This window comes from Lachnoclostridium sp. An138, from assembly GCF_002160765.1.
GTDB classification, from domain to species: Bacteria; Bacillota; Clostridia; order Lachnospirales; family Lachnospiraceae; genus Laedolimicola; species Laedolimicola faecalis.
In genome coordinates this window covers 56345-113457 of sequence record NZ_NFLF01000006.1, presented here as the reverse complement: position 1 = coordinate 113457, position 57113 = coordinate 56345, and the positions used below count along the sequence as shown (strand labels likewise).

56 protein-coding genes and 1 tRNA gene (2 of these 57 running past the window's edge) are annotated in these 57113 nt (G+C 51.7%); 53 read left to right on the top strand and 4 right to left on the bottom strand.

Annotated elements, in window-relative coordinates:
- On the top strand, positions 1–1663 hold the 3' portion of the coding sequence (gene yfcC / locus B5E82_RS07180) for a putative basic amino acid antiporter YfcC (protein WP_087306877.1). It extends 83 nt beyond the left edge of the window; only the last 1663 of its 1746 coding nucleotides appear in the window; its start codon lies off the left edge, out of view; it ends in the stop codon at positions 1661–1663.
- Between the two features lie 118 nt (positions 1664–1781).
- Complete coding sequence (gene iadA / locus B5E82_RS07175; RefSeq protein ID WP_087306958.1) at positions 1782–2966, top strand: beta-aspartyl-peptidase; 1185 nt, start codon at positions 1782–1784, stop codon at positions 2964–2966.
- Between the two features lie 1050 nt (positions 2967–4016).
- Here iadA and B5E82_RS07165 read toward each other — a convergent pair.
- A complete protein-coding gene (locus tag B5E82_RS07165; RefSeq protein WP_087306875.1) occupies positions 4017–4283 on the bottom strand; it encodes a hypothetical protein in 267 nt (88 codons plus the stop codon).
- A 259-nt stretch (positions 4284–4542) separates the two neighbouring features.
- On the opposite strand from B5E82_RS07165, the gene B5E82_RS07160 reads away from it, so the two are divergent.
- The 6 genes from B5E82_RS07160 to B5E82_RS07135 are packed head-to-tail and all read left to right on the top strand — an operon-like array spanning position 4543 to position 8614.
- Positions 4543–5241 carry a LiaF transmembrane domain-containing protein gene (locus B5E82_RS07160; protein ID WP_087306874.1) on the top strand — a complete coding sequence of 233 codons (699 nt, stop codon included), beginning with the start codon at positions 4543–4545 and terminating at the stop codon, positions 5239–5241.
- A complete protein-coding gene (locus B5E82_RS07155) occupies positions 5238–5843 on the top strand; it encodes a Maf family protein (protein ID WP_087306873.1) in 606 nt (201 codons plus the stop codon). The genes B5E82_RS07160 and B5E82_RS07155 overlap by 4 nt, the downstream gene beginning before the upstream one ends.
- Entirely contained in the window at positions 5840–6514 is a 675-nt protein-coding gene (locus B5E82_RS07150) for an HAD family hydrolase (RefSeq protein WP_087306872.1), read from the top strand. The genes B5E82_RS07155 and B5E82_RS07150 overlap by 4 nt, the downstream gene beginning before the upstream one ends.
- The gene (locus B5E82_RS07145; protein ID WP_087306871.1) at positions 6511–7299 is read left to right on the top strand and encodes an HAD family hydrolase; all 789 of its coding nucleotides are present in this window, start codon (positions 6511–6513) and stop codon (positions 7297–7299) included. The genes B5E82_RS07150 and B5E82_RS07145 overlap by 4 nt, the downstream gene beginning before the upstream one ends.
- Positions 7300–7320: 21 nt before the next feature.
- Positions 7321–7584, top strand: coding sequence for a glyoxalase (locus B5E82_RS07140; protein ID WP_087306870.1), 264 nt, complete (start codon positions 7321–7323; stop codon positions 7582–7584).
- Positions 7585–7615: 31 nt separating this feature from the next.
- Entirely contained in the window at positions 7616–8614 is a 999-nt protein-coding gene (locus tag B5E82_RS07135) for a peptidylprolyl isomerase (protein ID WP_162610732.1), read from the top strand.
- Positions 8615–8881: 267 nt separating this feature from the next.
- Here B5E82_RS07135 and cobD read toward each other — a convergent pair whose 3' ends face one another.
- Positions 8882–9976: a threonine-phosphate decarboxylase CobD gene (gene cobD, locus B5E82_RS07130; protein ID WP_087306868.1), complete on the bottom strand. Its 1095-nt coding sequence runs from the start codon at positions 9974–9976 to the stop codon at positions 8882–8884.
- Between the two features lie 101 nt (positions 9977–10077).
- On the opposite strand from cobD, the gene B5E82_RS07125 reads away from it, so the two are divergent.
- The 32 genes from B5E82_RS07125 to ade all read left to right on the top strand — a co-directional run bounded on the left by B5E82_RS07125 (position 10078) and on the right by ade (position 42469).
- A complete protein-coding gene (locus B5E82_RS07125) occupies positions 10078–12654 on the top strand; it encodes a DUF5717 family protein (RefSeq protein WP_087306867.1) in 2577 nt (858 codons plus the stop codon).
- A gap of 75 nt (positions 12655–12729) precedes the next feature.
- Complete coding sequence (locus B5E82_RS07120) at positions 12730–13830, top strand: DUF5716 family protein (protein WP_087306866.1); 1101 nt, start codon at positions 12730–12732, stop codon at positions 13828–13830.
- Between the two features lie 74 nt (positions 13831–13904).
- Positions 13905–14693 (top strand): hypothetical protein, encoded by a 789-nt coding sequence (locus tag B5E82_RS07115; protein WP_087306865.1) that lies wholly within the window; start codon positions 13905–13907, stop codon positions 14691–14693.
- Between the two features lie 247 nt (positions 14694–14940).
- Positions 14941–15861, top strand: coding sequence for a transporter substrate-binding domain-containing protein (locus B5E82_RS07110; protein WP_087306864.1), 921 nt, complete (start codon positions 14941–14943; stop codon positions 15859–15861).
- A gap of 4 nt (positions 15862–15865) precedes the next feature.
- A complete protein-coding gene (locus tag B5E82_RS07105) occupies positions 15866–16549 on the top strand; it encodes an amino acid ABC transporter permease (RefSeq protein ID WP_087306863.1) in 684 nt (227 codons plus the stop codon).
- Positions 16550–16563: 14 nt separating this feature from the next.
- Entirely contained in the window at positions 16564–17349 is a 786-nt protein-coding gene (locus tag B5E82_RS07100) for an amino acid ABC transporter ATP-binding protein (RefSeq protein WP_087306862.1), read from the top strand.
- 189 nt (positions 17350–17538) lie between these two features.
- Positions 17539–18498 carry a tRNA (adenosine(37)-N6)-dimethylallyltransferase MiaA gene (miaA, locus tag B5E82_RS07095; RefSeq protein WP_087306861.1) on the top strand — a complete coding sequence of 320 codons (960 nt, stop codon included), beginning with the start codon at positions 17539–17541 and terminating at the stop codon, positions 18496–18498.
- 180 nt (positions 18499–18678) lie between these two features.
- Complete coding sequence (locus B5E82_RS07090) at positions 18679–19947, top strand: methionine gamma-lyase family protein (protein WP_087306957.1); 1269 nt, start codon at positions 18679–18681, stop codon at positions 19945–19947.
- Complete coding sequence (locus tag B5E82_RS07085; protein WP_087306860.1) at positions 19944–21296, top strand: aminoacetone oxidase family FAD-binding enzyme; 1353 nt, start codon at positions 19944–19946, stop codon at positions 21294–21296. Before B5E82_RS07090 ends, B5E82_RS07085 begins: the two co-directional genes overlap by 4 nt.
- Positions 21293–22954, top strand: a complete 1662-nt coding sequence (locus B5E82_RS07080) for an NAD(P)/FAD-dependent oxidoreductase (RefSeq protein ID WP_087306859.1) — start codon at positions 21293–21295, stop codon at positions 22952–22954. The genes B5E82_RS07085 and B5E82_RS07080 overlap by 4 nt, the downstream gene beginning before the upstream one ends.
- A gap of 169 nt (positions 22955–23123) precedes the next feature.
- Positions 23124–23375 carry a DUF4321 domain-containing protein gene (locus tag B5E82_RS07075; RefSeq protein WP_087306858.1) on the top strand — a complete coding sequence of 84 codons (252 nt, stop codon included), beginning with the start codon at positions 23124–23126 and terminating at the stop codon, positions 23373–23375.
- Positions 23376–23430: 55 nt separating this feature from the next.
- A complete protein-coding gene (gene radC / locus B5E82_RS07070; protein WP_087306857.1) occupies positions 23431–24129 on the top strand; it encodes a RadC family protein in 699 nt (232 codons plus the stop codon).
- A gap of 63 nt (positions 24130–24192) precedes the next feature.
- Entirely contained in the window at positions 24193–25200 is a 1008-nt protein-coding gene (locus tag B5E82_RS07065; RefSeq protein WP_087306856.1) for a rod shape-determining protein, read from the top strand.
- A gap of 12 nt (positions 25201–25212) precedes the next feature.
- Complete coding sequence (gene mreC, locus B5E82_RS07060) at positions 25213–26073, top strand: rod shape-determining protein MreC (protein WP_087306855.1); 861 nt, start codon at positions 25213–25215, stop codon at positions 26071–26073.
- 55 nt (positions 26074–26128) lie between these two features.
- Entirely contained in the window at positions 26129–26695 is a 567-nt protein-coding gene (mreD, locus tag B5E82_RS07055; RefSeq protein ID WP_087306854.1) for a rod shape-determining protein MreD, read from the top strand.
- Positions 26692–29595, top strand: a complete 2904-nt coding sequence (locus B5E82_RS07050; protein ID WP_242966265.1) for a penicillin-binding transpeptidase domain-containing protein — start codon at positions 26692–26694, stop codon at positions 29593–29595. The genes mreD and B5E82_RS07050 overlap by 4 nt, the downstream gene beginning before the upstream one ends.
- Before the next feature lie 12 nt (positions 29596–29607).
- Positions 29608–30297, top strand: coding sequence for a septum site-determining protein MinC (minC, locus tag B5E82_RS07045; RefSeq protein ID WP_087306853.1), 690 nt, complete (start codon positions 29608–29610; stop codon positions 30295–30297).
- 23 nt (positions 30298–30320) lie between these two features.
- A complete protein-coding gene (minD, locus tag B5E82_RS07040) occupies positions 30321–31106 on the top strand; it encodes a septum site-determining protein MinD (RefSeq protein WP_087306852.1) in 786 nt (261 codons plus the stop codon).
- A gap of 18 nt (positions 31107–31124) precedes the next feature.
- A complete protein-coding gene (gene minE, locus B5E82_RS07035) occupies positions 31125–31406 on the top strand; it encodes a cell division topological specificity factor MinE (RefSeq protein ID WP_087306851.1) in 282 nt (93 codons plus the stop codon).
- Positions 31407–31433: 27 nt separating this feature from the next.
- Positions 31434–32543, top strand: a complete 1110-nt coding sequence (locus tag B5E82_RS07030; RefSeq protein ID WP_087306850.1) for an FtsW/RodA/SpoVE family cell cycle protein — start codon at positions 31434–31436, stop codon at positions 32541–32543.
- A gap of 15 nt (positions 32544–32558) precedes the next feature.
- Positions 32559–32954 carry a methylglyoxal synthase gene (mgsA, locus tag B5E82_RS07025; RefSeq protein ID WP_087306849.1) on the top strand — a complete coding sequence of 132 codons (396 nt, stop codon included), beginning with the start codon at positions 32559–32561 and terminating at the stop codon, positions 32952–32954.
- 142 nt (positions 32955–33096) lie between these two features.
- Positions 33097–33516 carry a twitching motility protein PilT gene (locus tag B5E82_RS07020; protein WP_087306848.1) on the top strand — a complete coding sequence of 140 codons (420 nt, stop codon included), beginning with the start codon at positions 33097–33099 and terminating at the stop codon, positions 33514–33516.
- 133 nt (positions 33517–33649) lie between these two features.
- Positions 33650–35107 (top strand): HlyD family efflux transporter periplasmic adaptor subunit, encoded by a 1458-nt coding sequence (locus B5E82_RS07015; RefSeq protein ID WP_087306847.1) that lies wholly within the window; start codon positions 33650–33652, stop codon positions 35105–35107.
- 15 nt (positions 35108–35122) lie between these two features.
- Positions 35123–35815 carry a YggS family pyridoxal phosphate-dependent enzyme gene (locus B5E82_RS07010; protein ID WP_087306846.1) on the top strand — a complete coding sequence of 231 codons (693 nt, stop codon included), beginning with the start codon at positions 35123–35125 and terminating at the stop codon, positions 35813–35815.
- 27 nt (positions 35816–35842) lie between these two features.
- A complete protein-coding gene (locus B5E82_RS07005; RefSeq protein WP_087306845.1) occupies positions 35843–36367 on the top strand; it encodes a cell division protein SepF in 525 nt (174 codons plus the stop codon).
- Positions 36368–36371: 4 nt separating this feature from the next.
- Positions 36372–37127 (top strand): YlmH/Sll1252 family protein, encoded by a 756-nt coding sequence (locus B5E82_RS07000; protein ID WP_087306844.1) that lies wholly within the window; start codon positions 36372–36374, stop codon positions 37125–37127.
- Positions 37128–37218: 91 nt separating this feature from the next.
- Entirely contained in the window at positions 37219–38319 is a 1101-nt protein-coding gene (gene aroB, locus B5E82_RS06995; protein ID WP_087306955.1) for a 3-dehydroquinate synthase, read from the top strand.
- A 4-nt stretch (positions 38320–38323) separates the two neighbouring features.
- A complete protein-coding gene (gene lspA, locus B5E82_RS06990) occupies positions 38324–38848 on the top strand; it encodes a signal peptidase II (RefSeq protein ID WP_087306843.1) in 525 nt (174 codons plus the stop codon).
- Positions 38826–39791: an RluA family pseudouridine synthase gene (locus tag B5E82_RS06985; RefSeq protein ID WP_330398296.1), complete on the top strand. Its 966-nt coding sequence runs from the start codon at positions 38826–38828 to the stop codon at positions 39789–39791. The genes lspA and B5E82_RS06985 overlap by 23 nt, the downstream gene beginning before the upstream one ends.
- A gap of 96 nt (positions 39792–39887) precedes the next feature.
- Positions 39888–39970, top strand: a tRNA-Leu gene (locus B5E82_RS06980).
- Positions 39971–40084: 114 nt separating this feature from the next.
- Complete coding sequence (locus tag B5E82_RS06975; RefSeq protein WP_087306842.1) at positions 40085–40759, top strand: YczE/YyaS/YitT family protein; 675 nt, start codon at positions 40085–40087, stop codon at positions 40757–40759.
- 15 nt (positions 40760–40774) lie between these two features.
- Complete coding sequence (gene ade / locus B5E82_RS06970) at positions 40775–42469, top strand: adenine deaminase (protein WP_242966264.1); 1695 nt, start codon at positions 40775–40777, stop codon at positions 42467–42469.
- Here the strand turns inward: ade and B5E82_RS06965 are convergent.
- A complete protein-coding gene (locus B5E82_RS06965; RefSeq protein ID WP_087306840.1) occupies positions 42466–45309 on the bottom strand; it encodes a YfhO family protein in 2844 nt (947 codons plus the stop codon). The genes ade and B5E82_RS06965 overlap by 4 nt on opposite strands.
- A gap of 202 nt (positions 45310–45511) precedes the next feature.
- Between B5E82_RS06965 and B5E82_RS06960 the strand changes: the two genes are divergently transcribed.
- The 10 genes from B5E82_RS06960 (at position 45512) to B5E82_RS06915 (ending at position 54076) form a co-directional block, all read left to right on the top strand.
- On the top strand, positions 45512–45754 hold the full coding sequence (locus tag B5E82_RS06960; RefSeq protein WP_087306839.1) for a hypothetical protein: 243 nt from the start codon (positions 45512–45514) through the stop codon (positions 45752–45754).
- 167 nt (positions 45755–45921) lie between these two features.
- Positions 45922–46395: an RNA polymerase sigma factor gene (locus B5E82_RS06955; RefSeq protein ID WP_087306838.1), complete on the top strand. Its 474-nt coding sequence runs from the start codon at positions 45922–45924 to the stop codon at positions 46393–46395.
- Positions 46392–46985: a hypothetical protein gene (locus B5E82_RS06950; RefSeq protein ID WP_087306837.1), complete on the top strand. Its 594-nt coding sequence runs from the start codon at positions 46392–46394 to the stop codon at positions 46983–46985. The genes B5E82_RS06955 and B5E82_RS06950 overlap by 4 nt, the downstream gene beginning before the upstream one ends.
- Before the next feature lie 194 nt (positions 46986–47179).
- Positions 47180–47509: an anti-sigma factor family protein gene (locus B5E82_RS06945; protein WP_087306836.1), complete on the top strand. Its 330-nt coding sequence runs from the start codon at positions 47180–47182 to the stop codon at positions 47507–47509.
- Complete coding sequence (polA, locus tag B5E82_RS06940; RefSeq protein WP_087306835.1) at positions 47506–50178, top strand: DNA polymerase I; 2673 nt, start codon at positions 47506–47508, stop codon at positions 50176–50178. The genes B5E82_RS06945 and polA overlap by 4 nt, the downstream gene beginning before the upstream one ends.
- A complete protein-coding gene (gene coaE / locus B5E82_RS06935; RefSeq protein WP_242966263.1) occupies positions 50165–50812 on the top strand; it encodes a dephospho-CoA kinase in 648 nt (215 codons plus the stop codon). The genes polA and coaE overlap by 14 nt, the downstream gene beginning before the upstream one ends.
- A 2-nt stretch (positions 50813–50814) precedes the next feature.
- Positions 50815–51612 (top strand): MBL fold metallo-hydrolase, encoded by a 798-nt coding sequence (locus tag B5E82_RS06930; RefSeq protein WP_087306834.1) that lies wholly within the window; start codon positions 50815–50817, stop codon positions 51610–51612.
- A gap of 39 nt (positions 51613–51651) precedes the next feature.
- Positions 51652–51921, top strand: a complete 270-nt coding sequence (locus B5E82_RS06925) for an ACT domain-containing protein (RefSeq protein ID WP_087306833.1) — start codon at positions 51652–51654, stop codon at positions 51919–51921.
- Between the two features lie 23 nt (positions 51922–51944).
- Positions 51945–53309: a PFL family protein gene (locus B5E82_RS06920; protein WP_087306832.1), complete on the top strand. Its 1365-nt coding sequence runs from the start codon at positions 51945–51947 to the stop codon at positions 53307–53309.
- A gap of 107 nt (positions 53310–53416) precedes the next feature.
- A complete protein-coding gene (locus B5E82_RS06915) occupies positions 53417–54076 on the top strand; it encodes an HAD family hydrolase (RefSeq protein WP_087306831.1) in 660 nt (219 codons plus the stop codon).
- Positions 54077–54162: 86 nt separating this feature from the next.
- Here the strand turns inward: B5E82_RS06915 and B5E82_RS06910 are convergent, their stop codons facing one another.
- Complete coding sequence (locus B5E82_RS06910) at positions 54163–55548, bottom strand: tRNA(Met) cytidine acetate ligase (protein ID WP_087306830.1); 1386 nt, start codon at positions 55546–55548, stop codon at positions 54163–54165.
- A 201-nt stretch (positions 55549–55749) separates the two neighbouring features.
- Here B5E82_RS06910 and B5E82_RS06905 point away from each other — a divergent pair, with 201 nt between their 5' ends.
- From B5E82_RS06905 to B5E82_RS06890, 3 genes are all read left to right on the top strand, one after another.
- Entirely contained in the window at positions 55750–56256 is a 507-nt protein-coding gene (locus B5E82_RS06905) for a hypothetical protein (protein ID WP_087306829.1), read from the top strand.
- A gap of 329 nt (positions 56257–56585) precedes the next feature.
- Positions 56586–57008, top strand: a complete 423-nt coding sequence (locus B5E82_RS06895) for a hypothetical protein (protein WP_140393097.1) — start codon at positions 56586–56588, stop codon at positions 57006–57008.
- Positions 57008–57113: the 5' portion of an alpha/beta fold hydrolase gene (locus B5E82_RS06890; protein WP_087306826.1), read on the top strand. It continues 581 nt past the right edge of the window; 106 of the gene's 687 nt are visible here — the first part of the coding sequence; the start codon lies at positions 57008–57010; its stop codon lies beyond the right edge, outside the window. Before B5E82_RS06895 ends, B5E82_RS06890 begins: the two co-directional genes overlap by 1 nt.

Genomic DNA, 57113 nt, shown 5'->3' with positions numbered 1-57113 from the left:
CTTTTTCGTGGTAATCGTCTGCTGGCTTCTGACTTATCTGATTCCGGCAGGAAAATTCAGCACGCACACAATCGAATATACGGACGCTGACGGCGGCACAGCCACAAGAACTGTCCTGATGGCAGATACGTTCCGTTATTACTACAATCTGGATACAGATTTTGTGGCAGACGCTCTCGCGGAGATCAGCCAGGATCAGGCTGTGATGGAAGAGTGGGAAGTGGATTCCGAGGCACTTGCGGCGCTGATGGAGACAGACTCCTCTGCCTGGACACAGGAAGATCTGGACGCGGCCGGCATCAGCGACGACGAGATGTATTCCCGGTATGGGGAAGAGTTTTATGATACCAGCAAAAAGCTGCATAAGACGGCAGGCGTCTGGGGAACCGAGGATTTCGGCGGCTTCGGATTCATGAACTATGTGTTCGAAGGTCTGGTGACAGGTGACCGTTCCGGTTCTGCTGTAGGCTTGTGCGCGCTGATTCTGGTAATCGGCGGTTCCTTCGGTATCATTATGAAGACCGGAGCGATTGACGCGGGAATTTACGCGTTTATCCGGAAGACCAAAGGTCTTGAGAGACTGGCGATTCCGCTGTTCTTCATTCTGTTTTCACTGGGAGGCGCGACCTTCGGTATGGCAGAGGAATGTATCCCGTTTGCGATGATCATGGTGCCTTTCGTGATTGCGCTTGGCTATGACTCCATCGTGGCGGTTACTGTAACCTATGTGGCTTCTCAGGTGGGAAATGCGGTATCCTGGATGAGTCCGTTCTCTGTGGCGGTGGCTCAGGGTATTGCGGGCATTCCGGTACTGTCCGGCGCTGGTTTCCGTCTGACCATGTGGGTGGTTGTAACGCTGGCGTCCGCGGCCTTCCTTATGGTATATGCGGAGCGTATCCGTAAAAATCCGCAGCATTCTGTGGTTTACGTGGGAGACGCTTACTTCCGTGACCGTATGGGCTCCGTAACGGAGGAGGAAAAGGAATTTAATCTGGGCCATAAGCTCATTCTTCTGGAGATGCTGGCAGTGCTGATCTGGATTGTCTGGGGTGTTACCCAGAAGGGCTTCTACATTCCGGAGATCGCATCCCAGTTCTTCGTGATGGGCTTTGCGGCCGGCGTGATCGCCATCATCTTCAAACTGAACGGCATGACGATCAATGGCATGGCTTCCGCGTTCCAGGGCGGTGTAGCCGATCTGGCAGGCACAGCCGTGGTTGTAGGTATGGCAAAGGGAATCCTCCTGGTGCTCGGAGGTTCTGACGCAGACGTTTACTCTACTCTGAATACGATCCTTTACGCAATTGGAAACGCTCTGGAGGGAATCCCGTCCTTCATCGGAGCATGGTTTATGTACATTTTCCAGAGCCTTTTCAATCTGGTGGTAACCTCCAATTCCGGACAGGCGGCTCTTACCATGCCGATTATGGCGCCGCTTGCGGACCTGGTAGGCGTCTCCCGTCAGATCGCGGTTCTGGCTTATCAGCTGGGCGCAGGCTTTGTGGATGCTTTTACACCGGTATCAGCCAGCCTTATCGGTGTTCTGGGTGTGGCTAGAATTGACTGGGGTACCTGGGCGAAATTCCAGATTAAGATGCAGGCATTCTTCTTTGTGATGGGAACGATTTTCATAGCCATCGCGGTGGCAATCAATTTCCAGTAATACAGACACAGATATCAGAGATCCGTGTGCGGGGACGAAGGTCTCCGTACACGGACTTTCAATTTGCGGACTGCGTTTTGGCAGAAAAAAGACAGAGAAGGTGGGAAATAAAATGGCAATGGTTACACTTATCAGAAATGCAAAGGTATATCAGCCGGAATATGCCGGGGTCAGGGATATTCTGGTGCTTGGAGGAAAAATAGCGGCAGTAGGTGAAAAGCTGCAGGCAGATTTTGGCGGAAGCCTGGAAGTGGAGGAGCTTGACGGGGAAGGAATGGCGGCTGTGCCGGGATTTATTGACAGTCATGAGCATATTCTGGGCGGCGGCGGTGAAGGCGGTTTTGAGACCAGGACTCCGGAAGCGGAACTGAAGGATCTGATTATGAACGGTATTACTACCGTGGCGGGCTGTATCGGAACGGACAGCGTAGGAAGGGATATGACGGCGCTTCTGGCAAAGGCGCATGCGCTGGAAAACGAAGGGATCAGCACCTATGCCTATACAGGCTCCTACCGGGTTCCGGTGAAGACGCTGACAGACAGCCTGATGAAAGATATCATGATGCTGGACAAGGTAATTGGAGTCGGTGAGGTGGCGATTTCCGATCACCGTTCTTCCCAGCCCACATTTGAAGAGTTTGCCCGGATAGCGGCAGATGCCCGTGTGGCAGGCATGCTTTCCGGAAAGGCGGGAATTGTCAATGTCCACCTGGGCGACAGTCCCCGTCATATAGATCTGATTGAACGGGTGATCCATGAAACAGAGATTCCGGCTTCTCAGTTCCTCCCCACCCATGTGAACCGGAACGCGGGCCTTTTTGATGTCTGCCTGCAGTTTGCGAAAGAAGGCGGGACCATTGATTTTACCGGAAATGAAGATATTGATTACTGGGAGACTATCTGTGATGAAGTACGGGTATGCAGAGGCATAGCAAGACTTCTGGACATGGGAATATCCAGCGACCGCTTCACAATTTCCTCCGACGGACAGGGCAGCATGCCTGTCTTCAACGAAAAGGGTGAATATCAGGGAATCGGCATAGGAAAGGCTTCCTGTCTGCTCAAAGAAGTGCGGGAATGCGTTCTGAAAGAAGGAATTCCTCTGGAAATTGCAGTGAAGGGAATTACTTCAAATGTGTCTTCCATCCTGAAGCTGGGCGCGAAAGGCCGCATCCGGGAAGGCTTCGACGCGGATATCTGTCTTCTGACAGAGGATACGCTGGAGCTGAAGACGGTTATGGCGAAGGGACAGCTGATGGTGAAAGATGGGAAACAGCTGGTATTTGGAACCTTTGAGAAATGAATAAAAGATAGAAGAAAGAGGGCTGTCGGTTTTCTGTATCCCGTGTCCGGCCCAGGCCGCCCTCTCTTGCTGCTTTGCAGCAATTCACCTTGCGGACGTTTCACGGACATCAGTATGCTTCCGGACGGACCGAGGTCCGCCTGAATCACACAGATGTCCGCGAAAAGCCGGACACTGGGATATCAGAAAACCGACAGCCCGTTTACTTCAATCGTTTATTCTGTGGATATGGGAATTATTAGTATATAGCTCAAGGCCGTTTTCTCTTGCCGCTATGCAGCAATTCACCTTGCGGACGTTTCACGGATACTGGGATATCAAGCATCAAAGTTGCACATTACACATGGATTATAAATAGTGTGCTACACAAAAAGGCATACAGACGGAAGCTGGCATCTTCGCCATATACTTCTTTGATTCTGGCATAAAGCTTCTCCCGCAGTACTCTTTTTATCTTAGGTTTCTTCTGGCAATTTCATGGTATTCTTCCCTCTGTTTGATTGCATGCAAATATATGTGTAATATGATATGTATTTGAACGTTAAATTCAAAATTATAATGTACGTATAAATTTCAGGGAAGATAGGGAGAAATTGTGATGCCGGATAGGCTGAAAATAGATAAAAGGGAATATCAAAACAGAACTTTCCGTCTTCCGGTATTCCTTATTGAGAAGCTGGGAAGTATTGCACAGGAAAAGAATATTTTTGTTAATCAGCTCGTCATTATCTTATGCGAGTATGGTATTGAAAATCTGGATGATTCTGAGAACTCTTAATATACCAGGTAAAATATATGTGAAAGACTTTATAATCTCTGCTGAGACGGAGATTTTTGTTGCCCTTTTTCAATAAGATCCTGTATGATTTCTGCGATGATTACATATGGAAACGCCAATTTGAAATCTAAACGGAGCGACATCGCGTAAGCTTTCTGATATCCTGGTGTCCGGCTTCTCGCGGACGCATGTGTGATTCAGGCGGACCTTGGTCCGTCCGGAAGCATACATGCGTCCGTGAGACGTCCGAACAACGGATACAGAAAGCGTCTTTATTCTTCAGCCGCTTCCTTTACCGTCTCGCCTGCTTCTTCCGCCTTTTCCTTTACTGTCTCAGCGGTATTGTTCAGAGAGACGTATCCTCTTTCTGTATGGGGTTCGCTGTCCAGATCTTCCTCCTCAAATTCATCGTCAAAATCGTCGTCCAGATCACTGAAATCTTCTTCCGGGGCAAAGAACTTTTTGTAAAGCGCTACGCCTCCTGCTACAACGGCGCTTATGGCAGCCACGGTTCCGACAAATTTAAACAGCTTTTTCATATTAGGGTTCCTCCTTCATGGAATTCTTGATTTTTTTACTCCGGTCTGCTGTGTTCAGAACGGGGATCTCGTTTGGTAATTTTTCTCTATTGTAATACGGAACAGGAAAAAAGAAAAGCAAAAAAATATTAAAAATTTATTGTCAATCTAAAAAATATATATTACTCTATTAGATAGGCCGGCCGCTGAGATGCCGGCAGATTAAGGATTAGATAAAAGACTGTAGAAGAAAGACAGAAACAGAAAGGACTTGCGCAGAATGAAAAATCGTATTTCCAATATCGTCTGGGGCCTTCTGCTGATTCTGGTTGGCGTGGGTTACGCGGGCAATACCCTTGGCTTTTGGGAATTCACTCTGTTTTTCCGGGGCTGGTGGACGCTGTTTATTATTATTCCCTGTCTGATCAGTTTCATACGGCGCGGGGCGAATGGTGGAAATGTGGCCGGGCTTCTTATCGGAGCCGCGTTTTTGTTAAGCGCCTGGGATGTGATTGATTTGAGTCTGCTTCGCCGCCTTTTGATTCCGCTGATTCTGATCCTGATAGGTGTCAGCATTCTGCTGTCCAATACCAGGACAAAGCGAAATATCAAAGATCAGAACGGCAATAAGATTCCCTATGAGAAGGAGGGACCGGAGGGCAGCGACGTATCCGGAGTATTTACCGGACGGAGAGCAGATTACAGCGGACAGGTTTTTGAAGGCGCCACGGTCAATGCTGTCTTCGGGAATGTGGAAATGGATCTGCGGATGGCAGTGATAGAGCGCGATATCCGGATAGACGCTACAGCTGTATGCGGCGGAATTGATATTCTGGTGCCGTCCAATGTGATGGTCCGCGTCATGTCGGTACCTGTGCTTGGCGGAGTCAGCAACAAGGCGCCGGCGCCCACAGAGATTCCCTGCCATACGCTTTATATTAATGCAACCTGTGTCTTTGGAGGAGTAACTGTAAAATGAAAAGAAAACTGATTCTGGCGTCGGCTTCACCGAGAAGAAAAGAGATTCTGGAGCAGATGGGTCTTATGTTTACGGTCAGCCCCTGTTCCGGTGAAGAAAAGCTTGAGACGGAAGACCCGGAAGAAGCCGTCAGAACCCTGGCCCTTCAGAAGGCTTCGGAGGCTGCAGGCCGTCAGACGGAAGCGGCTCTGGTCATTGGCTCTGATACGGTGGTGGCTTATGACGGCAGGATTCTCGGAAAACCGGCGGATGAAGAAGAGGCGGCGGCCATGCTCCGTATGCTCTCCGGGAATACACACATGGTATATACAGGAGTGGCGGTGATTGATGCGGAGACAAAGAAAACTCTGGTACATTTCGCGGAAGGGACGGAAGTCACCATGTATCCCATGACAGAACAGTGGATACGTTCCTATGTGGCGTCGGGCGAACCCATGGACAAGGCGGGAGCCTATGCGATTCAGGGAGGCTGTATGCCTTTTATCCGGGAGATACGCGGAGAATATACGAATGTGGTGGGCTTTCCGGCGGCCCGCTTTTATCAGGAGCTTTTGCGGCAGGGAATCGATCTGCTGGAGCCGGAAGAGGAGGATGAGACATGAGCTACCGTGCCTGTATTTTTGATTTGGATGGAACACTCTGCGACAGCGTGGAGTCTATCGCCTGGAGCGGAAACCATATGCTTGCGGACTTGGGGATGCGTCAGGCATCCCTGGAGGATTACAAGGTATTTGTAGGAGATGGGGTAGATGTGCTGATGCGCCGTCTGCTGAGATTCGGAGGAGATGAAGAGGGAGTCCGGTTCGAGGAAGCCAAGCGGCGGTATATGGAATACTTTAAAGAGGGCTGTCTCTATGCGGTAAAGCCCTATCCGGGGATTCCGGAGGCGCTGGAGAGTCTGAAAAAGCAGGGGGCAAAGCTGGCCGTTCTGTCGAACAAGCCCCATGGCAATACGATAGATGTTATCAGGAAGGTTTTTGGAGAGGGATATTTTGACCTGGTGCAGGGACAGTCGGAGCTGTTTCCGAGAAAACCGGCTCCTGACGGGGCCCTTTACCTGGCTGAAAGGCTTGGAGCGGCGCCGGGAGAATGTCTCTATGTGGGAGATACGGGTACAGATATGAAGACAGGAAAAGCGGCAGGCATGTATACCATCGGCGTACTCTGGGGATTCCGGGGAGAGGAGGAGCTTTTGAGAGACGGAGCGGACTGCATCGTTTCAGAAGCCGGTGAGCTTGCGGATATTTACGGAAAGGAAGAGTCTGGAAAATGATTAAGCTTATAGCCAGTGATATTGATGGAACGCTGCTTCCGGAGGGCACCGCGCAGATCAATCCGGAGATTTTTCAGGTAATCCGGAAGCTGAAGGAAAAGGAAATTTTGTTTGCGGCGGCCAGCGGACGGCATTATACCAGCATGTCAAAGCTTTTTGAGCCTGTGAAAAACGATATTATTTTTATTACGGAAAACGGAGCTTATGTATGCTGCCGGGGGTATGATATGCTGGAGCAGGTGGTGGAATGGGAGCTTGTCTGCCAGTGGGTCCGCGAGGTGCGCCAGATCCCGGGAGCCAGCTTTACGCTGGATACCAAGGAAGGATTTTATACGGAAAGCTCCGACCCGGAATTTCTCAGCCTGGTACGAGACGGCTACCGCAGCAGGATTACAGTGGAAGAGGATGTGCTTGCCGTCAGGCGGCGTATCAATAAAATGGCTGTCTATCGGAAAGAAAATATCCGGGAGGTGGCGGAGCTTTTGATTCCACGCTGGGAGAGCCGTCTTCACTGCGCAGTGTCGGGCGATATCTGGGTGGATTTTATGAATCTGGATACGAATAAGGGAAATGCGATCCGCAGTATCCAGAAGATCCTGAAAATCAGCCCGGATGAGACCATGGTGTTCGGCGACAATCACAACGATCTGGAGATGATCCGAAGCGCCACGGAAAGTTATGCGGTAGGCAATGCGGCCGATGCCGTTAAGAAAGCCGCGAAATACGTGGCGGATACCAATGTAAATGACGGAGTGCTGAAAGTGCTTCGGACACTTCTTGACTGAGAAAAAAGGAGAGATTTATTTATGTATGAGTATTCACAGAGCTGCCTGGAAGAATTTCTGAAGAGGCAGGGAAAGCTGTTTGACGAACCGGTTGCGGAGACGCTGGAGGAAGCGGAAGAATTTCTGGAAGACTGCATGGCTGTAGTGGTGGATTCTCTGAAAGAGGTATGTGACTATCTGGAAGAGAGCGGCATGGATATCAGCGGCCTGTCTCTGGATGAGATCAGGGAACTGGAAGAAGTCTTTGAGCTGGAAGACGGTACGTATCTGATAGTGGAAGCGTAAGACGCGGATAGAATTGGATGGAGGAATGAGAATGACAAAATCGCTTGGGAAAAAGCTGGCTGTACTGCTTTCAGCGGCAGTGCTTGCAGGCAGCTTTACAGGCTGCGGCCTCCTGCAGAATACAGAAATTGTATTTACGACGGGATTGTCGGGAAACCAGCTTTTTAAGATAGGGAAAAGTGTCTGCACGCTGCCGGAAGCCATGATTTACGTGATGGATTACCAGAGGCAGTATGAGGGCGTGTACGGTGTAGAGATGTGGGAGCACGATTTCGGCGGAGTGACCTTTGAGGAATATGTGAAGGACACCATTGTAGATCAGCTGGCTTCCATGAAAGCGATCACGCTTCTGGCCGGAGATTATGATGTGGCTTTAAGCAGTGACGAGGAAAATCAGGTTTCGCAGGCGGCTCAGGAGTATTTTGATGCTCTGAGTACAGACCAGATTGAATATATGGACCTGGAGCTTAAGGATGTAGAGGGGCTGTACCGGGATCACGCGCTGTCCGGCAAGGTATATGAAGAGATCACAAAGGATGTAAATACGGAAGTCAGCGATGATGAAGCAAGAATCATTACCGTACAGCAGATTCGCCTGGACTCTTCCGAGACGGCTCAGACTGTGAAAGAACAGCTGGACAGCGGACGGGATTTTGCGGCAGTGGCCTCGGCTTACAGTCTGGACAGCCAGATCACCTATACCTTTGGCAGAGGGGAACATGACAGCGCCTATGAAGAAGCGGCTTTTGTCCTGGAAAATGATCAGGTCAGTGATATCATCGAGACAGAGGACGGTTATTATATCCTGAAATGCGTCAATAACTTTGACCAGGAGGCCACAGAAGCTAACAAGATAACCATGGTGGAAAAACGCAGGGACGAGCTGTTTGAGAGCGTGTACGATCAGCTTGTAGCGGAGACACCTTCCCAGTTTAACAGCAGACTCTGGGGAAAGGTGCATTTCGCAGACTGGACCGGAGAGATGCCGCCGGATTTCCTTGGAATCTATGAACAATATCTTGGAACGTGAGAAGACGGAACTTAAGGCGGATTCCAGATAAGCGGACAGGCTTTATATGTGAAAACAGACAAAGATAATATATGCTCTAAGCGGCTTTTAAATCATGAATAAATAGAAATTTTGGTCATGATTAGTGAGGCAGCCGCTTAGAGCATTTCCATTTCAGAATGTATGGCCGTCATTCCTGGTTTCACGCTTATAATATTTGAGTTCTTTATGAAATCTTCGAACGGATCCTGTATGCTGCCTTTGAAATCCAAAGAAAGGACAAAAGGATTAAAGCAGTTCCTTCAGACACTTCAGCAGCGCGGTATTCTGCTCCGGAAGCATGAAGCAGAACCGGAAATAGCGGTTGTCCAGGAACGGGAAGGTGGAACAGTTGCGGATCATCAGTCCCTGGCGGATTGCGTGCTCAAAGAGGTCGTCGGCTGTGATGTCCTCTTTTTCAATCCGGGCAAGAAGGAAATTGGCTGTGGGCCGGTAGACTTTCAGGCTGTCCCAGGAGGAAAGCTCCTGATAGATCCGGTCCCGTTCGGAGGCGATCAGCTCCCTGGTCTTATGAATGTATTCTGTATCGGTAAACATCAGTTCTCCGGCTGTGGCCGCAAGGCTGTTGATAGTCCAGGGGTCCTTGTGGGTATTGATATCCTTCAGAAGATCCATATTCCCGGTAATGGCATAGCCAAGGCGGAGACCCGGAGCGGCAAAAAATTTGGAGACGCCCCGCAGGATTACCAGGTTGTTATAGTAGCGGGTCAGCGGGACCGAGTCTACCGCGTCCATATCCGGCGCAAATTCCACATAGGTTTCGTCCACGATCACGAAAATATCGTGGCGCTTGCATTCATCCAGAATCCTTCGCATATCCTTCTGGGTGATGGCAGTGGAGGTGGGGTTGTTGGGATTGCAGATGACAAGCAGGTCCAGGGCCTCGTTCAAGTGCTGCTTGAAGTCTTCCACATCCAGAATAAAATCATGCTCCTCCTTCAGAGGATAGTAAAGAGAAGTTCCTCCGCCCAGAGAAATCTCACGCTCATATTCTGAGTAGGTGGGGCCCAGAATCAAAGCCTTTCTTGGATGCTCCATCTGGATAAACAGAGAAATCAGTTCCGTGGAACCGTTTCCCACAAGAATATTCTGCATGGGCGCTCCCGCATATTCTCCGATACAGCTGCGGAGCGATTTGTACTCCCGGTCGGGATAAGTAGTGATGACATCGATATGATCGACGAGGGCGGTCCGCATCCGGGGAGAGATGCCTAAAGGATTGACATTTGCGCTGAAACTGGTAATATCTTCTTTTTTAATTCCGTATATTTCTTCAATTTTTTCCAGGTCGCTGCCGTGAAAATGGTCTTTGTGCTTTAACATTCCGAACCTCTTTTCTTGTACTTTAATTTAATTAATGCTATACTAAATTATATACAGATTTCCAAAAAAGACAAGAGGATGACAGAACGGGAGGAGATACCATGAGGGCAAAGCTGGAGCGGATTGCGGCTGGAAAAATAGAGTATGACAAACCTGTGGTGACGCTTTCTGATTCGATTGTCACCCTGTCCTGCGGACCGGGAGAAAAAGCAGAAGGCAGTTTTACCCTGACGGCTGACAGGCCGGTCAAGGGGGTAGTCTACGCGTCCACCAGCCGCATGACGCTGGAGCACGCAAGCTTTCACAGCCGTACGGCCCGGATTTTCTGCACCTTTGATGCAAGAGGCTTCTGGGGCGGAGAAGAGATAGAAGGGGAATTCTGCGTTGTGACGGAGGCAGGAGAATTTCTGGTCCCCTATACGGTTCGTGTGGAAGCTCACAGGGAAACCGAAGAAGAAAATTATGCCTATTTTATCTCCGCAGATCCCATAGAGCCCCTCCCTGAGGAAAAGCAGGAGAAGGAGGATGCGAAGCCGGGTAAAAAACAGGTACAGACAGTGGTAGAAGTGACCGGCGGCATGGAAGAGAAGATGAGTCCGGAGGAAGCGGGAAAACTTGCGGAGCAGATCCTGAAAGGAGAGCGGCCCGCGGAGCAGGGGTATTCCCGGCTGGAAGAGATGTATCACAAGTACGGCAGCAAGGAGATGCTCTCGGATATCTGCTCCCACTTCATCAAAAACGGAAGTACGGACAGGGAAAGCTTTTTCTGGTATCAGCGGGGCGTGCAGGCTGAGCTTAAGATTACGAAGCTTTACGAGTATTTTATGAGGGCTGTTCCGGAGGATTACGCAGAGCCCTTCCCGAAAAACCTGCTCCTGTATTTTCAGATGGAAAATACGCTGAACAGCACCCAGAAGGCATGTCTCTACGCGAATATTGTCCGGTTCCAGCCACAGGACTCGGATATTTACCGCGCTTATAAGGATCAGATCGAAGCCTTTATGCTGGAAGAACTGGTAAAGCGCAGGCAGAGTGAGGATCTGGCCGTGATTTACGATCGGTTTCTGGTAGAAGAGCTGCTGACCATAGATTTTGCGGAGGCTCTGGCGGATATTATGTTTCTGCGGAGAATCCGGTGTAAGGATAAGAGAATCAAGCAGGTTCAGGTGCTTTATGAGCAGCTGCAGAAGAGGATTACCGTCCCCCTTTCGGGCGGCCAGGCGCTGATTCCGATCTACACGCCCGGAGCCGTGATTCTGCTGGTGGACGAGCAGGGAAACTGCTACACCTCCAGCGTACCTTACACGCTGAAAAGACTGATGAACGAGCAGCGCTATGTGCGCCGCTGCCGGGAGCTGCTGCGTTATCATCAGGGGCTTTATCTCTATCTGTGCGACGGGACCTCCCGTTATCACGTGCTGACGGAAGAAAATGTGGAAAATTATAAACGGGTTCTGAAGATCAACGGTTTTACGGCCCGGTATAAGGAAAATGTGCGCCAGGAGATCCTGCAGTTTTATTATGCCAGCCATGAGCTGGACGAGCTGGACCGGGAATTTTTTGTGACGGAGACCTCTTCCATGACTCCCAAGGATCGGGCGAAATATACGGAGATTCTGATCCTGAGGGGACTCTATGAGGAAGCCTGGAGCATGATCTGGCGCCATGGGTTTACCATGGTGAAATGCAAGCTTCTGATTAAGCTGGCTGCCTGGAAGATTCGGGAAAAGGATTATGAAGAAGATGAGTTTCTCATAAAGCTGTGTCTTTTTGTGTTCCAGAATCATATATACAATGAAAGCGTTCTGGAATATCTGGCCGGTTACTATTATGGTTCCGCGGAAGTGATGGAGGCCATATGGAGGGAGGCCCGGGCCTTTGAGCTGAATGTATTTGATCTGGAAGAGCGTCTTTTGGGTCAGATGCTGTTTACCGGGCAGCTGAGAGACTGTGCTTTTGAGGTGTTCCGGGATTATCACAGCCTGGGCGGGGACGGTCTTGTGAGCCGGGCTTACCTTACCTGGCTGGCTTATGAAGATTTTGTACGCGACTGCCCGGCCCCGGAAGGAACCTATGAGTATATGGAAAAGGCCATAGCCTGGGAGGAAAATCTGGCGGACGTGTGCGGCCTGGCATATCTGAAGGACTTGTCGGAGCGCAGGCATCTGAATGAGCATCAGAGGATTCGCGCGGAGCATATGCTGGAGGGCTGCATACGGAGAAAGATGCGGTTTGGATTTATGAAGACGCTGCTGAAGCGCCTGGGAAGGCCATATCTCCTGGAGGATAAATTTTTTGTGGAATACAGGACCAATCCTTCCCATAAGGTCGTGCTTCATTATGTGGTCGAGACACCCCGGGAGAACAGCTGCAGCTATGTGGCAGAGCGGCTGTATCCTGTGGAGCCGGGCATTTTCGTGCGGGAATTTACGCTGTTTTACGGAGAGCGGCTGACCTGGTTTATCACGGAAGTTCAGGAAGACGGTACCGAGCTGGCTACTCCGGACCGGAGTTATCTGGAAGAAAATGAGGAGAAGCTGGTTACGGGAACCAAGTACGCGGATATTTACGAAATGGCAAGAATATTATCTGAACGGGATCTTCCGGAGCTGGAAGAGAAGATGCGGGAGTACGCCAGAAAGAATTTTCTGGTGGAGACACTTTTTTCCCTGAAATAAGGTCCTGAACACGGCGGAAGAGTACGGCAGAAGAACAAGATGGAAGAATAAGACGAAAGAGAAGGAGGAATTGCAGTGGGAGCCTTTGTGGTCGGTTTCGATTTGGGAAAAGAATATTCGCAGATCTGCTGCTGGAATGAAAAGACGAAGGAACCCGTCTCCATCTCAGTGGTGGCAGGAGCGGAAAAATACAGAATTCCCACAGAGAGCCTGGAGCTGTTTCTGAAAAAGGCCATGCGGCTTTTAAAGCCTTATGGGAAAATCCATGAAGCGGAAGCAGTGGTGTTTTCCGTGGCAGAGGCTTCCGAGCAGCATGTGGAGCAGATTCGGAAGATGACCATGCAGATTATGGGAGTGCCGGAAAGCAGGATTCATGTGCAGACCCGCCAGGAAAGCTACTGCGCTTACGTCTTGAATCAGTCCCGTGAGATCTGGAGGCATCAGACAGTGCTGTTTTCCTGTGAGGGAGAATTGCTGGAAGCAGTCGCGCTGCATGTGAATGCCCGCACCCTGCCCTTTCTTGCGAGAACGGAAAGCCAGGAGGAGTGGAAGCAGCCTGTTTCCGGCCTGCAGCCGGAAGAGAAGGACGAGATTCTTCTTGGAATGGCAAAGGCTATTTTTTCCGAGCGTCCGGTTTCCTCTGTGTTTCTGGTGGGAGAAGCCTTTGAGGAAAAGTGGTATGAGCAGTCTCTCCGGGTGCTCTGCGCCAGCGGAAGAAGAGTGTTCGCCGGCAATAATCTTTTTGCCAAAGGAGCCTGCTTCCGGGCAGCTCAGGAGGCGGGACTGACCGGAGAGAGAACCTATGTGTTTCTGGGGGAAGATAAGATTTCTTATAATGTGGGTCTGCTCACGCCCGGATCGGGCAGAAATGCTGTCTACACTCTGCTGGAAGCGGGCGAAAGCTGGTATGAGGCAAAAGCAGAGTGCCAGGCGCTGCTCTGCAGTGAGCCGGTAGTGGAGTTTATCTTAAAGCCCATGCAGGCAGGAGATACGCTGAAGGAGAGCCTGCTGCTGGCGGGCCTGCCGGACAGGCCGCCCAGGGCCACCAGACTCCGCATATCGGCTGAATTCCTAAGCGTGGACAGACTTCAGGTGCAGGTGAGCGATCTGGGGTTCGGAGAACTGTTTCCTTCTTCGGATTTGACCTGGACGGAAGAGGTGGATCTGGGAGGCTGAAACAGAACGCGGAGTCTGTGTGGGAGCCTTGCGGAAGACGGGCTGACAGTGGAGAAAGAAGAGGAGGATGAACCATGGGAGCAGTGATGATATGCAAAAACGAACCGGCGGAGACCCCTTATTACATCGAGAGCATGGGAGCCCGGATTTATTCCATGGAAGAACTGGCCTATTTTCTGTATGAAAATATTTATCTGGTTGATAAAAAGATGCTGGGGCAACGGCTCTGGGACTGGCTCCGTACGGAGATGCACAATCCGGAGCTGGCGGATCGGCTGCAGAAGGGCATGGAGGCCGGGGGCAGCCTTCAAAATATGGTTCTGACGATTCTTCGGAGCGTGGATTTTTATTCCCAGGAGGAGCTTACCCAGCTTACGGCTAAAATGAAGGTGCTGAATACCTACCAGGAGCAGGAACGCCTGAAGCTCCGGGCGGATGAGTATTTTGTAGGAGGAAATTATCAGGCGGCTATCTATGAATATCAGAAGATTCTCGATATCCGGCAGAGTGAGCGGCTGGGAGTAGAGTTTTATGCTCATGTCTGGAACAATCTTGGGGTCTGCTGCTGCCGTCTGTTTCTGTTTGGAAAGGCGGCTCAGGCCTTCCGGACCTCCTGGCAGTATCAGAAGGACCCGGCCGTGCTGAAGGAATATGTCTGCGCCATGCGCCTGGGCCTTTCGGACGAGGATTTTGAGGAAGCCATGGAGCTTCAGAAGATCCGCGGGGATCAGCTGGAGGAACTGACGGAAGAGTATGAACGGCTGGAAAAGGAAGCGGGGGAGCATTTCTTACTGCCCCAGGATCTGTCTGCCCGCCTGTATGAGCTGGAACGGGAATACGAAAAGAACACAAGGTATTCTTAAGCGGGGGAAGGCGCAGGATGCTAATTCAGATTTGCAGGCTGCTGAAAAGAGAGTGAACAGCGGCAGCTGCAGGGGCGGGTCCCCAAAGGCCCGCCCCTTTCTGCTTGACAGACAGCCGGCGGTATGGTAAAATGCCTTCGTGACTTTACTAAGGTACAGTGGCCAATTGGTAGAGAAAGAAAGCACAAACCCGTGCCGGACCGGGATACGGGAATAATCAGCCGCTATGCGGCAGTGGGAGGAAAGTATGAAAAAAAGAGTTTTAAGCTTATTACTGTGCGGCTGCCTTGCAGCATCCATGATTGCGGGCTGCGGATCTTCTTCCAGCGAAGAAGTTGTGACCAACACGGACGCGGAGGACGCGGCGGAAGACGCTGCGGAGAATGCGGAGGATACGGCAGAGACAGAAGAGACTGCGGATACCTCTGAGGCGGCCAGCGATATGGAATATGTGCTGGAGAAGGGAACTCTGGTAGTGGGAATCACGAACTTTGAGCCCATGGACTATATGGATGAGAATGGCGAGTGGATTGGCTTTGACGCGGATCTGGCCAATGCCTTTGCGGAAAGCCTGGGAATCACGGCAGAATTTGTTGAGATTGACTGGGACAGCAAGATTCTGGAGCTGGACAGCAATGCCATCGACTGCGTATGGAATGGCATGACGCTGACAGACGAAGTGACAAGCTCTATGGAGTGCACCGATCCATACTTGATGAATGCTCAGGTGGTCGTAGTTCCCTCTGATGTGGCTGAGGACTATCAGGATGTGGAAAGCCTGTCTGATTTGAGCTTTGCGGTAGAGGCAGGCAGCGCGGGCGAGGCAGAGGTAAGCGCTCTCGGCTTGAATTATACTCCGGTTTCCGCCCAGTCTGACGCTCTTCTTGAGGTAGCGTCCGGCACCTCTGACGCGGCGGTTATCGATCTTCTGATGGCGGCAGCTATGGTAGGCGAGGGAACCGGCTACGATAATCTTACTTATACGGTAAGCCTGAACAGCGAGGAATACGGTGTGGGCTTCCGTCAGGGCTCTGATCTGGCAGCGGTTCTGAACGACTTCTTCACACAGTGCTATGAGAATGGAACCATGCAGACGACGGCAGAAAAATACGGTGTGCAGGCAGCGCTTCTGAACGCGGAGACTGCAGCTGAGGAAACGGCAGAGTAATCAAATGGAACTGATAATGGAACAGCTGCCGATTGTCATCCGTTCTCTGAACGCTGGCTTTCTGCAGACACTGAAACTGTTTTTTGTAACGCTTGTGGGCGCGGTGCCTCTGGGGCTTGTGATAGCCTTCGGCTCCATGTCCCGGTTTAAGCCCTTAAGCTGGCTGACAAATATCATCGTCTGGATCATACGCGGTACGCCGCTTATGATCCAGCTCATGATCATCTTTTACTTCCCGGGTCTGGTGTTTCACAATCAGATCTGGAGAGGAAACGCCGGCCGTTTTGTAGCGGCTTCCGTAGCCTTTATCATCAATTATGCCTGCTATTTCTCGGTGATCTACCGGGGAGGTATCCAGGGCGTTCCGGCAGGGCAGGAGGAGGCCGGCCTGGTGCTCGGCATGACGCGCAGGCAGATCTTTTTCAAGGTCAAGCTGCTGCAGATGATCAAGCGTATTGTGCCGCCCATGTCCAACGAGGTTATAACTCTGGTAAAGGATACTTCTCTGGCTACTACCATCGCGCTGCAGGAAATTATCTGGGCGGGAGAATCATTCATGAAGGGTTCCCAGGGAATTTCCGGCGTGATCTGGCCGCTGTTTTTTACGGCCTTTTACTATCTGATTTTCAGCGGCGTGATGACGGTCCTTCTGGGACGTCTGGAACGGAAGCTGGAATATTTCAGGTAAGGAGGCGGAAGACGATGGCAATTCTGGAAGTAGAACATATCAGTAAGAATTTTGAGGATACAGAGGTCCTGAAGGATATCGGATTTACCCTGGAGAAGGGTGAGGTGCTTTCCATCATTGGTTCCTCCGGAAGCGGTAAGACCACTTTCTTACGCTGCCTGAATTTTTTGGAGCAGCCGGATACAGGCGTAATCCGCGTGAATGGGGAGGTGCTTTTTGACGCATCGGTTCCCCAGACAAAGCAGGAGGAAGAAATACGGAAGAAACGCCTTCATTTCGGCCTGGTGTTTCAGTCCTTTAACCTGTTCCCCCAGTATACGGCCCTTGGCAACGTAATGCTGGCCAGAGAGCTTCTGGCAAAGGAGCAGCCGGATTACAAGGCCCGGAAAAAGGAGATCCATCAGGAGATCGAGGAAGAGGCAAAAGAGCTTCTGGTACAGATGGGGCTGGGCGACCGGATGAATAATTATCCCCACCAGCTTTCCGGAGGCCAGTGCCAGCGTGTGGCGATTGCCCGGGCTCTTGCGCTGAAACCGGATATTCTCTGCTTTGACGAGCCCACCTCGGCTCTGGACCCGGAGCTGACCGGAGAGGTTCTTAAGGTGATCAAAGAGCTGGCGGATCAGAAGACGACCATGATCATTGTTACCCATGAGATGGCCTTTGCCCACGATGTGGCCAGCAAGGTGATCTTTATGGATGAGGGAAAGATCATGGAAGAGGGTACGCCGGAGGAGATCTTTGAGCACACCCGGGAAGAGCGTACGAGACAGTTCCTGTCACGGTATACGCAGGGGTAGAAAAGGATAAAAAGAAAGAAAAAGAGATAAAACGAAATGTAAAGCGTAAAGGCGCTGTGCGGACAGGAAGACTGCCATCCGCAGGGCGCTTTTTGTTTTTGCGGCGCAGGAAAATTTCTGGTTGAAATCCCGGACATTTAATACTAAAATAGAAAAGATTCAGCAGAAGATAAGGAAAGGAGCAGGGCCATGACGGAAAAGCAGAAGGAACCTCTTGTGATTCTTACAGGGCCGACGGCAGTGGGAAAGACAAAGCTTTCCATCGCTCTGGCTCATGCCATAGGCGGAGAGATCATTTCGGCAGATTCCATGCAGGTATACCGCCGCATGGATATCGGATCGGCCAAGGTGCGCCCAGAGGAGATGGAGGGGGTTCCCCATTATCTGATCGACGTACTGGAGCCCGATGAAGAGTTTCATGTGGTCCGGTTCCAGCAGCTGGCAAAGGAGGCTCTGGGGAAGATTCGGGCAAACGGTCATATTCCCATTGTGGCGGGCGGCACCGGCTTTTATATTCAGGCGCTGCTCTACGATATAGATTTTACGGAAAATGAAGCGCAGACAGAGATCCGCGCGGAGCTGGAAGAGCTGGCCGCCCGGGAGGGTGGAGAAAGGCTTCATGCTCTTTTGGCTAAGGCAGATCCGAAGGCAGCGGAGGAAATTCATGCCCATAATGTGAAGCGTGTGATCCGGGCGCTGGAATTCTACCGGCTGACCGGAAAAAGAATCTCCGAGCACAATGAGGAACAGAAAGCCAAAGAATCGCCTTACAATTTTGCGTATTTCGTGTTGAATGACGAAAGAGGACGGCTCTATGAACGGATCGATGCCCGGGTGGACCAGATGATGGAGGAAGGCCTGCTTCAGGAGGTGGAGAGGCTGAAAGAGGAAGGACTCCGCCGGGGTATGGTTTCCATGCAGGGACTGGGCTACAAGGAGCTGCTTTCTTTTCTGGACGGAGAATGCTCCCTGGATGAGGCGGTGCGGATTCTGAAACGGGATACCCGGCACTTTGCCAAGCGCCAGCTGACCTGGTTCCGCCGGGAGCGGGATGTGGTATGGATAGACAAGCAGCAGTATCACTATGACGAGGCAGCGATTCTGGAATCTATGCTGCAGGTATTAAGAGAAAAAGGAATTATTTCATAGATCAGAGTGTCCTTCGGCTGGCAGGGACGCGCAGGCTCTTGTCAGCTGAGGGCAGAAAAACAAAGAAAGATGGAAAGGGAGACAGAGACGATGGAGACAGGAATGACACAGACAGAGAATATACGGACGGAAAATACACAGACAGAATATACACAGACAGAATATACACAGACGGAAGAGATGTACCGGGAGCTTGGCATCCGCAGGGAGGTCTATGGGTTCGGCCAGGAGATTGAAAAGACGCTGAAGGAACGGTTTGAGGCCATTGACGCCACAGCCGAGTACAATCAGCTGAAGGTGGTGGGAGCCATGCAGAAGGCCCGGGTAGAAGCAGCCTGTTTTGCGGCGACCAGCGGCTACGGCTACAATGATCTGGGACGGGAGAAGCTGGAAGAGGTCTACGCGGCGGCCTTTCACGCGGAGTCCGCTCTGGTGCGTCCGCAGATCGCCTGCGGAACCCACGCGCTGGCGGTAGCTCTCTCCGGCAACCTCCGTCCCGGAGACGAGCTGCTTTCCCCGGTGGGAAAGCCATATGACACGCTGGAGGAGGTTATCGGAATCCGGCCCTCCAACGGTTCGCTGGCGGAGTATGGCGTGTCCTACCGGCAGGTAGAGCTGAAGGAGGACGGAAGCTTTGACTATCCGGCTATTGAGGCGGCTTTGAATGAGAAGACCAGGCTTGTGACCATTCAGCGCTCCAAAGGCTATCAGACCCGCCCGACCTTTTCCGTAAGACAGATCGGAGAGCTGATCGCATTTATTAAGGAGAGAAGGCCGGACGTGATCTGCATGGTGGACAACTGCTATGGAGAATTCGTAGAGCGCATTGAGCCTACAGACGTGGGGGCGGATCTTTGTGTCGGCTCTCTGATCAAGAATCCGGGCGGCGGGCTTGCGCCCATCGGCGGTTACATTGTGGGAAAAGAGGAGTATGTGGAAAACGCGGCTTACCGTCTGACTTCGCCGGGACTCGGAAAAGAGGTGGGAGCTTCCCTGGGCGTGATGCAGAGTTTTTACCAGGGATTTTTCCTGGCTCCCACAGTGACGGCCGCAGCGCTCAAAGGCGCGATTTTCGCGGCCAATATTTATGAAAAGCTGGGCTTTGCTGTGATCCCGAATGGAACGGAGAGCCGCCACGACATTATTCAGGCTGTCACCTTTGGAAAACCGGAGGGCGTCATTGCGTTCTGCCAGGGAATTCAGGCGGCCGCTCCGGTGGACAGCTATGTGACTCCGGAGCCCTGGGCCATGCCGGGCTATGACAGCGACGTGATTATGGCGGCAGGAGCTTTCGTGCAGGGCTCTTCCATTGAGCTTTCCGCGGACGGCCCCATCAAGCCGCCCTATGCGGTGTATTTTCAGGGGGGCCTGACCTGGCCCCATGCCAAGCTGGGAATTCTCATGTCTCTGCAGAAGCTTGCGGATGCCGGACTGGTGAAGCTGTCATGAGAAGGGTGCTGGTGATTGGAGGCGGGGCCTCGGGCCTGACGGCGGCCATTGCGGCGGCAGAGCAGGGGGCGAAGGTGACGCTTCTGGAGAAGAACCGCCAGGTGGGCAAGAAGATCCTGGTCACAGGGAACGGACGCTGCAATCTGACCAATGAAAATCAGGACGAGGCCTGCTACCGGGGAGGGGAGCCGGGCTTTGCCCGGACGGTATTTGGAAACTTCGGCCTTCCTGATACACTGCGTTTTTTTGAGCGGCTGGGGGTCTGCGCAAAGAGCAGAAACGGTTATCTCTACCCCTATAGTGATCAGGCTTCTTCCGTGGCGGACGCGCTTCGGATGGAAGCGGAGCGCCTAGGCGTGAAGCTGGCTCTGGGAAATCAGATTCTGGAGATCAGAGCGCTGAATCCAAATGGTGCTTCCGGAGACTTAGACCGCCCGGAAGAGGACAGAGCGGGGAAAGCTTCCGGGGACAGCGCTGTTGTCTCCGGGCCGCGGTTCGCGGCCCGGACAGAGGGCTGGACCTACGAGGGAGACGCCTGCGTCCTGGCGGCGGGCTCCGCCGCCGCCCCGGCCACAGGCTCGGACGGCAGCGGCTACGCCCTGGCGGAGAGCCTGGGGCACCGGCTTATAAAGCCGCTGCCGGCCCTGGTGCAGCTCCGCTGCCGGGAACGGTTCTATGAACGGCTTGCGGGCCTCCGCATGGAGGCTGCAGTGCGGGTGCTGGCAGATGGAAAAGAGACGGCCTGTGACAGGGGAGAGGTTCAGTTTACAAGGAACGGTATCTCCGGCATTCCGGTCTTCCAGGTGAGCCGCCATGCGGTGCGGGCGCTGGACGAGGGACGGGAAGTAGAAGCCAGTCTCAATCTTCTCCCTCAGATTCCGGGCGGAAGCTGCGGACTGTCAGCGGAGAAAGAAGAGGAAGAGGCCGCGCTGGAGGCTTTTTTAAGAGCCAGAATCCGGGACGGAGGCTATAAACAGGGAGAAGCTTTTTTTACGGGGCTTTTTCATGAAAAGATGGCCCTGTGTCTGCTGGAACGGGCGAAAATCCCCAAAAATAAAAAAGCGGGGGCCTGGACGGAAGAGGAGCTGGAAAGACTGCTGTCCGTAATCCGGGATTTCAGGACAGAAGTCGTCTCAGGGGGAAGCTTTGAGCAGGCACAGGTCTGTTCCGGAGGCGTGGATACCTCGGAGATCTGCCCGCAGACTATGGAATCCCGTCTGGTGCCGGGACTCTATTTTGCGGGAGAAGTGGTGGATATCGACGGGGCCTGCGGCGGCTACAATCTTCAGTGGGCCTGGAGCAGCGGACATGTGGCAGGATTTCATGCGGCCCGGGGAGGTGGACAATGATACGGATCAGCCAGTTAAAGCTTCCGGTGGATCATGGACCGGAGGATTTGAAGCGGCAGGCGGCAAAAGAGCTTAAGGTGCCGGAGGAGCGGATCGAAAGCCTGGCTGTCAGTAAAAAATCTATCGACGCGCGGAAGAAGCCGGTAGTTTATGTCTATACTGTGGATGTGGAGCTTCAGGGGGAACAGAAGCTGCTGAAAAAACTGCGCAGCCGGAACGCTGCTCCTGTGAAGCCTGTAAAATACCATTTTCCGCAGATGGGGGAGGAACGGCTGGAGCACAGGCCTGTGATTGTGGGAACGGGACCTGCGGGGCTCTTCTGCGGGCTGATGCTTGCCCGGGCCGGATACCGTCCCCTTCTGCTGGAGCGGGGAGAGACAGCCAGAGAGCGGAAAAGAACGGTGGACCGCTTCTGGAAGACCGGGGAGCTTGTTCCGGATTCCAATGTACAGTTTGGAGAAGGCGGAGCCGGAACTTTTTCCGATGGAAAGCTGAACACCCTGGTAAAGGACCCAAAGGGCCGGAACCGGCTGGTGCTGGAGACCTTTGTGCAGGCCGGAGCGCCGGAGGAAATCCTGTACTGGAACAAACCGCATCTGGGTACGGATGTGCTGACCTGCGTGGTGGAACGTATCCGGGAAGAGATCCTTTCTCTGGGAGGAGAGGTGCGTTTTGGCACAAAAGTGACGGATATTGACGTGCAGGATGGAGCTGTCCGGGGCGTCCGTGTCCGGAGAAGAATGGGAGCGGAGACAAAAGCAGGAGCAGAAGTAAAAGCAAAGGCAGAGACAGAGACAGAGACAGAGGAATATCTGCCCTGTGAGGCGCTGGTGCTTGCCATCGGCCACAGCGCACGGGATACCTTTGCCATGCTGGCCCAGAAGCAGATTCCCATGGAACAGAAAGCTTTTGCAGTGGGTGTACGCATTGAGCATCCCCAGGAACTTGTGAATGAAAGCCAGTATGGGAGAGACTATCCCCCGCATCTTCCGGCTGCCTCCTATAAGCTGACACGGAAGGTCAGCGGGGACCGGGGAGTCTACTCCTTCTGTATGTGTCCTGGCGGCTATGTGGTGAACGCATCTTCCGAGGAAGGCTTTCTGGCGGTCAATGGCATGAGTTATCAGGCCAGAGACGGCCGCAATGCCAACAGCGCCATGATTGTGACGGTAAGGCCGGAAGATTTCGGCGGCGGGGATGTGCTGGCCGGTGTAGAGTTTCAGAGAAGACTTGAGCGGGCGGCTTACCGTGCCGCGGGAGGAAAGATACCGGTTCAGCTCCTGGCAGATTTTCAGAAGAAGCAGAGAAGCCGCAGCCTGGGAGAGGTGGAGCCCTCTATGAAGGGAGCCTGGGAATTCGGAGATGTCCGCGGGATTTTCCCAGAGGTCCTTTCTGCCGCTCTGGAGGAAGGAATCCTTGGCTGTGAGCATATCCTTCCGGGATTTTCCCGGGGAGACGCCCTGCTTTCCGGTGTGGAGAGCAGAACCTCTTCGCCGGTCCGTATTCTGAGAGATGAGAGGCTGGAGAGCGCGGTCCGCGGGCTTTATCCCTGCGGGGAGGGCGCGGGATACGCCGGTGGAATCACCTCGGCTGCCATGGATGGAGTGAAGACGGCGGAGGCGGTTGCGGCCCGGTACCGGACTGGAAAAGAGGATTGAGAATTGTCGAAAACTGGAGAATCTTAAGAGAAGTTAAGGATTTATTCTCTATACAAGTTCTGCGCTTTGTGCTATGATATAATTTGATATGATTTCCAGAACTGATATTTATGTAAACTGGATATCCATGGCCGGAGGGCCGTTCATATTACGAAAGACGGAGGCTGTTATGAAATCTAAAAATGGCTGGGTACTTCTGATCATGCTTCTGTCCGGCATTGTGCTGGGAGGATTTATCGGAATGCTGACAGAAAATGTATCGGGCTTAAACTGGCTGAACTATGGGCAGGGCTTTGGGCTTGAGACGCCTATTGTTCTGGATCTGGGACTGCTGGTGCTGACCTTTGGCCTGACCATCCACATTTCGATAGCCAGCATTATCGGTGTGGTGCTTGCAATTATCATTTACAGAAAGCTGTAGCCGCAAAAGAGCTGCCGCAGGGGAATCCGCTGCCTGGAGAGCAAAAGGAGGAACCATGGCGACAACGATGAAAGATTTGTACAAAGAAGAGCGTCCTTATGAAAAGTGCCTGGCCTGCGGGCCGGGAGTCCTTTCCGACACAGAGCTTCTGGCTGTTATTCTTCGGACCGGCAGCGCCGGAGAGACTGTCTGCCAGCTGGCGGGCCGAATCTTAAGCCTGCCGGATTTTGAGGGGCTTCCGGGACTCTGCCGGATTCCCATGGAACGCCTGATGGAACTGAAAGGCGTGGGAAGGGTAAAAGCAGTTCAGCTGAAATGTCTTGCTGAGCTGGCAGGACGCATGGCAAAGGCTTCGGCCGGTGAGCGGCTCTGCTTTGATACACCGGCTACCATAGCAGATTATTTTATGGAAGAACTCCGCCATAAGGAGCAGGAGCACCTGATTGCGCTGTTTTTGAACACGAAAAACAAGCTTCTCAGAGAGAAGCTGATGTTCAAGGGGACGGTAAATGCCTCCATCATTTCGCCGAGAGAGATTTTTCTGGAGGCGCTGGAGGTTCATGCCGTGCAGCTGATTCTGGTGCATAATCATCCCAGCGGAGATCCCGCGCCGAGTCTGGAGGATATCCGGATGACAAAGCGGATTGGCAGAGCAGGAGAGCTCCTTGGCATCCAGCTTTTGGATCACGTGATTATCGGCGATCGATGTTATAGCTCTTTGAGAGAACGGGGAATACTATCGGATGTGGGATGATTTCCGCGGCGGGACAGGTATTCCACAGAAGTTAAGGAACAGAAGAAAGAGAGGGAGACGCACATGTCTGCACAGAGCTTTGGCTGCGATTTTGGTACAAGCAGCATCAAGATTTACAGCAAGGAGAGCGATACCATATACTGCGAGAAGAATATGGTGGCGATTGAAGAAAAAAAAGGAATGATAGCCTATGGAAACGAGGCTTTTGACATGCATGAAAAGGCTCCGGCCAATATAGAGGTTCTTTACCCCATGTCTTTTGGCACGGTGGCCAGCATTACGTATATGCAGCAGTTTCTGAGATCTTTTCTGGAAGAGCGCACAAAAGGCAGCCTGAAGGGCGCGGAATTTATTGTGGCCCTTCCCACAGATGTGCAGGATCGTGTGTTCACCACTCTGATTCACGGAACAGGGATTAAGACTAAAAATGTGGAACTCATTGATAAACCGGTGGCGGCCGGCCTCGGCCTCGGTCTTGATGTGACCCAGGCGCAGGGTGTGATGCTGGTGGATGTGGGAGCCGATACGACGGAGATTTCCATTCTGTCCCTGGGCGGAACTGTAACCAGCAAGCTCATCAAGAATGGCGGAAATAAGATCGATGAGGCGATCTCCAGCGCGATCCGCAGAGAGTACGGATATTTTATTGGCAACAAGACGGCTGAGATTCTGAAAAATGAGCTGGGTTATCAGCCGGGAGACACCACCACGAAGCGGGAGATCTGCGGACGCAATATGGCGCTGGGGCTGCCGGCCCTTCTGGAGATTACGGCGGACTTTGTGGCGGGGGCCATTGCCGAGCAGCTGAAGGCAATCGTGGACGCCATCAAGATGATTCTGGAGAGGACTCCGCCCGAGCTTGGCGTAGATATTATCCGGAACGGCATCTTCCTGACCGGAGGAGTGGCAAACCTTAAAGGGCTGGACAGCCTGATTGCCGACGCTACGAACATTAAGGTAAATCTGGTGGATAAGCCGGAAGAGTGCGTGGCGAGAGGTCTGGAGCGGGTGATCAAGGAAAAGGAATTCCGCAGTCTGACCTTCATCACGAAAGAGCAGGATTATAAATAATTCAGGTGGAATATGAAGAAAAAAAATCGTTTTTCCGTGCCGTCAAAATACATATTTGCGGCCCTGGCGCTTCTCTGCGTCGGTATGATGTTTGCCTCTTACAGCACAGGGTTTGCAGGCAGCACTCTGGGAAGAATTTCCGGCTATGTCTTTGTGCCCTTTGAGCGGGGCATCAATACTGTCGGGGGCTGGCTCAGGAGCAGAGCGGACAGCCTGGAGGATCTGGCTGACGCGCAGGCCAAAAATGAAGAGCTGCAGTCCCAGGTGGATGAGCTGACTCTGGAGAACAGCAGGCTGATGCAGAACCAGTACCGGCTGGAGGAGCTGGAAGAGCTCTATGCTTTGGACCAGACCTACAGTGAATATAATAAAGTCGCTGCCAATATCATTGCCAGTGATTCGGGCAACTGGTTCAATACCTTTGTGATTGACAAGGGATCTTCTGACGGCATTCAGGTGGATATGAATGTGATCGCGGGAAGCGGCCTGGTGGGTATTGTCACCCGGGTGGGAGACAATTGGGCCCAGGTACGCGCGATTATCGACGATATGAGCAATGTGAGCGCGCAGGTTCTTTCTACCTCGGATCTCTGCTTTGTAAAAGGAGATCTGCAGCTGATGGAGAACGGACTGATTCAGATCTCCCAGCTGCGCGACCCCGAGGGAGAAGCATCCATCGGGGATACGGTAGTGACTTCCCATGTGAGTGACAAGTACCATTCGGGAATTCTGATCGGCTACATCAATGAGCTGACGCTGGATTCCAATAATCTGACCAGATCGGGGACCCTGACTCCGGCAGTCGATTTTGAGCATCTTCATTCCGTGCTGGTCATCACAGACCTGAAGCAGAGTGTGGATGTGGAAGAGTAGAGGACGGAGAATCCGGACCTCAGGCAGTATGGAAGAATAGACAGGAGTGTGAGGAATGAGGCGGAAAGCGGTCATCGCGGTTTTGATCATTCTGTGCTTTATCTTACAGTGCACCGTGTTTCAGGCGCTGGCCCTGGCGGGAATTTCCCCGAACCTTCTTCTGATTGTCACCACTTCCCTGGGATTTATGCGGGGTGAAAAGGAAGGAATGGCGGTCGGGTTTTTCTGTGGGCTTCTGACGGACATTTTTTTTGGAAGCCTGTTCGGGTTTTATGCCCTTCTGTATATGTTTCTTGGATATGGAAGCGGCCTGTTTCACATGATGTTCTATGATGAGGACATCAAGCTTCCCATGGTATGGATTGCGCTTTCAGAGCTGGTATACGGTCTGAGTGTGTACTTTTTCATGTTTCTGATGCGGAGCAAGTTTGACTTTGGATTTTATTTTACGCATATCATCCTCCCGGAGCTGGTTTACACCGTGGCCCTGACCCTGGTGATGTACCGGCTGATCCGGCGTCTGAACCGGATGCTGGAGAGATGGGAGGAGCCGCCCTCGGAATATTCCGCCCTTTCGGGAAGACAGAGCGGCCTGGACAAACATACGGAGGATTTTGAGTGAGATTTTTCAGAGAGATCAGAGATATCCTGTGGAATATCATTAAGTCCAGAACCTTTCTGCTGAGCGCTGTGTTTGTGATATTTTTCGGCATTCTGCTCCAGAGAGTGTTCTATCTGCAGATTGTGAGGGGGGCAGATTACCAGGAGTCCTTTTCCCTGCGCACGGAGCGGGAGGTATCTCTTGCCAGTACCAGAGGAAATATCTATGACCGGAACGGAAATGTTCTGGCCTACAGCGAACTTTCCTGGTCTGTGACGATCGAGGATAATGGAAGCTATCCCAATACGAGAACAAAGAATGCCCAGCTGAATGAGACGATTTACAAACTGATCAAGCTGATTGAGAAGAACGGGGACAGTGTGGTAAGCGATCTGGGGATTGTCTACCAGAACGGCTCTTATGAATATTCTTTGACAGGCACGTCGCTTCTGCGTTTAAAAGCGGATGTTTTTGGGAAGTCTTCTACCAGTGATCTGGATGCCAGTGAAGAGCTGGCCACTGCGGATGAGCTCATGGAGTATATGTGCAGTGATGAAAGATACGCTATCAAGGCCTCTTACACGGAGGAGGAAAAGGAAGAGTACGGCATTTCGGTCGATGGGTATACGCCTGAAGAACAGCTTCAGATTGCCACGATTCGGTTCGGAATCTCAGCAAACAGCTATAAGCGGTATGTGGCTACAACGGTAGCGACGGATGTGTCGGAGGAGACAGTGGCGGCCGTTCAGGAGAATCAGAACGAGCTCCAGGGAGCGGATGTAGAGCAAAGCAGCCGCCGCATCTACACGGACAGCATCTATTTTGCTCCGATTATCGGATATATCGGCAAGGCCTCTTCAGAAGAGCTGGAGGCTCTCCAGGAGGAAAATCCGGATTATGAGCTGAATGATATTGTAGGAAAGACCGGAATCGAGCAGTATATGGAGACGGAGCTCCAGGGAACCAAGGGCTATGAAAAGATGTACGTGGACAGCGTGGGCCGCGTACTTGAGGTGACGGAGCAGCAGGACCCGGAGCCGGGAAATGATGTATATCTGACCATCGACAAGGATCTTCAGATTGCGGCTTATCAGATCCTGGAGCAGAAAATTGCGGGAATTCTGGTGTCAAAGATCCAGAATACCAAAGAGTATATTCAGGGAAATGACAGCGCTTCGGAAATCATGATTCCGATCTATGATGTATATTATGCGCTGATTGACAATTATATTATTGACATTACGCATTTTTCCGAGGATGACGCTACGGAGCTTGAGAAAAGCGTATACCAGAGATTCTTAAGCAAGCGGGAGCAGGCGGTAGCCGAGATTATGGCAGAGCTGAACAATGAAAACGCGGCAGCCTATCAGAATCTCTCCCAGGAAATGAAGAACTATATGAGCTATATTGTGTCTGATGTTCTGATGGGAGACAACCAGGTGCTTATGAGCGACGCGGTGGACACCTCCGATGAGACCTATATCGCCTGGACGACAGACGAGGTGATCAGTCTGCGCGAATACCTGCAGTATGCGATCTCCATGAACTGGATCGATGTGACCAAGATATCCGGAGACGATCCGTACCTGGATTCCCAGGAAATCTATCAGCTGGTCCTGGAATATATCCAGTCTGCTCTGATGGAGGATATGGAATTCGGCAAGATGCTTTACAAGTACATGCTGCTGGATGATCAGATGACCGGAAGAGAGGTCTGCCTTCTGCTGTATGACCAGGGAGTTCTGGAATATGACGAGGCGACAGTGGCCAGCCTGCAGTCAGGGTCTTTAAGCGCCTATAATTTTATGCTTGATAAGATCTCGAATCTGGAGATTACGCCGGCTCAGCTGGCTCTGGAGCCCTGCAGCGGCGGAATTATCGTGGTGGATGTAAATACGGGGGATACACTGGCCTGCGTCACCTATCCCAGCTATGACAACAACCGCCTGACGAACGTGATGGATTCAGAGTATTACAACAGCCTGCGCCGGGATCTTTCCTCGCCTTTTGTCAACCGTGTGACGCAGGAAAATCTGGCGCCTGGTTCTACCTTTAAGCCGATTGTGGCGATTGCAGCCCTGGAGGAGGGCGTGATCACGCCGTCTACGGTCATCTATGGCGCAGGTCAGTTTACAGAGATTACGCCGTCGCCTACCTGCTGGATTTTCAACCAGTATGGAGGAGTTCACGGAAATGAAACGCTGCTGACGGCTATCCGCGATTCCTGCAACTATTATTTTTATGAGGTGGGCTACCGCCTGGCAGGAGGACGCACTGCAGGCGGCTACAACGTAGAGAAGGGCCTGGCGGTTCTTGAAAAATATGCGAGAATGTTCGGACTGGGAGAGAAATCCGGCCTGGAGATTTCCGAGTATGATCCTCAGATTTCCGATGAGGACGCGGTGCGTTCTGCTATCGGCCAGGGTACGAACGCGTTTTCCCTGTCTCATATCGGGCGTTATGTAGCAGCTCTGGCAAACCGGGGAAGCGTTTATAACCTGACGCTGCTTGACCGGGTGGAATCGGCAGACGGAGAGACGGTGGAGAGCTTTGAGCCTGAACTCTATAATCAGGTGGAGATTGCGGACAGCAGCTGGGACGCGGTGCAGGAAGGAATGAAGCTGGTGGCGGACGACACCACCTCCCTGAATGCCCTGAGCGAGTATGGCCTGGATGTGGCAGGAAAAACAGGTACGGCCCAGCAGAGCAGAAGCCATCCGAACCACGCGCTGTTTGTAAGCTATGCGCCGGCGGACGATCCGGAGATCGCGGTGGCTGTACGTATCGCCAATGGATATACTTCTGCAAACGCGGCGGAGGCTGCGGCAGATTTGTATAAATATTATTATAATCTTGTGGATGAGGAAGAGATCCTGACAGGAACTGCCAGCGGATCCTCAGGACAGAATATTGCAGATTAGGAGTGAAGAGGGATGTCGAATCAGTCGGTTGTCATAAAGAGCAATAAGCATGGACTGATTGTCGTTTTGGATGAAAAGACAGATTGGGAGACTCTGAAGAAGGATGTGGCTGAGAAATTCCGTACCTCGGCCAAATTCTTCGGGGACGCTCAGATGGCTCTGTGCTTTCAGGGAAGAGGCCTGTCTTTTGAAGAAGAGCTGGAGCTTTCCGATATTATATCAGCGAACTGCCAGATACAGGTGATGTGCATCGCAGATCAGAATGAGGCTGTGGAGCAGGCAATGAAGCAGGCGCTGGAACGGAATCAGGAAGAAAGCGCGGATCTGATGAATCTTCAGGACGGTCGTTTCTATAAGGGGACGCTGCGTTCCGGACAGGTTCTGGAATCTGAGACAAGCATCATCATTCTCGGTGATGTAAATCCGGGAGCCCGGGTGATTTCCAAGGGAAATGTCATTGTGCTGGGAACGCTGAAGGGAAATGTGTATGTGGGAGCTTCCGGCAATCAGGATGCTTTTGTGGCGGCTCTGTCCATGGACCCCATGCAGATTCGAATCGGAGATGTAATCGCAAGAAGCTCCGACAGCAGGCCCGTCCGGAAGAAAAAGACGGACGATACGCCGAAGATAGCCTTTGTGGAGGAAGGAAATATTTATATAGAGCCTATTACAAAAGAGGTTTTAAATGATATTAATCTATAGAAAAGGGTTTGGAGGAAAAAGCTATGAGTGAAGTGATTGTGATTACATCCGGAAAAGGCGGCGTGGGAAAGACGACTTCCACGGCGAATATCGGAACGGGTCTTGCGAAGCTTGGAAAGAGCGTCGTTATGATCGATACGGACATCGGTCTTCGGAACCTGGATGTGGTAATGGGATTGGAGAACAGGATTGTCTATAACCTGGTAGATGTAGTGGAAGGAAACTGCCGTATGAAGCAGGCCCTGATTAAGGACAAGCGGTATTCCAATCTTTGTCTCCTTCCTTCCGCGCAGACGCGGGATAAGACGGCGGTAAATCCGGAGCAAATGAAAAAGCTGATAGAAGAGCTGCGGCCGGAATTTGACTACATACTGCTTGACTGCCCGGCAGGCATCGAGCAGGGCTTTAAAAATGCCATTGCGGCCGCGGACCGGGCGCTGATCGTTACAACGCCGGAGGTGTCCGCGATTCGTGACGCGGACCGGATTATCGGCCTTCTGGAAGCCAACGATATCCACAGGATTAATCTGATTGTAAACCGTCTGCGCATGGATATGGTAAAGCGCGGCGATATGATGTCTATTGAAGACGTGATAGATATTCTTGCCATTGATTTGATTGGAGCGGTTCCGGATGACGAGCACATTGTCATTGCCACGAACCAGGGCGAACCCCTGGCGGGAGATTCTTCTCTTGCGGGAACGGCTTATATGAATATCTGCAAGCGTATTCTGGGAGAAGAAGTACCCCTGATGAATCTGGAATCCAACAGTGGATTCTTTGCCAGGATTGCAAAGCTGTTTAAATAAGCGAAGGGGGAAATAGACATGGCGTTGATGGATTTTTTCCGGAGAAAGAGCTCCGGTGATGTGGCGAAGGACCGCCTGAAACTTTTGCTGATCTCGGATCGGGCGAATTGTTCCCCGGAGGTTATGGAGCTGATCAAAAACGATATTATCAAGGTTATTTCAAAGTACATGGAAATTGACTGTGATCATCTGGACATCCAGATTACGCAGACGGAGTCTGACGGCTCCAACGGCCGTGTGCCGGCTCTGTGCGCCAATATTCCGATCAAGGATTTGAAGCATTCTTCAGAGCGGAAATAACCGGACAGGAAAAGGACAGAGGAGATTATGTTAAAACAGTACCGGGTGAGGGATTACAGGTTCCGGCTTGTGTGTTATGTGTTTGCGATTACGATTATAGGAATACTGGTCATAGGAAGCGCGGAGAAATCTGTTCAGGATCAGCAGATTCTTGGAATGGTGCTTGGAACCGCCGCGATGATAGCTGTATCGCTGATTGATTATAACTGGATTCTGAAATTCCACTGGCTGATTTATGCTTTTAATCTTTTGCTGCTTCTGCTTGTGGTGCTGACGCCGCTGGGATATGAGAATAACGGCGCCACCCGCTGGCTCAGGCTGGGCGGCTTCCGTTTCCAGCCCTCAGAATTGTGCAAGCTCTGCCTGATTCTGTTTTTTGCGAAATTTCTGGAGAAGTATAAAGAAATTTTGAACACATGGAAGATACTCGGCCTTTCCGCGCTGCTGTTCGGTATTCCTGCTGTTCTGGTAGAACAGCAGCCGGATTTGTCTACGACGATATCGCTGTGTGTGATCTTTCTGATTCTGCTGTTTATCGGGGGCTTAAGCTGGAAGCTGATAGGAGGGGCCCTTGCCGTGGGAATCCCTGCGTCTGTGATTTTTATCAGTCTGATTATGCAGCCGGATCAGACCCTCATCGATGGTTATCAGCGGACCCGTATCCTGGCCTGGCTGAATCCTGCGGCCTACGCCAATGACGCCTATCAGCAGCAGAATTCCATTATGGCCATCGGCTCCGGCCAGCTGGTGGGAAAGGGATTGAACAATAACCTGGTTTCTTCCGTGAAAAACGGCAGCTTTATCGCGGAGCCACAGACGGATTTTATCTTCGCGGTGGCAGGCGAGGAGCTTGGATTTATCGGCTGCGCAACAATTATTTTACTATTGGCGCTGATTGTGTTAGAATGTATACAGATCGGCAGACGCTCAAGAGAGTTTTCGGGAACCCTGATCTGTTGTGGGGTTGCAGGTTATATCGGGTTTCAGAGCTTTGTCAATATCTGCGTAGCCACGGGCCTGATGCCCAATACGGGAATTCCACTTCCCTTTGTCAGTTACGGGCTGACTTCCCTGGTGACGCTGTACATGTCAATCGGTTTTGTCCTGAATGTGGGACTGCAGCCGAAAAAATATTAACTTGGGGGTGTTCATGTGAACATTGGACTAATCGCACACGACGCAAAGAAAAAACTGATGCAGAATTTCTGCATCGCATACAGAGGAATCCTCTGTAAACATAATCTGTACGCGACCGGTACGACCGGACGGCTGATTGCAGAGGTGACGAACCTGAACGTACACAAATATCTGGCGGGACATCTGGGAGGAGAACAGCAGCTGGCAGCGCAGATTGAGCATAATCAGATGGATCTGGTGATCTTCCTGCGTGATCCGCAGAACCCCAAAAGCCATGAGCCTGACGTGAACAATGTGGTCCGGCTCTGTGATACCTACAATATTCCTCTGGCTACGAACCTGGCTACGGCGGAGCTTCTGGTCAAAGCCCTGGATCGCGGCGATATGGAATGGAGAGAATTGTATAATTAGTCTAAAGCCGGGAAATAACAGTTGAGTTTTTTGGGCATATAGACTATAATATGTTTATCTGATAGGGCTGCGGCGCCCGGATGTGAAGTTGGACTTTCAGGCGCTGCCTCAAAAATATATGAGACCCAAGGAGGACATGGCTATGGTACAATTGATTGTAGGAAGTAAGGGAGACGGAAAGACAAAGCATCTGCTGGAAAGAGTGAACAGCCAGATTAAGACGGCATCGGGAAATATTGTATATCTGGACAAGAGCACAAAGCATATGCATGAGCTGGACAATAAGGTACGGCTTATTAATGTAAAAGATTATCCTTTGAAAAACAGTGATGAGTTTATCGGTTTTGTATGTGGAATCATTTCCCAGGATTATGACCTGGAGCAGATGTATGTGGACAGCTTTCTGAAGGTTGCGAACCTGGAAGGCGAGGATTTGACAGATGCTCTGACACAGCTGAATCAGATAAGTGAGCAGTTTAAAGTCAATTTCTGTCTCAGTATTTCCGTAGAGGAGAAAGACCTGCCTGAATTTGCAAAGGAGCAGGTTATCATTTCCTGCTAGAGATTGTACATATCATGGCTGCCGCAAAAGATAGCTTTTTGCGGCAGCTTCATCGTTACATGGGGAAATTTGCTGAAAATTCCCGCGGAAGCCGGAGGAGCGCGCGGGATGGAAGAAGGAGGAATTTAAGCCAGTGGCGGGCGGCAGAAAAAAGAATACAAAAATTGTCAGGTACAGGCGCCCGTTTAACATTGGCGTTGTATTTTTTGGATTTATCGCAGTCTATCTCGTAGTCTGTGTTTATATGTATTTTACTTCAGAGCACGTCTCAGGGTATGAGGTTATCAAGGGGAATCTGGCGGCGGATTATCATTATACGGGCGTTGCTCTGCGCACGGAGCAGGTATATACGGCGGAAAAAGCCGGTTATGTCAATTATTACGCGGCGGAAGGAGAAAAGGTCTCCGTGCTTTCCACTGTGTACACCATAGACGAAAGCGGAAGAATGTCGGAGCTTCTGAATGAGAGCGCCGGTGATTTGAGCCTTGATGAGGAGGACTACAGCGAGATACGAGCGGATATCAGTTCCTATCTGGGAAACTATTCGGATATGGATTTCAGAGAGGTGTATGATTTTAAGACGAATGTGGATTCTGCGATTCTGGATCTGGTAAACCAGAACCTGATCGATCAGCTGGACAGCGCGTCCGAAGACGCAGGAACGCTGTTTACCAGATATAATGCCGAGACGGCAGGAGTTGTGGAATATTACATAGATGGACTGGAGAGCGCCACGTCAGACAATATTGATCCTTCCTGGTTCGATGAGGAAAACTACGAATGGCAGGATCTGAGGACGGCGTCTCTGGTGAGCGCGGGAGACCCGGTATACAAGCTTGTGACGGAAGAAGACTGGCAGATTGTCTTCCCGCTGGATGAAAATATGGAAAATTATATTCTGGATGAGATGGAACAGAATCAGACTACAGCTGAGGACGGCACCGTAACCCAGAATACCACATATATTGAGATACGCTTCGATAAAGATGAAGAGACAGTCTGGCCCTCTGTGACAGTCCAGTATGTGGATGGCCAGGCATATGGAGTGCTTTCCTTTGTCAATTCCATGGTGCGGTACGCAGGAGAGCGGTATCTGGATTTTGAGATTCTCCGGGACGAGACTGTGGGGCTTAAGATTCCCCAGTCAGCTGTGACAGAAAAGGACTTCTTTGTTATTGACGCGGATTACATTACCCAGTCGGAGGATAATACCGGCTTTATGAAAAAGACAGTTTCGGAGGACGGAACAGAGGCAGTAGAATTCGTGAACTGTACCATTTATTACCAGGATGAAGAATATGCCTATGTAGATCCGGAGGAAGAGGATTTCAGTACGTCCAGAAAGCTGCTGGAGAGCGGAGATCTGCTGGTGAAGGCGGATTCTGCGGATTATTATCAGGTGGGACAGACAGAAAAACTGAAAGGCGTGTATAATATCAATAAAGGCTATACCATCTTCCGGATTATTCAGGTGATGTATGAAAATGAAGAATACTGTATCGTGGAGGAAGGTACCAGCTACGGCCTGTCTGTGTATGACCACATTGTGCTGAATGCGGATACGGTCAGCGAGGATCAGGTGATCTATTAGGAGGAGTATGAGAAAATGGTAGTCGAGAATCTTGCAAAAGTAGAAAAGAATATCTGCGCGGCCTGCCAGAGGTCGGGACGGAAGCGGGAAGAGGTGACGCTGATCGCGGTCAGCAAGACGAAGCCGGTATCCATGATTGAAGAGCTTCTGCCGGGGGGAACCCGGGATTTCGGAGAGAATAAGGTGCAGGAACTCTGCGATAAATACGAGCAGCTTCCGAAGGATATCCGCTGGCATATGATTGGGCATCTGCAGCGCAATAAGGTAAAATACGTGGTGGACAAGGCCTGCCTGATTCATTCGGTGGACAGCCTCCGTCTGGCGGAAACTATCAGCGCCGAGGGAGTGAAAAAGGGCATTACCGTCCCGGTCCTGATTGAGGTAAATGTGGCAGGAGAAGAAAGCAAATTCGGCGCCGCTCCGGAGGAGACAGAAGACCTCATCCGGGAAATTGCAAAGCTGCCGTCGATTGCTGTCAAAGGTCTGATGACCATTGCTCCCTATGTGGAAAATCCGGAGGATAACAGAGGATATTTTGCCAGTTTAAAGAAATTATGTGTTGACATAAAAAACAAAAACATTGATAATGTATCTATGGATATCCTGTCCATGGGAATGACTGGGGATTATGAGGTGGCGATCGAGGAAGGTGCCACCATGGTCCGTGTCGGGACAGGCATTTTCGGTGAAAGAGACTATACTATATAAAAATAGAGATAGATTGGAGACTGGAATATGAGTGTAATCGATAAATTTCTGGATGTCATGAAACTCGGAGGAGACGATTACGACGACGAGTACGATGACTACGATGATTACGATGACGATTATGAAGAGGAAAAGCCCCGGAAGAAAATCTTCAAGGGCAGAAGAGGCGAGGATAACGAGGACTATGAGGAGGATACTCCGGTAAAGACGAAGCCCCAGAAAGTGACGCCTATCCGGCAGACCTCCAGAAAGCAGGGCAGCGCGATGGAAGTATGTGTAATTAAACCGAATACTTTTGATGATTCCCGAGAGGTAACGGAGACTTTGCTCAGCAACCGCACAGTGGTGCTGAATTTTGAAGGTCTGGATGTGGATGTGGCCCAGAGAATTATTGATTTTACCTCCGGCTCCTGTTTTGCCATTGGAGGTAATCTCCGGAAGGTTTCCGCGTCTATTTTTATCGTTACACCGAAGAACGTGGATATCTCCGGCGATCTGCAGGATATTTTAAGCGGAGCTATCGACATTCCTTCCGTATACAGTAAATTCTAAGGCCATGACAAAAGAAGAGCAGCAGCTGGAAAAGCGGTTTCTTGAACTGGGAGAATATGCTTATCAGAGAGGAATTGCTGTATATTCCGATTTTTTGAATTTAAATGAACTGAATATTTTTCAGGAGACCCGCCGGAAGCTTCCCTATATTGTAACGGAAAGCTTCGGCGGATATGAATTAGCGGAGCGTCAGATTGCGGTATTCCGGCCTGAGGCTCCCCTGTTTTGTACAGATTACCCTGTCAGCTGCCTGAAGATTGTTCCGCTCCAGGAGAAATTCGCGGAAGACTTAAGCCACAGAGACTATCTGGGGGCGATCCTGAACCTGGGTCTGGACAGAAGCTGCCTTGGAGATATTCTGGTGGAGGAATCGGCAGTCCATCTTTTCTGTCTCAGCCGCATGTCTTCCTTTATCTGCGACAATCTCACGCGTGTGCGGCATACCTCTGTCTATGCCAGCCCCGTGGAAGCGGGAGAGTTCCATTATGAGCCTAAATACAAAGAGATTACGGGGACTGTGGCGTCCGTGCGCCTGGACCGTCTTCTTTCGCTGGCTTTCGGAGCTTCCAGGAGCAGCCTGACAGGACTCATCGAAGGCGGTAAGGTCTTCGTGAATGGAAAGCTCATTACCTCCAACGGATATCAGCCCCGGGAGGGAGATCTGGTCTCTGTACGGGGCATGGGCCGCTTCCGGTATCAGGGAGGCGGAGGCCAGTCGAAAAAGGGACGGGAGTATGTAACACTCTGGCGCTATATCTGAGGCGCGCGTGTATCCTGGAAAAGGCAGGCGGCGGCGCCGGGCACCGGTACAGAATCAGGCGGCCAGGCCGCCGGGAAAGGTGAGGAGTCATATGAAAAAAGAAGGTCGGACCCTTCCGGTCCGCAGAGAGGGAGAAATCTGCTATGAGATCCGGCTGGAGCAGGATTTTGAGAAGCTTGCGGAAGGCGCGGCGGAGCTTGGGACAGAAGGAAGAAAAATCTGTATCGTGACAGATACCCATGTGGGCCCTCTTTATCTGGAGGCGGTCAGAGAGCGGCTTTCCGGAGTCTGTTCCCGCGTGACAGTTTATACCATAGAAGCGGGTGAGGATTACAAGACGCTGGATACGGTGCGGGGGCTGTACGAACATCTGATTCTGGAGCATTTTGACAGAAGAGATCTGCTGGCGGCTCTGGGAGGCGGCGTCATCGGAGACTTGACAGGATTTGCGGCAGCCACCTATCTGAGAGGAATCAGTTTTATACAGATTCCTACTACGCTTCTGTCGCAGGTGGACAGCAGTATCGGCGGTAAGACGGGTGTGGATTTTGACAGCTACAAAAACATGGTGGGAGCTTTCCATATGCCCCGCCTGGTCTATATGAATCTTTCTGTGCTGCAGACGCTGCCGGAGCGCCAGTTCGCGTCGGGAATGGCTGAAATTCTGAAGCATGGGCTGATTAAAAATGCGGATTATTTTCAGTGGCTTCTGGATCACCGGCAGGACATACTGGAACGGAAGCCGGAAGCGCTGATGCAGATGATTGAAGAGAGCTGTAAGATCAAGCGCGATGTGGTGGAAAAAGACCCTACGGAGCAGGGAGAACGCGCACTGCTGAATTTCGGGCATACCATAGGGCATGCGGTGGAAAAGCTGAAAAATTTCCAGATGTATCATGGAGAGTGTGTGGCGGCAGGCTGCGCGGCTGCTGCTTATCTTTCCTGGAAGCGCGGCCTGATAGATGAAAGTGAACTCGACCGGATCTGCGGCGCTTTTCAGAGTTTTTCTCTGCCGGTTAAGGTGGGGAGAATCGATCCGGCAAAAGTGCTTGAGACTACAAGGTCAGATAAAAAAATGGAAGCGGGCCGTATCAAGTTTGTCCTCCTGCAGCGGACTGGCTGCGCATTCGTGGACCGGACAGTGACAGAGGCAGAGATGCTGGACGCGATAAAATGGATAACAGAGGAATAGAAAGATGACAAAACAGAGATACAACCTGATTGGAATTCTGGCGGCAGTTCTTCTGACTGCCCTCGACCAGTGGACAAAATATCTGGCAGTGCTGCATTTAAAGGGGCAGAGCCCGATTGTGCTCTGGGACGGAGTCTTTGAGCTGTATTATCTGGAGAACAGAGGCGCGGCTTTTGGCATCCTTCAGGGACAGAAAGCGGTTTTTCTGATATGCACCGCTGTCGTTCTTGTGCTGATTGCGTTTTATTATAACCGGCTTCCGGGAGGCCGCAGGTACACGCTGATGCGCGTGGTGGCAGTTTTGCTGGCGGCAGGAGCCCTGGGAAATCTCATTGACCGGATGCGGTACTCCTATGTGGTGGATTTTCTGTATTTTAAGCTGATAGATTTTCCCGTGTTCAATGTGGCGGACTGCTATGTGACAGTCGGAGCTGTTCTGCTGGCGGTTCTCATTCTTTTTGTGTACAAGGAAGAAGAACTGGGATTTTTAAGTCTGAGGAAACGTGATGAACGACAGAAGGACCGTTGAGATGGAGGAGAGCTTTTCAGGGGAAATCCGGTCTTACACAGTGGGATCGGAGATAGCTGGACAGCGGCTGGACAGATATCTGTCAGACCGTGAGCCTGAGATTTCACGCTCTTATCTTCAGAAGCTGATACGCGAGGGAAATGTGCTTCTGGATGGAAAGCCCGCAAAGGCCGGCGCGAAGCTTTCCTGCGGCGCTGAAATCGAGCTGATGCTTCCGGAGGCAAAGGAACCGGAGATTCTTCCGGAGAAACTGCCTCTGGATATTCTCTATGAAGACAGTGACGTGATTCTGATCAATAAACCGAAGGGAATGGTGGTGCATCCTTCAGCGGGGCATTATACCGGTACACTGGTGAACGGGCTTCTCTGTCACTGCAGGGGAGAGCTTTCCGGCATCAACGGAGTGCTGCGCCCCGGAATCGTCCACAGAATCGACAAGGATACCACGGGAGTGCTGATTGCCTGCAAAAATGACCGCGCTCATAATTCTCTGGCAGAACAGCTGAAGGCCCATACGATTACGCGGCGCTATCGGGCCATTGTCTGCGGAAATCTGAAAGAAGATGAGGGAAGGATAGACGCGCCCATCGGGCGCCATCCCATAGAGCGGAAAAAAATGGCTGTAGTCCGCACCGGAGGAAAGAGTGCCGTCACCCATTACCGGGTGCTGGAGCGCTTCGGCGCCTATACGTATATCGAGTGCCGTCTGGAGACGGGCCGCACCCATCAGATCCGCGTGCATATGGCCAGCATCGGACACCCTCTTCTGGGGGATGAGGTCTACGGCAGGGGGAAAAATCCCTTTCATCTGGAGGGGCAGACTCTGCATGCGATGGTGCTGGGGTTTGTACATCCTTCCACTGGAGAATATATGGAATTTGAAGCTCCCCTTCCGGAATACTTTGAAGAGCTTCTGAGAAAACTGCGCCAGGGAACACGTTGAAGCCGTGCTAAGGGACAGACAGAGAGCAGAAAAATCTGCTTGCCATTTTTCTCTGTGTGTGCTAGAATAAATAAGCGTTGCGGGTAACCGCAGAAGGCCGGCGTGTCGGAATGGCAGACGAGGCAGACTCAAAATCTGTTGCGGGTAACCGCGTGCGGGTTCAAGTCCCGCCGCCGGCAGTGGACAAAAGGAAAGACAATGTTGTAAAATAACTGGTAAGATAGTTATGGTACGGCGTTGTCTTTTTTGTTATTCATGTGAAGAGTTTTCTTCGGCAGAAAAAGGAGGGAGAAATGGAAAGAGAAGTTTCGGGGGAGAAAAAGAAAAAATTCGCGGCGGATACATCCGGCAGAACACCGGGAGACTGGGTAAAAGCGCTGCTTGTGCTTCTGGCCGGACTGACGATCGCGCATTTGGGGGTGACCCTGTTCCTGCTGTCTGAGCTGGGAACCGACACCTTCACAGTATTTATTCAGGGCTTGTCCGTAGTATTTGGGCTTACAGTGGGAACGGTTCATGTGATCGTACTCTGCATACTCATGGCAGTGATGCTGCTGACCACAAAGGGTTATGTGAAGCCGGGGACGGTGGTCTGCGCATTTTGCGGAGGCCCGATCATTGATCTGTTCACCTGGATTCTGGGAGACTATATAAACGGAAATTCCGGAATGGCGCTGCGGGTTGTGAGCATGCTTGCAGGCTGCGTCATTCTGGCGCTGGGGATGTCCGTGGTGATCAACAGCAATGCGGGTACAGGCCCCAATGATCTGGTGGCGGTGATCTTATCAGATAAGATAGAAGCAGTGGAGTTTCGCTGGATTCGCGTGTGCTGCGATTTGTTTTTTGTGGCGCTGGGCTTTGTGCTGGGAGGAACGGTAGGCGCCGGAACGATTGCAGCTGTCTTTCTTACAGGGCCGCTGGTACAGTTCTGGCTGCCGGTTACGGCAAGATGGATAAAAATAAAATAGATGGAGGAGGGTTCTATGAAAACGCTGCTGAAAAACGGCACAGTCATTAATGTTTTTACAGGGGAGCTGGAGAGAACGGAGGTTCTTCTGGAAGATGGGCGGATTGCGGGTACCGGAGATTATTCGGAAGAAGATGCGGATGATACAGAAGATATTTCCGGGAAATACCTGTGTCCGGGCTTTATCGACGGGCATATTCATATTGAGAGCAGCATGCTGCTTCCGGCAGAATTCGCAAGGGCGGCCCTTCCCCATGGAACCACCGCTGTGGTGGCGGACCCTCATGAAATCGCGAATGTGTGCGGAAGCCGGGGAATTGAGTTTATGCTGGAGGCCAGCGAAGGACTGCCTTTGACGATGTATTTTATGATCCCGTCCTGTGTTCCTTCTACAGAATTTGATGAGGCCGGCGCCTGTCTGGAGGCAGAAGATATCCGGCCTTTCTATGATCATCCCAGAGTTCTGGGCCTGGGGGAAGTCATGAGTTATCATGCGGCCGCGGCCGGTGACAGGAAGCTTCGGGAAAAGATAGATGACGCGGAAAAAAGGGGACTTGCAGTCAATGGACATGCGCCGCTTCTTTCCGGACGCATGCTGGATCGGTACATTGCGGCCGGAGTTGGAGACGATCACGAGTGCTCCTCGGCGGAGGAAGCCATGGAACGGATACGAAAAGGGCAGCGGGTGATGATCCGACAGGGAACAGCAGCCAGAAACCTGAAAGAACTTCTTCCTCTCTTTGAGGAACCGTTCGCGGGACGCTGTCTGCTGGTGACGGACGACAAGCATCCGGCAGACTTGCTGAAGGACGGGCATATCGATCATATCATCCGCCAGGCAGCCGCTATGGGAAAGAATCCTGTCACCGGAATCCGGATGGCGACCATTCAGGCCGCGGAATATTATGGCCTGAGACGGACAGGAGCCGTAGCTCCAGGATATCAGGCGGATCTGCTGGTTCTGGACGATTTGGAACGGGTACTGGTAAGAGATGTCTATCAGAATGGAAGGAAGGTAGTCTCAGAGGGCAGGCTGCTGCCATTCCCGGAGCCGGAGGGAAAGCAGGAACTGACGCAGACGGTGCTGCATTCCTTCCGCCTGAGAGAGCTTGAGCCGGAAGATTTTCTGGTGAAAGAAAGAGGGGTCTGCAGCTGCCGTGTCATCGGCATCCTGCAGGACCAGCTGCTGACGGAAGAGCGTGTCCGGAAGATAGATTTTGACAGACGAAACGGAATTGATACCGGGCGGGATTTGATAAAAACTGCTGTCATAGAACGGCACCGGAATACGGGCCACACAGGGCTTGGTTTTATGGAAGGCACCGGAATCCAATATGGAGCCATCGCTTCTTCTGTATCCCATGATTCCCACAACCTGATTGTTATGGGAGCAGATGAGAAGGATATGGCCTTTGCGGCGAACCGCATCCGAAGTCTGGGAGGCGGCATGGCTGTTGTGCGGGATGGAAAGGTGGAAGCAGAGATGCCGCTTCCCTATGCAGGCCTTATGACGGACCGGACAGCGGCGGAAGCGGCATCTCAGAATGAACAGGTCAGAGCCGCTCTCCGGAAGCTGGGAGTGCCGGAAAACAGGGAACTGTTCATGACAACAGCGTTTGTAAGCCTGCCGGTGATTCCTCATCTGAAGCTTACGACCAGAGGTCTTGTGGATGTGGACCGGCAGAAGCTGGTTCCCCTTATTACCGGTTAAGCGGATCTGTTTCTCCGATTTCGTCTCCGGTACAGGTACAGAGCCAGCCAGAGGGCAGAAGCCCCGGCGCTGATAATCATGCCTGCCTTCAGGCCGGGAGTGCGGTAGGAAAGCTCAATGGTATGACTGACTGCGGTCAGGGCGGCGCCCATGTACATGGTATTTGCCGGGAAGAGCTCTGCTTCCTGTCCATCTACAAGGAGCTTCCAGCCGGAGGACCAGGGAATGGAGAGGCAGAGCAGCTTGTCCCGGGACAGGTTGATGGTTCCGGTAATCTGATTGGTTCCAAAGGTTATATTTTCCAGAGTTTCCTGGCTTAAAGCATCTATCTGCCCGGCCAGGGGGCTCATGGGAAGAGAGAGGACTTCCAGACTGCTGAAGGAATAAATTCCGGCATAGGGAAGAGTCAGAACAGCCTGCGTCTGTCCTTCTTCGCTGTATCCCAGATTAATCAGAAAGTCCGTGCGGTCAAAGGAGCTTTCTGTAAGACTGGCATAATAGGAAAAATCTGTATCCACATATTCAGACCGGCAGTTCAGGGTAAAGCGCGCGGCATCGGGGGAATGGCGAGCGTCTCTGCGTATCCGGTTCTGCTCATAGCGGGAGAGAGGAGACCAGCTGAAATCCGGCAGCAGGGAAAAAGGCTCTGTGGTGTAGAGCTCCAGCTCATTTAAGGATTCTGCCTGCATTCCCTGAATAAGCAGATAGGTTTCACAGTCAGCCGGGGATGAGAAGGTCAGTGTCAGCTGAGCGCCGGGGGCTGCGGCATAGAAGGAGCCGTTCATTTCCAGCACATCCTCACTGCAGGAAATTTCATAGGGCAGAGAGCTGTCCTGAAAATGGAGCTCCGCAGCTTCAGAGCCTGCGGGAATGGCGTCGCACAAAAGGCCCTGGGTCAGAGCCTGCTGGCGCTGGATATAGGTCAGAGAATCATACTGTTCCCGGGAAATATATCCGTCATAGGTATAGCCAAGCGGAAGGGTTTCCGCTGTTTCAGAGACATAATACTGGTCGCCCAGGTATTCGTATACCTGTGTGTTGGTGAAAGACCAGGGAAGGCGGCTGTTGGGGTCCTCGGACAGATAGTAGCGCACAGATGCCAGAGCATGGAGACTGGCGCGGTTGTCTACATCATCGTATTTGAAAGCGCGTTCCTCAAAGGGAATAGCCAGCTCATCAAAAAAACGGGTGATGCTGCCGTTGGAAAGGCTCCAGTAATAGTGAATGGTATTCGTGCGGGTATTCAGGCTGTCGTTCCGTGTGGGCACAAGGTCCTGGGCGAAGCGGAAAAAGGTTCCCTGATTGGGATAAAACAGGCTCATCATGCCGGATGCGGTGTGTTCCAGCTCTTCACTGCCCTGTCCCAGGTCCACAAAACGGCTGGTATAGGAATCCGCATAAATCTGGCTGTAGGAGACTGCGTTTGTGCAGATGCCAAAGACCAGAAAGAAAATCACAGCGGTCTGGGGAAGTTTCTGCTGCAGCTGCTTCTGCCTGACAAAGCAGAAAAGCCCGGGACCGGACGAGGCGGCCGCCAGTGAAAGAAGCAGCAGGGCCAGGCCCGCAAAGGCTTCCGGAGAACCGGCTCCGCCCAGAAAGATCAGAAGCGCCAGATAGAGAAAGCTCAATCCCAGAAGACCGGCTTTTTCCCTGTGCGAGAGCCGGAAAAGCTCCGGCCAGAGAAGAACCAGGATCAGGCAGACCAGGAAGGAATAACCAAACCCCCAGCGGTTGGCTGTGTAGGAAAAGCCGTTCATGGCAGAGCCGGCTGCGGGAAGCAGAAGCATGAGGGTAAGAAGGACAAAAGCGGCCCGAAGCCCGGCCAGCCGTTTCTGCGTATCCTTTTTTAAAAACAGAAGAAAGACGCACAAAAGGGCAGGCGGAGCATATCCCAGATAAGTCCAGTTGGAGGAGTAGCGCAGGGAAAGAAATTCATCAAAAAACTGTTCATAGTAATCCAGATCGTAAAGCATGGAGTAAGTCAGTTCCGAGCCGGAACGGGAGTCTGACAGAAACTGCAGAATAACGGGCAGCAGGATAAAAGCAGCGATAGCGGTTCCAAGAAGGGCAGCTGCCAGAACTCTTCCGGCAGAGCACAGCAGCTCCTTTCCCCATTTATCGTGTCTGGTTGTAAGAAAACGGATGACACAGTACAGAATGACCAGAACAGCCAGCATATAAAAGAAGTAGAAGTTGCTGACAGCAGACAAAGCTGTCATACCGATCAGGAGATGAGGGCTTTTTTTCTGCATGACCCGTTCCGCGCCAAGAAGCAGCAGAGGAAGATAGATCATCGGATTGATAAAATAAGGGTGCATGGCAGCCAGAGACAGGGAGTAACCGCAGAAGGCATAAGCCAGAGAACCTGCCAGAACGGCTGTTCGTCTCTGCTTCATCTGAAAACAGAAGCAGGCAAAGGAAAGGCCTGCCAGGTACATGCGGAGAACGACCAGCCCGGAATAGAGATATTCAGTAAAACGCACCGGCGTAAGGATGGACAGAAGGTTTAAAGGATCTCCGATCACATAATAATGAAGAGTTGTCAGCACATCCGAGCCGTAACCGATGGAGAAATCCCAGAGGGGTACGGAAAGACGGTGCTCTGTAATCAGGGTACGCAGAATGGTGCGGCCCCAGTTCCCGATATACACCAGCGCGTTGTAGTGCTGGGTAAGGCCGTCCGGTTTCCAAATCAGAGACTTTCCATTGTAGAGCAGAGGAAAGAAGGCAATGAAGGAAAGCAGACAGAATGCGCCAGTATAGCAAAGAAAATATGCGCGGCGTTTCTGCAGGAAACGTGCGGAAAAATCGGAAAATTTATCCAGACGCGTATGACTCATAACAGTATTCCCCCTCGTATCTTAAGTACAGAAATCACGTATAATATAAGTATAAGATACAGCAGAAAGGAATGTAAAGGATAATTTGTCATAATGTGGTCTTCTCAGACAGTTACAGACATATTTTGCAGAAAAAATGTGGAATACGGCTGGTGGATTCTGTATATAATGGAAACAGTACAGGATACAGGAGGACAAGACTATGGCAAGACCCAGAACGAAAGCAAGAAAATCTTATGAAGAGCTTCTTGAGGAAAACGCGGAAAAGATCCGGAAACATACGGAAGTCCTGCAGGCCCTGGAGAAGGAACGCAAGGAACTCCAGGCGGCAAAACGGGACGAGGAGATGGCAGAGCTCTACCGGTACATGCAGGAGAGAGGGATTTCTGCCCAGGAGCTCCTGGAAAGCCTTAAGGAGAGACAGCCGGACGAGATGGCATCCTAGACGATTTGCAGGCCGGCAGAAGAATGAAAAGCACAGCCCCGGACGCGGATTTCCGGCCTGCGGGAACGGGCTGTGCTTTTTTTGTTATTTTTGTTACTTTTCTCCTTTGTGAAACGTGTTATCAGTGAAAGGGCCTTTCAAAGTAACAAGAAAACGAGGAACTGGTTATGAGACAATCGCTGGAAGAACTGATTGAAGCTTATCAGAAAAGCCTGTATGCGGCGGCATTTAATATTTGCAGAAACACGGATGACGCCAATGACGTGGTTCAGGATACTTTCATTCAGTATTATACAACTAAAAAGCAATTTCAGGATGAGGAGCATCTGAAGGCATGGCTGCTGCGGGTGGCAATCAACCGGGCAAAAGATATTTCCCGCTCCTTCTGGAAAAAGAACAGACTGTCCATAGAGGACTATGCGGATGCGGTTCCGTTTGAAAGCAGGGAAGAAACCGGTCTTTTTGAAGCGGTTATGCGGCTTCCTGAAAAATACCGGGAGGTGATTCACCTGTATTATTATGAAGACCTTTCCATAAAAGAAACCGCCCGGATTCTCCGAATAACGGAAGGCAGTGTAAAGATGCGGTTGTCCAGAGGACGGAGTTTCCTGCGGGATGTATTTAAGGAGGAAGAATCATGACGGACAAAGAACAGTATAAAAAAGTTTTTGACAAAGTGGCTTCCTTCGGAATGGAGCCTTTGGAGGTATATAGACTGATGCAGAAAAAGAGAAAACATACTTATATCCATAAAGCCGCTGCCGCGGCGGCAGCGGCAGCCCTGATTGTGTGCAGCACCGGAGTGGCCTACGCGGCAAACGTGGGAGGAATTCAGCGCACAATTCAGCTGTGGGTTCACGGAGATCAGACAAACGCCGAGCTTGTAATAGAAGACGGGAATTACAGCTACAGCGTGTCTTACCAGGAGGACGGATCGGCACAGACGATATCCGGCGGAGGCGTGGCCATAGAAGATGATGGAACCGAACGGCCCCTTACGGAAGAGGAGATCATGACGGAACTGTACATGCCGGAAGTGGAGTACAAAGAGGACGGAACTGTCTGGGTATACTATTACAATCAGAAAATAGATGTCACGGATTCCTTTGAGGACGGCGTCTGCTACGTCAAATTGGTAAACGGAGATGAAACACGTTATCTGACGATCAAATATGACGACGGATATTCCGTAAGCAGCCAAAAGTATCCTTCCCCGGATTCCTTTAACTGACAGAAATCACAGGAAAATACAGCAGAAAAGGGAAAGAAGAAAAGCACATAAAGCATGAAAAGTACGAAAAGCACAGCCTTCAGGCGCCGGCTCCGGTTTGCGCAGTTGCAGGGTTGTGCTTTTTCGCGGAGATGTGGTATAATGTCGCCAGACATTATACCGCGCCGCGGCGCTGGCGGGAAAGGAGGAGCCTCATGACCTGTAAGGAAGCAGAACAGATGATTATGCCTTATATCAACGATGAGCTGACGGACAAGGAACTGGAGGCTTTTCTTGAGCATGTGTGCAGCTGCGGCTCCTGCTATGAGGAGCTGGAGATTTATTATACGATCTATGCGGGCCTTGCGCAGCTGGACGGAGAAAATGAAGGCCAGGACATGCGCAATCTTCTGCAGGAAGCCCTGTACATCTCTGAGCAGAGAGTCAGGGGAAGGAAGCTTTTTAATGTTTTTTATACCTTTTCCCAGGTGCTGGCGATGGCGGCGCTGACAGTGATAATAGTGACGGAGATTTTGAATTTATGAGTGAAAAGATACTGCTGGTGGATGGACACAGCATTATAAACCGCGCGTTTTACGGTGTGACGAACCTGACCAATTCGGAAGGGCTCCACACGAATGCCATTTTTGGCTTTTTGAATACGCTTTTCAAGGTTCTGGACGAGGAAAAGCCGGATTATCTGACGGTGGCTTTCGATGTGAAGGCGCCGACTTTTCGTCATAAGCTTTATGATGCCTACAAGGGAACGAGAAAGCCCATGCCGGAGGAGCTTCACGAGCAGGTTCCGGTTTTGAAGGACGTGCTTCACGCGATGGGGATCGCCACTATGGAGAAGGCCGGGCTGGAAGCAGATGACCTGCTGGGAACTGTGGCAAAGCGCAGCGAAAAGAAAGGCATGGAGGTCACAGTGCTTTCGGGAGACCGGGATCTTCTTCAGCTGGCCACGGATCATATCCGGGTCAGGCTGCCGAAGACGAAGGGCGGTGTTACGGAGACGGAAAACTATTATACTCAGGATGTTATAGACCGTTACCAGGTCACGCCCCTTCAGATTATTGAGCTGAAGGCTCTGATGGGCGATTCTTCGGACAATATTCCCGGAGTGCCGGGAATTGGAGAGAAGACAGCCACAAATCTGATTGTCCAGTACGGCAGTATTGAGAACGCGTACGCCCATGTGGAAGAGATCAGGCCCAACCGGGCCAGGGAAGCGCTGAAGGCCCACTATGATATGGCGCAGATGAGCAAGACGCTGGCGACGATTGACATTGACTGTGATTACGACTATGACTGGGAGGCGGCCCGTCTTGGGAATATTTATACGGAGGAAGCCTATCAGCTTTTGAAGAAGCTGGAGTTTAAAAATATGCTTTCCCGTTTTTCTGTGGAGGCGCCTGCCAATGAAAAAATCGAAAAGAGTTTTCGGCTCATAGAGGATCTGGGAGAAGCGGAGAATCTTCTGAGCCGGGCAGAGGGCGCGGGGCGCCTGGCTTTTGCTCTCCTGCGGGAAGACGGACAAGTGCTGGCTCTCTCTTTGACTTTTTCAGAAGAGGAGACCTGTCTGGTTCCGGTTCAGGGCTTTGTGACGGAGGAATGGCTTCTTGGCCGTCTGCTCCGTGCTCTTGAGGGAGCGAAAGAAGCGGACTGCCTCAGGCTGAAGGAAGAGCTTCCCTGTCTGGAGGCGGCTTTGGAAGGAAAGGAAGTGCTCTTTGGCCGGGAGGAGGAAAAGACCTTTCTGGACGCGGAGATCGCGGCCTATCTTTTGAATCCTCTGAAGGACAGCTATTCCGTGGAGGAGCTGGCAAAGGAGTATCTGGATCTTTCGGTTCCTTCCCGCGCGGAACTTTTTGGGAAAGAGAGCCTCGCAAAGGCTGCGGAGGAGAAGCCCGGCGTTTTCCTGACCTACGGCGGCTATTTCAGTTATGTTCTGTACCACTCCATGCCGGTGCTTCTTGAACGTCTCCGGAAGACCGGAATGGAGAAGCTTTATCGGGAAATGGAGATGCCGCTGGTCTTTACGCTGTACCGCATGGAGAGGGCCGGGGTCCGCGTGGACGCAGAGGCTTTGAAAGCATACGGGGATGAACTTGCCCTGCGGATCGGAGAGCTGGAGAAAAAGATTTATGAGGAGGCCGGAGAGACCTTCAATATCAATTCGCCCAAGCAGCTTGGCGTAATCCTGTTTGACAAAATGGGAATGAAAGGCGGGAAAAAGACCAAGACCGGATATTCCACTTCGGCGGATGTACTGGAGAAGCTGGCTCCGGATTATCCCATTGTGGCTGACATTCTGGAGTACCGGCAGCTTGCAAAGCTGAAATCCACCTATGCGGACGGCCTGGCTGCCTATATCGGAGAAGACGAGCGGATTCATACCACCTTCCAGCAGACCATTACAGCCACGGGACGCCTGAGCAGCGTGGAGCCGAACCTGCAGAATATTCCCATCCGCATGGAGCTGGGAAGAAGAATCCGGAAAGTCTTCATTCCCGCGGAAGGAACCATCCTGGTGGATGCGGATTATTCCCAGATTGAGCTGCGCGTGCTGGCCCATATGTCCGGGGATGAGCATCTGATTCAGGCTTACCGGGAAGCTCAGGATATCCACCGGTTGACTGCTTCCCAGGTATTTCACGTGCCCTTTGATGAAGTGACGCCTCTTCAGCGAAGAAACGCGAAAGCCGTGAATTTCGGAATCGTGTATGGAATCAGTTCCTTCGGCCTTTCTCAGGATCTGAGCATCACAAGAAAGGAAGCCCAGGAATACATCCAGAAATACTTTGAAACCTATCCGAAAATCAAGGAATTCCTGGACGGCTGTGTGGAAAAGGCAAAGCAGGAAGGGTATGCGGAGACCATGTTTGGACGCAGAAGGCCGGTTCCGGAGCTGAAATCTTCGAATTTTATGCAGAGATCCTTTGGAGAACGGGTGGCTATGAACGCTCCGATCCAGGGTACAGCCGCGGATATTATCAAGATTGCCATGAACCGCGTAGACCGGAGACTGCGGGCAGAGGGCTTAAAATCCCGCCTGCTGCTCCAGGTGCACGACGAGCTTCTGGTGGAGGCTGAGACAGGGGAGCTTTCCAGAGTAAAAGAAATTCTGGCAGAAGAGATGCAGGGAGCGGCGGAGCTTTCCGTGCCGCTGGAAATCGATATGAAGCAGGGGATGAACTGGTATGAAGCCCACTGATGAAAGCGGCAGTATGAAAATCATCGGAATTACAGGCGGCGTGGGAGCGGGAAAAAGCACAGTGCTGCAATTTCTCGCAGGTCTTCCGGGCGTGCGGGTGGAGGAGGCCGACCGGGCCGGCCATCTGGTCATGGAGCCTGGGACAGAAGCCTTCCGGAAAATCCGAGAGCATTTTGGGACAGGAATCCTGGGAAAGGACGGCAGAATTGATCGGCCGGTCCTGTCCCGGATCGTTTTTTCAGACAGGCGGGAGCTTTCCTGGCTGAACAGCGTGATTCATCCGGCAGTAAAGGAGTGGTTCCGCCGGGAGACAGAAAAAGAGCGGAAGAAAGCCAAGATCAGGCTTTTTGTCATAGAGGCGGCCCTTCTGATAGAGGATCATTATGAGGAGCTTTGCGAAGAATTCTGGTATATCTATACAGCCCCGGAGCTTCGAAGAGAAAGACTGAAAGCATCCAGAGGCTATCCGGATGAAAAGATTGATTCCATTTTTCGAAACCAGCAGACAGACGCACAGTTCCGGGCCTGCTGCCGGGAAGTGATAGATAACAGCGGAAGTCCGGAGGAGACGCTCATTCAGGTCAAGAGACTGCTGGAGAAAAAAGGATTATACGAAGGAAAAGGAGAGTCATAAAAATGAGAATGTGCAGTATCGCCAGCGGAAGCAGCGGCAACTGTATTTATGTGGGCTCAGGCAGTCATCATCTTCTGATTGACGCGGGGATCAGCGGAAAACGGGTGGAAGCAGGGCTAAAGGAGCTACAGCTTTCCGGAAAGGATATAGACGGGATTCTGCTGACCCATGAACATTCCGACCATATCAAGGGACTGGGAGTTCTGTCCAGAAAATACGACATTCCGATTTATGCCACGCCGGGGACGGCGGAAGCTGTGAAGGCTATGAGCAGTCTGGGAAAAATCGATGGAGAACTGTTCCGGGAGATTCACGCGGACCAGGATTTTCAGATAGGAGATCTTCTGATTTCGCCCTTTCATATTTCCCATGACGCGGCAGAACCGGTGGCTTACCGGATTGCGTGCGGCGAAAAGAAAATGGCAGTTGCCACAGACCTGGGCGTCTATACAGATTATACCATTGAGCATCTGAAAGGACTGGATGTCCTGCTTCTGGAAGCCAACCACGATATCCATATGCTGCAGGTGGGAGGTTATCCTTATTACCTGAAACAAAGGATTTCCGGGGATCTGGGCCACCTCTCCAATGAGACGGCGGGAAAACTTCTGTGCCAGGTGCTGCATGATGACCTGAAAGCGATTATGCTGGGACATCTGAGTAAGGAAAACAACTACGCGGAACTGGCCTATGAGACGGTGAAACTGGAACTGGCCCTTGGAGATACCCCTTATAAGCCGGAGGATTTTCCGCTCAGCGTGGCAAGCCGTGAGGAACGGTCGGCCTGTATTGAGATTTAATTGCTATCATTACATAGAGATAAATAAAGGAGGAGCGTTATGAAAAGAACCATTATTACCGTAGTAGGAAAGGATGCAGTGGGAATCATTGCAAAGGTGTGCACGTATCTTGCACAGAACGGAGTGAATATCCTGGATATCTCACAGACCATCGTGCAGGGCTTTTTCAATATGATGATGATTGTGGACACGGGCAATGTGAAATCCTTTGAGAATCTGTCCCATGAGCTGGAGCAGATCGGAGATGAGATCGGCGTGGTAATCAAATGCCAGCATGAAGAGATCTTTGACCGGATGCACCGGATTTAACGAAAGATTCGAAAGGAGCTGCCATGATTAATTTATATGAAGTAAGAGAAACGAATCAGATGATAGAGCAGGATAATCTGGATGTGCGGACCATTACGCTGGGAATCAGCCTGATGGACTGCATCGATGCGGATCTGGACTGCCTGAATCAGAAGATATACGATAAGATTACGACAGTGGCAAGGGATCTGGTGCAGACCGGCCAGGCTATTGAACGGGATTACGGAATCCCCATTGTAAATAAGAGAATTTCCGTGACTCCCATCGCTCTTGTGGGCGAGGCGGCCTGCAAATCTCCGGAGGATTATGTGACGATTGCAGAGACTCTGGATCGGGCGGCCAAGGAAGTGGGCGTCAATTTCATCGGCGGATATTCCGCGCTGGTATCCAAGGGTATGACAAAGGGCGAGGAGAATCTGATCCGTTCCATTCCGGAAGCGCTGGCAAAGACGGACCGGGTATGCAGCTCTGTCAATGTGGGTTCCACAAAGACGGGCATCAATATGGACGCGGTGCGTCTGATGGGCGAGATGATTGTAAAGACAGCGGAATGCACAAAGGAAAAGGATTCCCTGGGCTGCGCGAAGCTTGTGGTATTCTGCAACGCGCCGGACGACAATCCCTTTATGGCAGGAGCGTTCCACGGCGTGACCGAGGCGGACGCCATCATCAATGTGGGCGTCAGCGGACCAGGCGTAGTAAAGCATGCGCTGACTAAGGTGCGCGGAGAAAGCTTTGAGGTCCTCTGCGAGACGATCAAAAAGACGGCTTTCAAAGTGACCCGTGTAGGCCAGCTGGTAGCGCAGGAAGCGTCCAGGCGTCTGGGGGTTCCCTTTGGCATTGTAGATCTTTCCCTTGCGCCGACTCCTGCCATTGGAGACAGCGTGGCTGAGATTCTGGAAGAGATTGGCCTGGAGCGCTGCGGAGCGCCGGGTACGACGGCGGCTCTTGCCATGCTGAATGATCAGGTGAAAAAGGGCGGAGTGATGGCTTCCTCCTATGTGGGAGGCTTGAGCGGAGCCTTTATTCCGGTCAGCGAGGATCAGGGGATGATCGACGCTGTGAAGGCCGGAGCCCTGACCCTGGAGAAGCTGGAGGCCATGACCTGCGTCTGCTCTGTGGGACTGGATATGATTGCGGTTCCGGGAGATACAAAGCCCAGCACGATTTCCGGAATCATTGCGGATGAGATGGCCATTGGCATGGTCAATCAGAAGACTACGGCAGTCCGCCTGATTCCTGTCATCGGAAAAGGCGTGGGCGAGATGGTGGAATTCGGCGGCCTTCTGGGATACGCGCCGATTATGCCGGTGAATCAGTTCTCCTGTGAGGCCTTTGTAAGCCGTAAGGGGCGGATTCCCGCGCCCATTCATTCTTTTAAAAATTAAATGCTGCGTAACGTGGCGCCTTCCGCTGCCGGGAAAAGAGAAACATACAGGCTCAGGCTGCGGAAGGCGGCTTTTATGCTGGAAAAGTTCGGATTACGGAGGATAAGATGAAAACATACACACATCTGGTTTTTGATATAGATGGGACAATTATTGATTCTGCGAGGATTAATATGCTTTCTCTTCAGGAGACGGTGCGAGAACTGAGAGGTGAGGTCATGCCCCTGGAGGATTTGTATTTTTCCTTTGGCATACCCGGCATCCGGGCCATGGAAATTCTGGGTTTTTCTCAGCCGGCAGAAGCGCTGAAGGTATGGATACGCAATTATACGGCATATTCCGAACGGCTCGGCATGCCTCTGTTTCCGGGGATGCGGGAAATTCTGGAGCAGCTTCGGAAAAGAGGGGCTTCACTGGGCATCATTACCTCAAAGCTCCGGGAAGAGTATGACGATCATTTTGGAAAACAAGGACTGCTGGAACTGTTTCCCTGTGTGGTGACGGCCAGCGATACGCCAAAGGGCAAGCCCTATCCCGATCCCATGCTGGAATACCTGAAGCGAAGCGGCGCGGCGCCGGAGGAAGTGCTGTATTTTGGCGATACGGCCTATGATATGGACTGCGCCAGAGCAGCTGGCGTGGATCATGCGCTGGTGCTTTGGGGCTGCCTGAATCCGGAAGGAATTGAGGCTACCTACCGGCTGGAGCAGGTGGAAGACGTTTTGCAGTTCGCCGGACAGACCGCTCAGCGGCACAGCGGCTCCTGACGCGGCGGCCGGGACAGAACGGAAAGAAAACGCAGAAGCAGAAGTTAAGGGCAGGTAAGGGCAGGGGATAAGCTTTTTATGTGTTCTCAGGGCGCCAGAATGGGGGAGCGTGTGAACTCATGAATCAGGGGCGCGCCGTTTCGGTTTGCTTTGACTGCTTCGTATACGTGGGCAGCGAAAATGTCTTCTGCAAAAAGACGGAGCTGTTCCGAAGTGAGAATATGAGAGGCATCCGCCGCTTTTACAAGAAGCGGAGAGGAGCCTCTTTTTTTGATTTCTCCCAGAAGCGGGCGGGCGGTTTCCCGAAAGCCCAGCACGCGCAGATATACAGGCCAGCCTGCGGCCTTGCGCGCGTCCAGCTCTGTCTGTTTCAGATTCAGCAGGATATGGCACAGGGCGCGGGTGACGCGGGTGTGGGTGAGCTGGCGCGTCTTCAGAAGATCCGCGAATTCCTCTGCGGACGTGAACTGAAAGCGGCAGTTTCCCATCCGCGCCGCCAGATCTTCCCCCACATCCTGGAAAGCTGCCAGAGCTTCCCGTGGCAGTGACAGGAGAAGATAAGACAGAACAGAAGAAAAATCATTCAGCCGCACCGGACCGGAGGCTGCCAGAGCTGTTCTTAAAAGCTTTTCAGAAAACAGCGGAAGCTGCGCCAGGACAGGGCTCGAGAGCCCGGATGAGGGCTGTTCTGACAACTGCTCAGAGGCGGACCGCCCGGATGAGAACTGTTCAGAAGCAGACTGCCCGGAGACGGACTGCCCGGGATACCGAGCTTGCTTTGATCCCCTGTATACAGCATGCCGGATCGCGGAGGCCGAAGCCATCTCGGCATCCAGCGACAGATCGTGGTAGCCGGCGGAACGCCGGCGGAGTGTCAGAGGACGGATAGAGCTCTTCCTGCCAAGAAGAGCGCGGCAGTATTCGATGCCCAGGATATTGTTGGGTTCATCCAGAAGGGAAGGGGCCCGGCGGCAGTCTGCGTCATCGGAACAGCAGGGCAGAATCCGTTCAGTCAGATTCCGGTATTCTTCCGCAGCCCGGCTTCTGGCAGCCGGAAAGCTGAAGCCCTGCCGCAGAAAATCCTGCAGAAAGGCCCTGTAGGCAGGCGGCTCTTCTTCAAAAAGCCGGGCATAGGACAGAAGCGTATCCAGATCGCCGGACTCGCTTCCAAAGCAAAGAAAGTCCACACAGCCCAGAGCCTCCAGAACCGAGACGGCTCCCTGGGCAAAAGCCTCCGCGCTTCCCACAGCGTAAGAAACGGGAAGTTCGATCACAAGGTCTGCACCCGCCCGCAGGGCCATTTCCGCCCGCACATATTTGTCCACGATGGCTGGGTATCCCCGCTGTACGAAATCGCCGCTCATGACGATGACAGCGTAATCCGCGCCGGAGAGCTCCTTTGCTTTCTGAAGCTGGTAGGCGTGGCCTTTGTGGAAAGGATTGTATTCTGCGATGATTCCGACAGTTTTCATGGGCGGCTCCTTTGCTGTTGTTTATGATTGAAAATATAGTTTATCTTAGCACAGAGCAGGAGGAGAGACAAGGGAGAACCTGTTTATAGCAAAGCGTATGGAAAAGAGGAAAGACATATGGTAATATAATGACAGATCCTGAAAAGGCCGGACCTGCCGGCTGTTTTCAGAAAAATGGAGAATTAAGGCGGGAAAACTGGAATGGAAGAACTGAGAGAACAGATGCTGGCGGAACAGGCGGAGCGGATTGCGCGTCTGCAGATGAGAAATGAAATCCGGATGGCGGGACTTGTGATTTGGGGAGTCCTCCTGCTGGGATGGCTGATTGTCTGGTTTATAAAACTGATGCGGGATATCCGAAGGTCGGAAGCGATGTGCTCCGGGGAAATCTCCTTTACCTGTGAAACCTGCGGACATTCCTTCTGTGTTCCGGCAGATTATCTGGTCAGACATCCGTTTATGTTTCGCAAGTCTGTCTATAAGGGAAATGGAATGACAGGAAGAACGGTCCGCCAGTCCGGAAGGCTGTTCTGCCCGTCCTGTCAGAAAAAGACCTGGTGCAGACAGGATATGGAAGAGTCGGCCCGGATTGGCATGAGCGGCTTTGGTGAGGCTTTGAGAAAGGACGGGCTCAGATTTCTGGCGGGCGCGGTGGTGCTGCTTGCAGCAGGAGGCATCTTTTTTACAGTGTTAAATATTGTGTTTTAACAGGCATTTACAGGGAGAGAGGGAAATGAGAGAAAGCGCAAAAAATGGACGAAAAATATGTTTCTTCCCTACGCTCCTTTTGGGAAAGACTATATGATGTACCGGTTTCAGAACAGATGCCTGGAGCTTCCGGATCTTGATTATCCGGACAGGTTAATGTATATTTATTTCAATACAAGCGGAACAACACCGTCATATTGGGAAGGTGAAAGTACGGCCGTAAGTGCTGACGCGCTGGCACAGGCTTGCAGCCCGCTGCGGAAGCATCTCTGCGTTTGAAGAGCGGATGTAGAAAAGTAAGAGCTACATTGAAACACATGGAAGGTTCTATGGCAGATTGGGGATATTGCGAAGGGGGAGAAGATATGAATAATTTGGGCATGGGAATTTTGTTTCTTTGTTTTTCGCTTTTTTTAAGATATTATTCTCCAAGGGAAAAAGGAAATATGCTGGGCTATAAATCACCTCAGCAGGGGATGCGCAGAAATGTATGGTTTTGGTCCAACAGATGCTTTGGAAAGCTGGCTCTGGCCGGCTCTGCAGTGTATCTTGCAGCTAGTATTATTCTGTTGATTCTGGGAAAAACAGAAATGGCTTATAAACTTAATCTATATATTATACCATATCTTTTGTTCAGCACTGGAGTGACGGAAATTTACACCTTCATCAGGGTACGCCGTAAAGATGAAACGGGTAACCGTGCTTTATATCCGCACGAAGACAGAAAAACACCAGAAAGGAACGAAAAATAATGGACATCACCCTGCATTACATAGAAGAAGGGACAGGGACCCCGCTGCTCCTGTTACATGGTAATGGAGAAGACGGAACATATTTTAAGCATCAGCTTGCGTATT

What these genes read in the sequence shown, in the direction of transcription:
- B5E82_RS07075 (WP_087306858.1), top strand. Translation starts at nt 23,124, where the DNA reads ATGAAATCTAAAAATGGCTGGGTACTTCTGATCATGCTTCTGTCCGGC.
- B5E82_RS06925 (WP_087306833.1), top strand. Translation starts at nt 51,652, where the DNA reads ATGAAAAGAACCATTATTACCGTAGTAGGAAAGGATGCAGTGGGAATC.
- B5E82_RS06910 (WP_087306830.1), bottom strand. Translation starts at nt 55,548, where the DNA reads ATGAAAACTGTCGGAATCATCGCAGAATACAATCCTTTCCACAAAGGC.
- B5E82_RS07000 (WP_087306844.1), top strand. Translation starts at nt 36,372, where the DNA reads ATGACAAAAGAAGAGCAGCAGCTGGAAAAGCGGTTTCTTGAACTGGGA.
- B5E82_RS07165 (WP_087306875.1), bottom strand. Translation starts at nt 4,283, where the DNA reads ATGAAAAAGCTGTTTAAATTTGTCGGAACCGTGGCTGCCATAAGCGCC.
- B5E82_RS07155 (WP_087306873.1), top strand. Translation starts at nt 5,238, where the DNA reads ATGAAAAGAAAACTGATTCTGGCGTCGGCTTCACCGAGAAGAAAAGAG.
- B5E82_RS07020 (WP_087306848.1), top strand. Translation starts at nt 33,097, where the DNA reads ATGGTACAATTGATTGTAGGAAGTAAGGGAGACGGAAAGACAAAGCAT.
- B5E82_RS06905 (WP_087306829.1), top strand. Translation starts at nt 55,750, where the DNA reads ATGGAAGAACTGAGAGAACAGATGCTGGCGGAACAGGCGGAGCGGATT.
- minE (WP_087306851.1), top strand. Translation starts at nt 31,125, where the DNA reads ATGGCGTTGATGGATTTTTTCCGGAGAAAGAGCTCCGGTGATGTGGCG.
- B5E82_RS06975 (WP_087306842.1), top strand. Translation starts at nt 40,085, where the DNA reads ATGGAAAGAGAAGTTTCGGGGGAGAAAAAGAAAAAATTCGCGGCGGAT.
- B5E82_RS06930 (WP_087306834.1), top strand. Translation starts at nt 50,815, where the DNA reads ATGAGAATGTGCAGTATCGCCAGCGGAAGCAGCGGCAACTGTATTTAT.
- radC (WP_087306857.1), top strand. Translation starts at nt 23,431, where the DNA reads ATGGCGACAACGATGAAAGATTTGTACAAAGAAGAGCGTCCTTATGAA.
- B5E82_RS07110 (WP_087306864.1), top strand. Translation starts at nt 14,941, where the DNA reads ATGAAAAAAAGAGTTTTAAGCTTATTACTGTGCGGCTGCCTTGCAGCA.
- minD (WP_087306852.1), top strand. Translation starts at nt 30,321, where the DNA reads ATGAGTGAAGTGATTGTGATTACATCCGGAAAAGGCGGCGTGGGAAAG.
- B5E82_RS07090 (WP_087306957.1), top strand. Translation starts at nt 18,679, where the DNA reads ATGTACCGGGAGCTTGGCATCCGCAGGGAGGTCTATGGGTTCGGCCAG.
- B5E82_RS07160 (WP_087306874.1), top strand. Translation starts at nt 4,543, where the DNA reads ATGAAAAATCGTATTTCCAATATCGTCTGGGGCCTTCTGCTGATTCTG.
- coaE (WP_242966263.1), top strand. Translation starts at nt 50,165, where the DNA reads ATGAAGCCCACTGATGAAAGCGGCAGTATGAAAATCATCGGAATTACA.
- B5E82_RS07140 (WP_087306870.1), top strand. Translation starts at nt 7,321, where the DNA reads ATGTATGAGTATTCACAGAGCTGCCTGGAAGAATTTCTGAAGAGGCAG.
- mreC (WP_087306855.1), top strand. Translation starts at nt 25,213, where the DNA reads ATGAAGAAAAAAAATCGTTTTTCCGTGCCGTCAAAATACATATTTGCG.
- B5E82_RS06960 (WP_087306839.1), top strand. Translation starts at nt 45,512, where the DNA reads ATGGCAAGACCCAGAACGAAAGCAAGAAAATCTTATGAAGAGCTTCTT.
- B5E82_RS06955 (WP_087306838.1), top strand. Translation starts at nt 45,922, where the DNA reads ATGAGACAATCGCTGGAAGAACTGATTGAAGCTTATCAGAAAAGCCTG.
- B5E82_RS07010 (WP_087306846.1), top strand. Translation starts at nt 35,123, where the DNA reads ATGGTAGTCGAGAATCTTGCAAAAGTAGAAAAGAATATCTGCGCGGCC.
- B5E82_RS07105 (WP_087306863.1), top strand. Translation starts at nt 15,866, where the DNA reads ATGGAACTGATAATGGAACAGCTGCCGATTGTCATCCGTTCTCTGAAC.
- B5E82_RS07085 (WP_087306860.1), top strand. Translation starts at nt 19,944, where the DNA reads ATGAGAAGGGTGCTGGTGATTGGAGGCGGGGCCTCGGGCCTGACGGCG.
- cobD (WP_087306868.1), bottom strand. Translation starts at nt 9,976, where the DNA reads ATGTTAAAGCACAAAGACCATTTTCACGGCAGCGACCTGGAAAAAATT.
- mreD (WP_087306854.1), top strand. Translation starts at nt 26,129, where the DNA reads ATGAGGCGGAAAGCGGTCATCGCGGTTTTGATCATTCTGTGCTTTATC.
- B5E82_RS07030 (WP_087306850.1), top strand. Translation starts at nt 31,434, where the DNA reads ATGTTAAAACAGTACCGGGTGAGGGATTACAGGTTCCGGCTTGTGTGT.
- B5E82_RS06950 (WP_087306837.1), top strand. Translation starts at nt 46,392, where the DNA reads ATGACGGACAAAGAACAGTATAAAAAAGTTTTTGACAAAGTGGCTTCC.
- lspA (WP_087306843.1), top strand. Translation starts at nt 38,324, where the DNA reads ATGACAAAACAGAGATACAACCTGATTGGAATTCTGGCGGCAGTTCTT.
- B5E82_RS07005 (WP_087306845.1), top strand. Translation starts at nt 35,843, where the DNA reads ATGAGTGTAATCGATAAATTTCTGGATGTCATGAAACTCGGAGGAGAC.
- B5E82_RS07135 (WP_162610732.1), top strand. Translation starts at nt 7,616, where the DNA reads ATGACAAAATCGCTTGGGAAAAAGCTGGCTGTACTGCTTTCAGCGGCA.
- minC (WP_087306853.1), top strand. Translation starts at nt 29,608, where the DNA reads ATGTCGAATCAGTCGGTTGTCATAAAGAGCAATAAGCATGGACTGATT.
- B5E82_RS07065 (WP_087306856.1), top strand. Translation starts at nt 24,193, where the DNA reads ATGTCTGCACAGAGCTTTGGCTGCGATTTTGGTACAAGCAGCATCAAG.
- B5E82_RS07145 (WP_087306871.1), top strand. Translation starts at nt 6,511, where the DNA reads ATGATTAAGCTTATAGCCAGTGATATTGATGGAACGCTGCTTCCGGAG.
- miaA (WP_087306861.1), top strand. Translation starts at nt 17,539, where the DNA reads ATGACGGAAAAGCAGAAGGAACCTCTTGTGATTCTTACAGGGCCGACG.
- B5E82_RS06895 (WP_140393097.1), top strand. Translation starts at nt 56,586, where the DNA reads ATGGCAGATTGGGGATATTGCGAAGGGGGAGAAGATATGAATAATTTG.
- B5E82_RS07100 (WP_087306862.1), top strand. Translation starts at nt 16,564, where the DNA reads ATGGCAATTCTGGAAGTAGAACATATCAGTAAGAATTTTGAGGATACA.
- B5E82_RS07080 (WP_087306859.1), top strand. Translation starts at nt 21,293, where the DNA reads ATGATACGGATCAGCCAGTTAAAGCTTCCGGTGGATCATGGACCGGAG.
- B5E82_RS07150 (WP_087306872.1), top strand. Translation starts at nt 5,840, where the DNA reads ATGAGCTACCGTGCCTGTATTTTTGATTTGGATGGAACACTCTGCGAC.
- ade (WP_242966264.1), top strand. Translation starts at nt 40,775, where the DNA reads ATGAAAACGCTGCTGAAAAACGGCACAGTCATTAATGTTTTTACAGGG.
- B5E82_RS06945 (WP_087306836.1), top strand. Translation starts at nt 47,180, where the DNA reads ATGACCTGTAAGGAAGCAGAACAGATGATTATGCCTTATATCAACGAT.
- polA (WP_087306835.1), top strand. Translation starts at nt 47,506, where the DNA reads ATGAGTGAAAAGATACTGCTGGTGGATGGACACAGCATTATAAACCGC.
- aroB (WP_087306955.1), top strand. Translation starts at nt 37,219, where the DNA reads ATGAAAAAAGAAGGTCGGACCCTTCCGGTCCGCAGAGAGGGAGAAATC.
- iadA (WP_087306958.1), top strand. Translation starts at nt 1,782, where the DNA reads ATGGTTACACTTATCAGAAATGCAAAGGTATATCAGCCGGAATATGCC.
- B5E82_RS07115 (WP_087306865.1), top strand. Translation starts at nt 13,905, where the DNA reads ATGGGAGCAGTGATGATATGCAAAAACGAACCGGCGGAGACCCCTTAT.
- B5E82_RS06920 (WP_087306832.1), top strand. Translation starts at nt 51,945, where the DNA reads ATGATTAATTTATATGAAGTAAGAGAAACGAATCAGATGATAGAGCAG.
- B5E82_RS06915 (WP_087306831.1), top strand. Translation starts at nt 53,417, where the DNA reads ATGAAAACATACACACATCTGGTTTTTGATATAGATGGGACAATTATT.
- B5E82_RS07125 (WP_087306867.1), top strand. Translation starts at nt 10,078, where the DNA reads ATGAGGGCAAAGCTGGAGCGGATTGCGGCTGGAAAAATAGAGTATGAC.
- B5E82_RS06965 (WP_087306840.1), bottom strand. Translation starts at nt 45,309, where the DNA reads ATGAGTCATACGCGTCTGGATAAATTTTCCGATTTTTCCGCACGTTTC.
- B5E82_RS06985 (WP_330398296.1), top strand. Translation starts at nt 38,826, where the DNA reads ATGAACGACAGAAGGACCGTTGAGATGGAGGAGAGCTTTTCAGGGGAA.